Genomic DNA, 57,671 nt, shown 5'->3' with positions numbered 1-57,671 from the left:
CGGTAATGTTTTTCTTGTGTACAGTAGAGCGCTATAGTATAATAAAACCAGTTTTTTCCATAAGTTTAAAAGCTATAATAAGGAAATCGGCAAACCAGATGAAAATCTGGGACGCAAAGCTACAGGGCCTGTAAAATGGCAGCCAGTTGCATAAAATGAGGTGCACTGTCTGTCTGACAGTGTTTTTTTACGGTGTTATTTCATAGACGTAACAACAATGATTTTATCAGGAAAGAATAAGGAAAATAAAAGTATGAAAAAGGCAAAAGGTTGTCTGATAGCAGTGGTGTCAGGTGTACTTGTAGCAACTGCTGTCTTGTCTGGATGTGGACAGTCAAAGAAAGAAGTATCTAAAAACGATGATCATCTTACCGTTTATCTGTGGGAAAATCGTTTGATGAAAAATATTGTACCCTATATCCATGAACAGTCTCCTGATCAGGATATTGAATTTATTATTGGTAACAATGATACCGATTTATACAGTTATTTTAAAGAACATGATGAATTACCGGATATCATAACAGTACGTCGATTCTCTGGAACAGATGCACAGGACTTACAGCCTTATCTTATGGATTTTGCTTCTTATGATGTTGTTTCCAAGTATTATTCTTATGCGCTGCAATATTATAAGAATGCGGAGGATGAAATCCAGTGGCTGCCAATCTGTGGTATTCCGCAGACGATCATTGCCAACAAAACACTGTTTGATCAGTATGGAATTAAGATTCCGGAAAATTATGAGGAATATGTACAGGCATGTCAGCAGTTTTATGATAATGGCATAAAACCGTACTCCATGGATCTTGGGGAAGACTGGTCTAATAATGAAATCATCCAGGCGGCGGCAATCGATGAGTTTACAAGCCTGGATGGTATTGAATGGCGAAACGGTGCAGAGACTGCAGCGGATGAAGTAAAGTTTGATGATACATTATGGAAACGCATTTTTTCAAAAACCAGCCAGTTTCTTAAGGACTCGCACTTTGGTAAAGAAGATATCAATATTGACATTGATACAGGAACCCAGATGTTTGTCGAGGAAAAATCAGCAATGTTTCATGGACATCCGACGGTTATGCAGCAGCTGCAGAAACAGATGGATGCGGAGCTGATCCGTATTCCTTACTTTTCACAGACATCGGATGAATCCTATGTATACATGACTCCGTCCTTAAACATTGCATTTAACAAAAACCTGGAAAAAGACCGGGAGAAACTGGACACTGCACTGGATGTGCTGGATTGTATGATTTCAGATGAGGGGCAAAAGCTGATTGCGGATGGAAGCGGCGTCATTTCATTGAATACAGATGTTCCAACCATGATGCAGGATGTGCCTGGACTGGAAGAGGAAATTAATAATAATGCTGTTTATATCCGGTATTCCGCTCAAAAATCATTTGATGCAAGTCTTGAGGCTGTTCACGGATTATTGACAGGGGAAATGGATGAAACACAGGCTTATGATACTTTTTGCAGTGTAATGAATCGTAAAGCTCCAGAAGAAAAAGCAACGGTGAATTTTGAAAATGAATATTCCATTTCACTGAACGATAGAAATGGCCGTGATGCAGCATCTTCCATTTTAACTACGATCAGAGAAGAAAATGATGCACAGCTGGCGCTGGCACCATATTATTATTTCACTTCTTCTATGTACAAAGGAGAATGCACCAGTAGCCGGGTTGGCATGATGACAGCGAAGAGTTCAGATACAGCATTATATGTTGCAAAAATCAATGGTAAACAGGTTTATGAACTCGTGGAAAATTATCTTGCTGATGCTGATGAGAATTTTTATGTAACCAACAAATACGAATTACCAATTGCATCCGGTATGAAAATGATCGTCAATCAAGCGGAAAGTGGATTTTCATTAAAGGACTTAACAGTTAATGATAAGAAAATAGACAAAGAAAAGGAATACTCGATTCTTCTTACAGACACCACAATGTCTGTTTTGAAAAAAATAAATCCGAAATGTGAGATTGAGCAGCTTAAAGATACAACATTATCAAGTGCATGGATCGCAGCAGTGTCAAAAGGACAGCAGCCGTCAGCACCGGAAGACTATATAGAGGTTGAACAGTAAAAGTGGAGATAGAACAAACGGTAAATAAAAGGAAAAAAATAACAAGGCTGCTGCTTATACTGCTTATGATTCTTTTAAGCTTAGTTTGTATCAAGTATCTTATAAGTAAGTCTAAGAAGTATATCAGCGAAAATGGAAAAAGCAGTATGGGAGCTGTTGTTGAACAGATACAACAGACCTATGATCTTCAGGTGAGTGGGTACTACAGCCAGCTGCAGTTGGTTGAGGAATTTTTACTTCGTGAGAGGGAGCTGTCTCTTGAAACGGATGTGAACAAAAGTTTCTTTGAAGCATGGGAAAAAGAATCGGAAAGTACCCTTATATTTCTTCAGGAAAATGGTCAGGCAATATCAGCAGGTGGAACAAAAATGCGGATTGATATGCCAAGTAAACTTCTGCTGGACTTAAAGAATGGATACAATATTGGAAAACTGGTGCGTCTTGATTATGATCAGGAGAAAAAAGACGGTTATCTGGTTGCGATCCCATGTCAGGAATACACGATCAATGGGGAAACTTATACGGCAATTGGAACTGTGTATGATCATTCGAAACTGGATTCCATGTTAAAACTGAAAGGTTATCATGGGAAAGCATATTTGTTTATGCTGGATCATGACGGAAATATTACGTATACGAACCTGAGTGGTGATAAATACCAGCGTAATTATTCCTTGTTAAAACATTTAAAAGGGGAACAGGCTATTACAGAAGAAGAGGCTGATTTGTTCAAAAAGAAGTTTGATAACGGAGAATCCGGAGTTGCACTTTTGGGAAAACAGAACCCCTATTATCTGGGGTATTGCCCGATAGAAAGCAACAACACCATTTTGGTATGCATTGTGGCAAAGGGAGTTATTGACAATGTGCTGAGGGATTACCAGAAAACGGTGTTGTTTACAACAATACTCATGGCAGGTTTTATACTTTTACTTTTTGCTGGATTATTCTACAGTATTTCCAGACTTAGTCTTGCAGATCAAAAAGCAGAATATGAAAAAAGGAATAATGAACTTCATTTACAAACAATGAAGGAAATGGAAATAGTCAATCAAAAACTGAAAAAGGCAAAGAACGCTGCAACAGAGGCTTTGCAGACAGCGGAAAATGCAAATAAGGCGAAAACGGATTTCCTGTCTAATATGTCACATGATATTCGTACACCTATGAATGCAATCATTGGTATTACGTCTTTGATCAGACATGATGCAGGTAATAAAGCAAAAGTTATAGAGTATGCAGATAAAATAGATATTTCATCACAGCATCTGTTAGGAATCATTAATGATGTTTTGGATATGAGTAAGATTGAAGCAGGAAAAACAGTCTTCAAGTATTCTGACTTTTCTATTCTGGATCTTATGCAGGAACTTGACACTATATTTCATACTCAAATATATGAAAAGCATCAGACCTTTACAATCATAAAAGAAAACATCCGTCATGAATGGGTAAATGGGGATCAGGTTCATTTGATGCAGATTTTCAGCAATCTGCTTTCTAATGCAGTGAAGTATACGCAGGAATGTGGGGAAATTCAGTTCCTTGTAGAAGAATATGAAACAAAATCCAGGGCGTATGCAAAGTACCGCTTTTTAGTCAGTGACAATGGTATGGGAATGTCGGCAGATTTTAAGGATACAATTTTTGATGCGTTTACCCGTGCGGAAAGTTCCCTTACAAATAAAATACAGGGAACCGGACTTGGAATGGCAATTACCAGAAATTTGGTTGAGGCAATGGGAGGTACCATCGATGTGGACAGTGAACTGGGACAGGGAAGCTGTTTTGAGGTTCTCATGGATCTGAAAATTGCAGAGGATAGAACGGTTGCTCTGGCGGCACAAGAAGAAACAGATGAGCAGGATGGTAATATTCTGCAGGGAATGAAATTCCTATGTGCAGAGGATAATGAGTTGAACGCAGAGATCCTGACGGAACTGTTAAAGATTGAAGGTGCGGAATGTACCATCTGTGAAAATGGCGAAGAGATTTTGAAAGCATTTGAACAGTCTGCTCCAGGTGATTATGACATGATTCTGATGGACATACAGATGCCTGTTATGAATGGTTATGAGGCAACGAAGGCAATCCGCAGAAGCTCCCATGAACTGGCACAGACGATTCCGATCATTGCCATGACTGCGAATGCATTTTCAGAAGATATTCAGCATTCCTTTGCGGCTGGCATGAATGCACATGTTTCAAAACCGGTTGAGATGAAGGTGCTGGAAAAGACGATCAGAAATATAAAATCCGGGGGGGTACCGAACCGCAGGTCACTGTACAGTGACGAATGGAAAGTAACAAAATAAAGAAATATCTGCCACGATAAAAGCGACGGTGGATAATAACAGTCAGATGTATAGAATGAAATTGCATACATTGTGGTCGCCTTTAAAGAAGGATGGATACATTGGAATCATTGGATATTTTGACACTGTAAAATAGAAAAATGCAAAATTAGAGTAATTACAATGCCACGTAAAGGGATAAAAATGAATAAATCAGTATTGCAAAAGGGTATCATTATAATATTGTGCAGCTGCATCCTTTTTTCAATCTGTCCGGTCTATGCTTTTGCAGCAGAAAATCAGAAAGAGAGAGTTGTCAGGATTGGTGTACCGGATGATACATATGATAAGATAAATGGAAATGGAAAAAGAAGCGGATACAGCTATGAATATCTGCAGAAAATCGCAGGTTATACCGGGTGGAACTATGAATATGTAGATTGTACATGGGAAAATTGTTTCGACAAATTAAAAAATGATGAGCTGGATATGATAGAAGGAATCTCTTATACGGAGGAACGGGCAGAGACTATGCTTTTTTCCGCTATTCCAATGGGAGACGAAAGATATTATGTCTATGTAAAACCCGATCATACAGACATCTTATCCTCTGACACTGCATCTTTCAATGGGAAAACGATTGGGGTGCTTATGGGTTACCTGTCGGAAATGGTATTGAACGAGTGGGAAAAGAAATATGATCTGCATACACAGCATGTCAATGTTTCAAATAATGAAGATGCTTTGAAGAAAATTGCAGACGGAGAAATTGACGTTTTTGTATCGTTAGAGGATTCCCGTCTGGATGGGTACGGAATGGTGGCCTTAACGAATCTCGGAAGTTCAAAAATATATTTTGCAATCGGCCAGAGTCATTCTGATTTAAAGACAGAGCTGGATAATGCTATGAGAAGGATCACAGATGATGATCCTTATTATGCAGATGAACTGCATAAGCAGTTTCTGTCAGTGGACAGGGTATATTTTCTGACGGGAGAAGAACAGAAATGGCTGTCAGAGCATGGAACAATCAAAATCGGTTATTTGATAAACGATGGCGGGGTCAGTACTCTTGATACAGAAACCGGAAAAGTGAGCGGCCTGATCATGGATTACAGCCAGCTTGCACAAAACTGCCTGGAAGGACAGACTTTGAAATTTGACCTGAAGGGCTATGATTCACAAGAGGATATGCAAAAAGCGTTGCATGATGGAGAAATTGATATGATTTTTCATGTGATGCAAAATACGAATGCTGCCGAAGACCTGGGCTATGATTTAACAGATACTGTCTGGAAGTACAATATGGCGGCTGCAACGGTTAAAAAGAGTTTTGATGAAAATGCTGAAAATACGGTTGCGATACCAAGAGAAGACAGTGATTTGAAGTCTTATGTTTCCTACAATTATCCACAGTGGCATGTGAAGGAATATGCTACATGGAAGGATGCAAAGAAGGCTGTTTATAATGGAAAAGCAGACTGCATGATTATGGACTTAGGCAAGTTGGAACAATATTCTGATGATAATAAACTGCATAGTGTTTTTCTGGAAAAGTACGATATGGTGTCATTTGCAGTCAGACGTGGAAACAGCATGCTGCTGTCTGTCCTGAATAAGACTATAAAAACAATGTCTGTTTCAAAATTCTCCAATGCTGTGTATATGTATGACAGTAATCTGAAGAAAGTTACGGCAAAGGAGTATGGTATCAGCTTTGAAGGCGGAGCTTCCATGAGTACTTTTCATCACAGATATGTTATTGGCAGTGAGGAATATCTAAACCGCCTTCTTATGAATCTTGCTGGAAATGCCGTTAAATATAACCGAAGCGGCGGTAAAGTAATCCTGTATTTCAATGAGATTTCAAGTGATGACAAGACGGCGGTTTTTGAATTTGTATGTTCTGATACGGGACTTGGTATGAGCGAAGAATTTCAGAAACATGCATTTGAATCCTATGCCAGGGAAGGAAAAGAAACAACGAATGGATATAGTGGTGCCGGACTTGGACTTTCTATTGTAAAAGATATTGTGGACATGATGAACGGAACAATCAAACTGGAAAGTAAAGAAAATGTAGGTACAACGTTTACCGTCACGATACCACTTGAGATTGATCATAATGCTGAGAAGGAACAGCAAAAAAAAGTGGAAAAGCCTGATCTGTCCGGTAAGAGTGTATTATTAGTTGAGGATAATGAGCTAAATCTGGAAATTGCAAAAATGCTGCTGGAAGATGAAAAGATGGTTGTGACTACGGCAGAAAATGGCGAGAAGGCTGTGGATATTGTTTCCCAGTCAGTTCCGGGCAGATTTGATTTTATTTTTATGGATATCATGATGCCGGTAATGGATGGATTAGAAGCAGCCAGACAGATAAGGACATTGAACCGTAAAGATACAAAAGAGATACCCATCATTGCGATGACAGCGAATGCATTTCAGGATGATATCAGGGACTGCATAGATGCTGGAATGAATGCACATATTGCAAAACCCATTGATAGTAAAAAAATAGAGGACACTTTGCTATTGGTTTTGAAACAGAAAATGCAGTAAGACAATTCTTTGTGTTGTATTTATGGCAGCCCCGGTCAGGGCGGCAGATTCAGATGAAGATATTGATGCGGCAGTGCAATTTTATGAAACCAGGAGGTTGACAAGGAGATTTAATATGATTTCGAGAGCAAAGAAATATGTGGCAGTGTTACTGGCTTTTGTATGCGTGTGTATGATATTTTCTCCCCTGACTGCATATGCGGCCGAGGATAGTTCGCAGCATGAAACTGTCAAAGTCGGTTTCTTTGCCATGGATGGTTATCATGTGATGGATGAAGAAGGCAACCGCAGCGGGTATGGCTATGATTTCCTTCGGCTGATGGCCCGTTATTGGGATGTAGATTACGAATATGTCGGATACGATCAGAGCTGGGATGATATGCAGCAGATGCTTGAAGATGGCGAGATTGATATGGTAACATCTGCCCGCAAAACACCGGACAGAGAAGAAAAGTTTGATTTTTCACGTCCGATCGGAACCAATTATGGGATGCTGACCGTCCGCAGTGACAACAGCACGATTGTGGACGGCAATTACAGCACTTACAACGGTATGCGTGTGGCGCTTTTGAACGGAAACACCCGGAATGAAGAGTTTGCGGATTTTGCAGACAACAAAGGATTTACATATGTTCCATCTTATTTTGATACGACCACAGAAATGGATGAAGCCCTTCAGAGCGAAAAAGTTGATGCGATTGTTACCAGTTCTCTGAGAAAAACAAACAATGAGCGAATCGTGGAGAAATTTGGCAGCAGCGATTTCTATGTCATTGTTAAAAAGGGCAATACAGAATTGCTGAATGAGATCAATTATGCAATCGACCAGATGAATGCAGTTGAGGGTGACTGGAAAACGACACTTTATAATAAAAATTATGAAAGCATAGAAACTAAGAATCTGGAATATACGGAGAAAGAAAAAAGTATTATTTCACAGTATTCCAGGGAAAACCCGCTTCATGTTCTGTGTGATCCGACCCGTTATCCATATTCTTATAATGAAAATGGTGAGATGAAGGGTATTATCCCGGATTACTTCCGGAAAATTGCAGACTATGCCGGGATTTCCTATGAGTTTCTTACACCTGCCACCAGAGATGAGTATATTGCTTATCAGAAAAATAAGGAAGCCACAGATATGAGTATCGATGCGCGCCTGGAAACAGATAACTATGCTGAGACGAAAAAATGGGGGATTACTGCACCTTTCATTACGATGCAGCTGGCAAGGGTGACACGGCGTGACTTTGATGGAAAAATTAATGTTGTTACTACTGTTGACCAGACAGCATCAAATTCAATTGAAGATGCAATGGCACCCGGTGCAGAAAAACTGATGTGCAGTACCCGACAGGAAATGATGGAAGCTGTCCGTGAGGGTAAAGCAGATGCTGCCTTCGTCTACTATTACATGGCACAGGCGTTTGTGAACAGTGACACTACGGGGACCATGACATATACTCTGCTGGAACAGCCTACATTCACCTACCGCATGGTAATTTCATCAACTGAGAACCATGCGCTGGCTGGTATTCTGACGAAAGCAATGTATGCCATGCCTCAAAATCTCGTTGAAGATCTTGCAGCACAGTATACCACATACAAAGCAACAGAGCTGACATTAGTTGACTGGATCCGTCTGCATCCTGTTGTTACTGTTTGGGTTCTTCTTATTTTTGGAGGGCTGCTGACTACTATGGCTGTGACACTGATGCATCTCAGTACAAGAAAAAAAGCTCAGAAGGCGGCCCAGGAGAAAGCTGAGAAAATGGCGGAACTGGCAGAGCATGCACAGGCTGCAGACAAGGCAAAAACAGCATTTCTGTCACATATGTCCCATGATATGAGGACACCGATGAATGCAATCATAGGATTTACCGGTATTGCAATGAAAAACAATCCGTCAGACAAAGTGAAAAATTGTCTGGAAAAAATTGACGAAAGCTCAGAGCATTTACTGTCGCTGATCAATGATATATTAGATCTGACCCGCATCGAAAGTGGAAAAGTGAATTACAATCCGGTACCGGCGGATGTGAAAAACATTACAGATTCTGCATTGGATATTACAAAAGGCTTTCTTACGAACAGGGATATCAACTTTAAGATTCAGCGTGAAGAAGCAAAGATTCCAAATGTACTTGCGGATCCTGCACGCCTGCGTGATGTGCTGGTCAATATTTTGAGCAATGCCGTGAAATTCACTCCGGATGGAGGGACGATTACATTTGAAGCCCGGTGTCAGGAAAAGGGCGGGGATGGATATATAAATATGCGTTACCGCATTTCGGATACTGGTATTGGCATGAGTGAGGAATTTACAAAAGAAGTTTTTGAGGACTTTGCACAGGAAGATTCCGGTGTGAGAACGCAGTACCATGGAGTTGGACTGGGGATGGCTATCGTAAAGAAGTATGTAGATATGATGGGTGGAACCATTTCCGTGCAGAGTAAAAAGCATGAGGGAACCACATTTACTGTGGATATTCCTTTGGAAATTACAGATAAGGAATGTAATAAATCAGACACAGGTTTTTCGGAAAAGGTAAATCTTACAGGTGTGAATGTCCTTCTTGTAGAGGATAATGAACTGAATGCAGAGATTGCTGCCGTGCAGTTGGAAGAGTTTGGGATGAATGTAGAAAGAGCTGTGGATGGAAAGAATGCTGTTGAGATTTTCAGAAATCATCCGGAAGGCACATTTGATGTAATCCTGATGGATATCATGATGCCTGAAATGAATGGTTATGAAGCTGCAAAAGCAATCAGGGCAATGAATGACAGACCGGATGGAAAAAACATTCCTATTATAGCAATGACAGCTAATTCATTTGCAGAAGATGTTCAGGCATCACTGGATGCAGGAATGAACGCACATTTGTCAAAGCCGATTGTGATTGATGAAGTTATAAAAACGATTTTAAGGTATGTATAAATGAGCGAGTTCGTGATTTTGCATAAAAAGAAAGACACCTTAAATCGTTTGTGTTGTATAATGAAAGTGACGAAACAAACAGAAAAGCTATCTGTTGGCAGGAATACTGATCAATGATATTTCCAATTATGCTATGCTTTATCATGTGCAGGCTTTAAAAAAAGATGGAACATTACACGGAGGAATCGAATGATTTTTTCGGGAAAAGGATATACTCCAGCTTTCGCTAACTGTAATAGCCAGACTAAGTCAGATCCGGTGCAGGGACAATGAGATCTATATTGTAGAAAATCCGTCTGTGTTTGCAATGATATGTGAAGAAAAGTCATGTATGTGCATGAATGGCCAGCCGAGGCTGTCCTGTCTTGAAATAAAGAAATAAGGTAAAATGGGAGACCAGTTATGAACGACAATTACAATCCATTAGACAAAGAATTAAACCGGCTGGTACAGGTTATTGCCCGTCTTCGCGCGGAGGACGGATGCCCCTGGGACCGGGAGCAGACCCATGGTTCCCTGAAAGCAGCCTGTGTGGAGGAGGCCGCGGAGGTGGTTGGCGGCATCAACATTCTGGAGCAGACGGGAAATGCAGAGAACTTAAAAGAAGAGTTGGGTGACCTGCTTTTGCAGGTGGTCATGCATGCGCAGATTGCAAAGGAAGAAGGCTTATTTACGCTGGAGGATGTCATGCGTGGAATCACGGATAAAATGATTCGCCGGCACCCGCATGTGTTTGGAACCACCGCGGTTTCCGGCTCGGATGAAGTTCTGGTGAACTGGGCTGAAATCAAGAAACAGGAAAAAGAGGGAAAAGAGTGGATGGAAAGCTATCTGCCCGGCGCGTTTGATGAGGCAGAAGAACTGATCGGAGCGGCCCGAAAACGAAAAGGGTTTCAGTAATTACAATGCTTTTTTGTTTTTCCAGGGCCATCCTGTGTTGTAGCCATGCTCCTGCCAGTAAGTATCATCGACCGTGCTCATTTTCTTGTGCTTATGCAGAAAACGATAGAGGGTGAACTCGCACCATACTTTCGGCGACGGAGTCAGATGTCTGGCACAGTGCCGGACATTTCGGGCGGTACGTGTTACCTTATGCTGAATGGATTTCCGGAAAGATTCCGGCAGATCATTCCAGGCGTAATCCCATACGCTTTGGGAAATGCAGTGGGTTCTCGCGAATCCCAGGTTTTCTGTACTGTCTTTGATATCGCGGACGGTGGAGCGCATACCGCCGCCTGCAGCTGTGTTAATGATGACTGCCTGCTTTTTCATGAAAGTAAGATCAGGGCGGTGAACCATCCAACGGTATGCGAGGTGGTCAAGCAGGGATTTCATCTGTCCAGGAACATGATATACATAAGTAGGTGCACAGAACAGAATCAGCTCGGACTGTTCCATAGCCTCAAGGATGGGCGCCATGGCGGCAGCACCTTTGCAGGCGTGCTCTTTTCCAAGGATGCAGGCACGGCATCCGGTACAGATGTGAGGCATGTCATCCGGGAGAAAGAAGGAAAAACAGGTTCCATCTTCCAGGAGTTCTTTGATGAGCATCTGTGCGATCTGGTAAGTGCTTGATCTGGTTTTTCGGCCGGAAGCGTAAATTACTGTGATATTCATAGGCAGCTCCTCTAAAAGCAGATATAGATTCCGGGTCAGGGAATGCAGTGCCCCGGTACCTGTATTATAATAATGGAATGGCCGTCTGTCGAGAAAATTTATACTTGACATTTCTCAGTTCCATTGCTATCATTGCTTTAAACCATTGAAGAGGAAGTTGTACCATATAAGCAGTCTCACAGAGAGTTCGGGGTGGTGGAATCCGGACAGAGTGTCATGGTAAGTGGGCCTCAGAGGGCAAGGTGAAAGGGAATGGTCGGGAAAACAGGTCAGACTTTAGTAGCTGCGACGCAACGGTCAGCGTTAACGGACCAGGAATGTAATGGCATTCTGTAAAGAGTGGGTGCTTCGCACCAAACAAGGTGGTACCGCAGGTATATAACAGCCTGTCCTTGAACGTAGTTCAGGGGCGGGCTTTTTTTGTTTCATAGGAAATAGTGTCTTATGAAATAAAAACGCTCCGCCGGACTCTTGAATGTCAGCCGGAGGTGCCAGGAACAATTTCCAGACAGCTCCTGAAGATTTTTACAGCACAGGAAACAAGAGAAAGGAAGGAAAACAGTATGAGTGAAGAGAGAAAACTTCAGTTTCGGGGCGGGATCGGGATGTCGCTGATTCCGGTAGCAATTTATGTGTTCTTCTGCATGGTGCTTTTCATTGGATTTAAGGCCTTCAATATGGAGGCACTTGCGGTAGGTGGTTTTCTGGCGCTTCTGATCGGCGGCGTTTTCTGTACCAGCTACAGTGATTTTTGGGAGAGTGCCATCAAGGGCATTTCCTCAATCACGTCGGTGTCGGTTGTTGTGATTTTATTGCTGGTCGGTATGTTCAGTGCTCTGATTAAACTGTGCGGCCTTTCCGGCGGTTTTGTGTGGATCGCGAATGCGGTTGGCATGAAGGGCGGCATCTTTGTGGCATTTACATTTATTGCTTCCTGCATCGTTTCCACGGCAACCGGTTCTTCCATCGGAACCATGTTTATCGCGTTTCCGATTTTTTATCCGGCTGGCATTATGCTGGGCGCGAATGAAATGATGATGGCGGGATGTATTGTGTCTGGCGCAATTTTCGGTGACAATCTGGCTCCGATTTCAGATACGACCATTGCATCCGCATCGACACAGCAGTTTAAAAATGGAAAGCCGGCAGATATCGGCGGCGTTGTTTCCAGCCGTATTAAATATTCCGCAGTGGCAGGTTTGATCACGATTGTGATCTTTGCGGTCTTTGGTGGTATGGGCGGTGTATATGAGGGCGGTTCCATTGACGCGGCAGCCAATCCGGTTTCTCTGGTGATGCTGATCCCGGTTGTTCTGATGTTAACTGTTTCAACAAAAACGAGAAATATTTACGAAGGTATTTTAGTGGGTCTGGTAACGGGTACTGTGGTTGGCCTGGCAGCAGGACTTTTCACTCCGGCACAGGTATTTTCCAACGACGCGGCAAACAATGCAGCAGTAGGCTTTTTGATCGATGGCATCAACAACATTTTGCCGACCTGCGCACTGGTCATTTCGGTATTTGGCATCATGGGAGTTTTGAGTGATGCAGGTATGCTGAATCTGATTGCTGAGAAGATTCTGAACAGCAGGATGGCGAGCACCACCCATGGGGCAGAGTTAATCTGTATGATGGGTATCGCGTTTACGACCATTCTGTTAGGCGGCGTGACCAGTGCTTCCATTTTGACATTTGGACCTATTTTAAATAAGATTGGAGCGGCAAGAAATATTCATCCATACCGCAGGGCAAACCTATTGGATGGTACGGCCAACAGTCTCCCGGCCATCATTCCGTTTATGAGTGTGTTTGTATTTATCGGATCTGCCCTGACCGGACTTTCTCCTGTTGTTGTAGCAGGCGGAACCATTTATGGCTTTGTATTATTTGCTGTATTTTTGGGGGCAGTGCTGACTGGCTGGGGATGTCAGAAAGAAGAATAAAAAGGAGCAGACAGAATGGACGATACATTTACTTTATATGATTTAAAAGTGGAAGTGGTAGCCACAGACCGGCCGATGGTGTGCAGCCACAGGGCGGGAGATTATTTTCTGGTACAGGGGGAGAATCTGGTGTTCCCGAAAGATACATCCTTTTCCATGTATTCTTTAAGTGCCCTTATTCCGCTACTTCCGGCAAAGCAGCGGCCATTGGACCCGAATGACTGGATGCTTTCGGATACCGAGATCGCCTGTCCGGATCCAAACTGTGGAGCCAGATTTAAAATTACAAGAGTAGGAAAACGGATTCAGAGTCATGGACAGTGCACGGTGGTGCCGATCCAAAGGCCGGAGTGAGAAAACAAAATTTAAGAAAAGAGGAAATCTGTCATGCAGAAAAAATGTCAATTTAAAAATGGATATACCTTTAACCGTGTTATCAATGGATGCTGGCAGCTGTCTGCGGAACATTGTCTGCAGGGCCATCTGGACTACGATGATGCCATTCGCGCGTTTCATGAGCTGGTGGAGCAGGGCTTTACAACGTTTGACTGTGCGGATATTTATACGGGTGCAGAGGAAGTGCTGGGCCGGTTTGTTATGGAATTAAAAGAAAGCGGCCATTATCAGGAGGAGGATATTCAGATCCACACCAAATTCGTGCCGGATAAAGATGTGCTTCCGGTCATCAATATGAAGTACACAGAAGGAATTGTGGACCGGTCTTTGAAGAGAATGCACCGGGAGGCGCTGGATCTGGTTCAGTTCCATTGGTGGGATTTTGATGTTCCGGGTATGATGGAGACTGCGTTTGATCTGGTAAGGCTGCAGGAAAAAGGAAAAATCCGCAACATCGGCATGTGCAACATGGATACCAATGCGTTGAAGCAGATGGTGGATGCGGGAATTCCTGTGGTGTCCAATCAGGCACAGTATTCTGTATTTGATCGCCGCCCGGAACGCACCCTTCTGGATTATAGCGCAGAGCATGGCATTTATACGTTTGCGTATGGGACCCTGGCAGGCGGATTTCTGGCAGAGCGTTACATGGGAAAGGCGTATGAGGCGCCGGAAACCCGTTCTCAGGTTAAGTATATGCAGATCATAGAGGACTCGTTAGGCTGGGATGGCATGCAGAAACTGCTTCCGGTACTGAAGTCCATTGCAGATCACCACGGAGTGTCGATTGCCAACGTGGCAACCCAGTATATCTTAAATCAGAAGAGTGTGGGCGCAGTTATGGTTGGAACCAGAAATTCCAAACATGTTCAGTTCAATCTTCAGACCCTGGCATTTGATCTGACAGAAGACGAAATGAAACAGATCCGTGATTTCGTGAATCAGTATCCGACGCCGGAGGGAGAGTGCTATGAATTAGAGCGGACCTCTCCGAGATATAAGGGGATTATTCTGACGGATCGAAATCATTTGATGAAGTAGAAGAATTGATCGGGCAGCAAGAAAAAGAAAAGGATTTCACAAACCAGAGAGCAGCAGTACCAAGTAAGAGCAGGCAGTCGGAAATGGCTGCCTGTTTGTGATTATGATAAAAACATCATATATACCTATTTACAAATGGGTAAAAGGGAGTATAGTTATATTATCGAATCTGTACGTATTTGTGAAAAGATTTGAGAATATTATCAGAACGCATAGGAGCAAGGAGGAAGTACCATGTCATATAAGAGAGATCTTGTACTGAAGACATTTAATAATGAAGAAACAGATCGTGCACCAATCGGTTTCTGGTATCATTTTGCCAAGGATGAAACTGTTCCGCTGACCGATGAATTAGTGAAGATTAACTACAATGGTCATCTGAAATTTTGTAAAGATGTGGAGCCGGATTTCTTAAAGATCATGAGCGATGGTTTCTTTCACTATCCAGGCGTAGCATCTGAGCCGGTTACCTGCGCAGCAGATCTGAAGAAGATCAAATCAGGCAAGCCGGAGACACTCGCATGGATTGACAGACAGATTGATATGGTGAAGAAAGTTGCTTCCCAGTACGGAAAAGATATGGTTACACTTTACAATGTATTTTCACCGGCTTCTTATCTGACTTTTGCAACAGAGAATCTTTCCTTTAAGAACATTACCAGCTTCTATGAGGAGGACCCGGAAGCCTTGAAAAATGCATTGCTTACCATTGCTGAGGATGTAAAGATCCTTGCAGACAGAGCTATACGTGAAGCTGGTGTGGACGGTATCTATTTCAGCGTTGGATGTTATGATGGCATTTCAAGAGAAGAGTATCAGAGAATTATCGAGCCGTCTGAGCTTGCGGTTCTGGAGGTTGCTAATGCGGCAAATGACTGCAATATGATTCACATCTGCGGTTATGCCGGCAGAAAGAATGACCTTACCACCTTCAAGGATTATCCGGTTAAGGCTGTCAACTGGGCAACCGTGGTAGAAGGCATTCCGCTTGAGGAAGGAAGAAAGATTTTTGGCAACCGTGCGGTTGTAGGTGGTTTCGCCAATACAACAGACGGTGTGCTTTATTCCGGAACCGAAGAGCAGATTAAGGCTGAGACCAAGAGAATTCTCAGTGCAGCGGGCTCCAGAGGCGTTATTCTGGGTGCTGACTGCACCATTCCGCGTGGAACGCCGGCTTCCCATATTCAGTGGGTCCGTGAGGCAGCTGAAGAATTTGGAAAAGGCTGATAACATAGCAATACGAACAGGAAACGGAAATAGGGTCACTGCATTCGTCAATGTCACGAATGCAGTGACCCTATTTTGAATTAATATACCTATTTACCTAATGATTAAATGGGAATATTGATGCATAGTTGCAGAAACGAAAGATAAAGCTGCCAGGAAAGGAGAACATTCGATTATGAGATAAAAGGAGGGAACGGAATGCGCAGTCTAACACCGTATGAGAGAATCAAGGCAATGGTAGCAGGCCGCGAGGTTGACCGTCCGGGCGCAAGCGTCTGGAAACATTTTCATCAGGATGACAGGGTGGTGAGTGATTCTGTAAAAGCGCATGTCGCGTTCCAGAAAAACACATGGAGAGAAACTTTGGTTGTATCACAGACCGTTTGCAGGTATAATGAAACGTAGAACAGAAAAACGAGAAGAAGTTGAGGAGGAGCGAAACGCGTGAAACTGGAAAATTACGAGGTTCATTTACCTAATTATTCGATCGGCGACAAGATTTATGATAAAATCGGTCCGGTCTGTGAATCTTACGGAAAAAAGGTTCTGATCATTGGCGGAAGACGGGCACTGAACGCAGCGGAAGACAAGATTCGCGCCTATGTGGCAAAAACAAATCTTGAGATCATCGGAACTAAGCTTTATGGGACAGACTGTACTTACGCGACCGTGGAAAAACTGCGTGAAATGCCGGAATACGAAGAGGCAGATATGGTATTTGGCGTGGGAGGCGGAAAGGCATTAGACACCGTAAAGTGTTTGTGCATCACGGATGATAAACCGGTATTCGCTTTCCCTACCATTGCCTCCAACTGTGCGGCATGTACGTCGGTGTCTATTATGTACAATGAAGATGGCACTTTCTTAAAACCGAATTTCTTTGTGCGGCCGGTGATGCATTCTTTCATTGATACGGAGATCATCGCAAAAGCACCAAGCCAGTATATGTGGGCCGGTATTGGCGATACTTACGCGAAATATTATGAAGCAGCTATTTCTTCCCGGGATGAGCGTCTGGAGCATTTTACCTCTCTTGGAGTGGCAACCAGCCATATGTGCCGCGATCCGCTGCTCATGTACGGTGTAAAGGCACTGGAAGACCATAAAAAGGGACTCTGTTCTTATGAGGTGGAGCAGGCGGTTCTAGCGATCGTGGTCACGACCGGAATTGCTTCCATCTTCCTGACGAAGGATTTCACACCGGATTACAACAGCGGACTGGCGCATGCGGTGTTCTACGCGCTGACTTCCTATCCGGTTATTGAAGAAAAGCATTTGCATGGAGAAGTGGTAGGCTTCGGCGTACTTTTGCTGCTGCTTGTGGATGGTCAGATGGAAGAATTCGAAAAGATCTATCAGTTAAACAAAGATTTAAAGCTTCCGGTTTCCCTGGAAGAGATTGAGATCACAAAAGAACAGTGGCAGGAGAGTATGACCCGGATCCCGAATATGTCGGATATCCGGCATTATCCGTATAAAGTGACGCCGGAAATGCTGGCAAAGGCAATGGAAATGCTGGAAAAAAGAAATGCCTCCTGAATACAAGAAAACCCTGTGGCCTTACGCAAAGGCCTGCAGGGTTTTCTGATGTTTCTGACATAAAAGTCCGATGACCAGCCCCAGAACAGCGGGAAGGATCCAGCCAAGGTTCAGGCTGAACAATGGAAGGAAGCGCTCCGCAAGTTCTACTGCCGTATCCAGGTGAAGCAGGATCTGCAGCTCCTCCGGAAGGGCTTTGAAAAAGTCGAACAGAGAGGCTGCCCAGGTACATACTGTAACCCAGAGATAGACTTTATGGTTATGGTCAAAATGTTTTCCGAACAGAGCCAGCAGGATCAGGGCAATGGCCGGAGGATAAATGAGCATCAGCACCGGCACAGAGTACCGGATGATGGTGGAAAGTCCAACGTTTGAGATCAGGAAGGAAAATACGGTAAACAGTACGGCCCAGGCATGGTAGGAAAGCCGGCGCGGAAACATTTTTTCGAAGGTTTCCGCACAGCTGGTCACCAGGCCAATGGAGGTTTTTAAGCAGGCAAAGGTGATGGTAACAGCCAGGATCAGGATTCCGGCCTGTCCGAGATAGTGGCTGGCAATCTGGGACAGGGCAATACCGCCATTGTCGGAGGGCGTAAACAGTCCGAGTGACTGGGCTCCCATAAGAATGGTCAGCATGTAAATAAATGTCATCAGGATACCGGCAAGAATCCCGGAGTGCAGTACCTCACCTGCGATGACTGCGTCATCCTGCACACCCATCTGGCGGATGACGTTGACAACGACAATGCCAAAGGCAAGACCCGCAATTGCATCCATGGTGCCGTAGCCTTCAGAAAGGGCGTGGAACAGGGCACCGCTCTGATACGACGCATCCGGGAGTGTGGAGGAAACCGGTGCGCCCGGATGCAGCAGGGCAGATACGATCAGGATTCCCAGGAAAAACAAGAACAGCGGATTGATGATTTTTCCAATCCAGAGTGTAATGTTGCCCGGACGCAGGGAGAAGAAGAGCACAAGACTGAAGAACACTGCGGAAAAGAGAAACAGTGTCATGCGTCCGCCGCAAGCGTCTCCAAGCATCGGGGCAATCCCGGTGGTAAAGGAGGTTGTGGCACATCGCGGAATGGCAAAGCAGGGGCCAATGGTCAAGTAGAGCAGGCAGGTGAAAAAACAGCCGTATCGTTTCCCTACACGGGAAGCAAGATCCTGCAGACCGTCGGAATGCGTATTCCCGATGGCGGCAACGCCAAGGATCGGAATGCCAACTGCAGTAAGAATAAAGCCTGCTGTGGCAGGAATCAGGTTCCGACCGGCCAGCTGGCCTAAATGGACCGGAAAGATCAGGTTTCCGGCACCGAAAAACATGCCAAATAAGGTGGCAGCCACCAGCATGCGCTGTTTCAGGGAAAGATGTTTCTGGTTTGTCATAGTTGATCACTCCATAATTTCTGATAGTTACTATTGTAATGTTCACCTTGTTGTTTGGGAAATCCATGTTTATAATAGAAATATGACAAAACGTAATATCTTGTTTATAAAGCGGTCTGTATAGAAAAATCAGATATGCGGAAACAGCATATAACTGAAAAGAGAGGAAGAACAGGATGGATGCGAAAAAACTGGAAATTTTAATGACGGCGGTGGATCTGGGCAGTTTTTCCCGGGCATCGGAGGTGGTCGGTTATACGCAGTCAGGTCTGACCCATCTGGTAAACAGCCTGGAGCGGGAGATTGGGTTTCCGCTTATTGTCCGGAGCCACAACGGAATTTCCCTGACAGAGCAGGGGCGGGACCTGATGCCGGATATCCGTCAGTTTCTGCAGGCCAATGCCAGCCTGGAAAACCGGATCCAGGGAATCCGGGAGAAGCAGACGGAGACTATCCGCATTGCGGCGTATGCCAGCATTGCCATGTTCTGGATGCCGGAGATTTTGTACCGGTTTAGACGCATCTGCCCGAATGTTGATGTAGATCTGCGCATGGTGGATCACGCGCTGGAACCATTTGAACTTTTACAGGATGGAAAGACCGATGTGATCTTTGCCAGCCGCCAGAATTACGGAACGTGTGAGTGGACACCGCTTTATCATGAGCTTTTGTACGCGATCCTTCCGAGAGATTATCCGCTGAAGAGCCCCACAGAATTTCCGCTAAAGGAGTTTGAGGGAAAAGAGTTCCTGATGCCTTATGGGCGGTTTGATATTGATGTGCATGCGGCTTTTAAACGGGAAGGGGTAAAGGCGAACGAACAGACAGTATACGTGGATGATGAGACCGTGATCCGCATGGTTGGGAAAGGTCTTGGCATTTCCATGATGTCAGAACTGATGATCCGCGGAAATACGGATGATGTTCTCTGTATCCCGGTTACACCGAAAAGCATAAGAGAGCTTGGCATGGGAACGGAGAAGGGCGTGGAGCTGTCGGAGAGCGTGCGGAGGCTGAAGGAGTGTGTGGTGGAGTATACATCATGCCTGCAGGGGAGGACTTTTTAAGGGGCTGTCCTGGAAAAAAACCTTGACTTTTCTTGCTAAACTGACTAGAATGGTCAGTAGATTATGACTGTTTCTTTTGGACAGACATACCTGCAATCACAAATTACAAAAGTAAAAGCTGAGATCGTGTTTTAAGATACTGTTTCCGGTCAGAGAGAAGAGGTCGGCGGCTGTGAGCCTCTTTCCGTTCAGACAGATATCCGAATTTCCCACGGGAGCTGCATTGCTGAATGAAAGAACTGCGGTGTATGATGAAAAGTGTACCGGAGTTTTGGCGGAGTAGGCATTGCCGTCTGGTGTACGTTACATACCGGAAAGTGTCTGTGGATATTTTATTCACAGGAAACTGGGTGGTACCGCGGTAGATTATCGTCCCTTTGCACATTGTGCAGAGGGACTTTTTGTTTCCCTCTTATCATCACATGTGCGGATTGCAAATCAAAGGTTTTATATTTATAAAGGAGAAAAATCATGCAGGATTTAAAAGAGCTGAATGAAGTGATCGCTGCGATCAAAGAAGAGATCCGTCAGGGCGCAGATGCTCTGACCACTTCCAGAAGTGTCTATGAGTTTAAGAAGACCTTTCTGGATAACAAGCAGGGCCGGATTGGTCTGCTGATGAAGGAAATGCGCAATGTGCCGAACGACCAGAAGGCAGAGTTCGGTAAGACTATCAACGGCGCAAAAGAGTGGGCAAACCAGTTCTTCGACGAGCTGGACCAGAAATTAAAAGAGAAAGAGCAGCAGCAGCGCTACGAATCCGAAAAGATCGATATTTCCATGCCGCCGGTTAAAATCCGCTATGGCAATCTGCATCCGGTAACCACCGTGCGCAATCAACTGACGGACATCTTCGCGTCTATGGGATTTGAAGTGTATGAGGGTACCGAGATCGAGACTGATTACTATAACTTCACTGCACTGAACACTCCTCAGGACCATCCGGCACGCGATATGCAGGATACCTTCTACCTGTCTCCGGAGTTCTTACTGCGTACCCAGACTTCCGCAGGTCAGGTTCATGTCATGGAAGCCAAGAAGCCGCCGATCAAGGTTGTTTCTCCTGGTAAGGTATTCCGTTCCGATGACGATGCGACCCATTCTCCGATGTTCAGCCAGATGGAGGGCCTGGTTGTAGACGAGGGTATCACTCTCTGCGACTTAAAGGGCATGCTGGACATGTTCGTTCAGAGAATCTTTGGCGAGAGCACCCGCACAAGACTGCGTCCGTCCTACTTCCCGTTCACGGAGCCATCCGTTGAGGTGGATGTCAGCTGCTTCCAGTGTGGAGGCAAAGGCTGCAGACTGTGCAAGGGAACCGGATGGATCGAGGTTCTGGGCGCAGGTGTGGTAAACAAGAAGGTGCTGGAGAACTGCGGCATCGATTCCGAGAAGTACAGCGGATTTGCTTTCGGCCTTGGTCTGGAGCGTATCGCAATGCTGAAATATGGCATCAACAATATCAAGATGCTTTTTGAGTCTGATCTGCGCGTGTTAGATCAGATTGATGACTGATCAGGACAGGAGGATTAGAAATGCTTGTACCATTAAGCTGGTTAAATGACTATGTAGATATTAATGTTTCCGCAGATGAACTGGAGACCAAACTCTTTGACTGTGGATTTGAAGTAGAAGAAAAATGGCAGGTGGGTAAGGACATCAGCGGAATCGTAGTTGGTTACGTGGAGTCCTGCGAGCCGATCCCGGAGACCCATCTTCATGTATGCCAGGTCAACGTAGGCGGACCGGAGCTGTTACAGATCTGCTGCGGCGCTGACAATGTCAAGGCAGGCGGCAAATATCCGGTAGCCATGGTTGGCGCCCAGGTATACGCAACCGCAAAGGACCACGTTACCATTGAGGGTGTGGCAACCATCAAAAAAGGCAAATTGAGAGGCTATGAGTCCTATGGTATGCTCTGCTCCGGAACGGAGCTTGGCTTAAACGAAGACCTGTATCCGGGCGCCGGCTACAATGGCCTTCTGGTACTGCCGGAGGATGCCAAGATTGGAGCCGATGTGAAAGAGCTTACAGGACTGAACGACTGGATCTTTGATGTTTCCATCACTGCAAACCGCCCGGACTGCCAGAGCATCTTCGGTCTGGCAAGAGAGGTGGCAGCAGCACTGGGCCAGCCACTGAAAACACCGGCTCTGGATTACACCGAGACCGAGGTGGAAAAAGAGGGCTTTGAGGTAACCGTGGATGCGCAGGATCTGTGCCCGCGCTATATTGCCCACTATGTATACGATGTGAAGCTGGGCCAGTCACCGGCATGGATGAGAAGACGCCTGGCTTTAGTCGGCAATAACTCCATCTCCAATATCGTGGACATCACCAACTACATCATGCGTGAGCTGGGCCAGCCGCTCCACGCATTTGACTGCAATTTCCTGGAGGGCAATGCGATCCAGGTAAGACGCGCAAACGAGGGCGAAAAGATCGTTACCCTGGATGAGAAGGAGTTCACCTTAAACCCGAACAACCTGGTGATCTGTGACGGAAAGAAGCCGGTTGCGTTGGCTGGTATTATGGGCGGTTTAAACTCTGAGATCCGCGATACCACCACTGAGGTGATGTTTGAGTCCGCAAAATTTGCCCGTGACAACATCCGCAGAAGCTCCCGTGCCCTGGGCCAGTCCTCTGACGCAAGCCAGAGATACTCCAAGGGTGTCGATGAGTACGCAACCGAGATGGCCATGAAGCGTGCCCTGCATCTGGTAGAAGAATTGGGCGTTGGTAAAGTTTCCAAAACCCATAAAAATGTCAACACCGGAAATTCCTTAGAGCCGGTTACCTTCAAGACCAGCATTAAGAAGGTCAACGGTGTTTTGGGTATTACCGTTCCGGATGAGGATATCTTACGTATCCTGACCGGCTTAAACTTCCAGCCGGAAATTAACGGCGACGAGCTGACCATGCACTTCCCGGCATACCGTGAGGATATGGAGGATTACCCGGATGTAGCAGAGGAAGTCATCCGTATGTATGGCTATGAGCACATCAATTCCACCTTCCTCCCGACCGCAAAGGTAACCATCGGCGGAAGCAATCTGCGTCAGAAGACCATCCTGAAGGTCAAGAGAGCCCTGTGCAGCGTCGGCGCATTTGAGGGAATCCATTATTCCTTCTTCTCCCCGTCTGATTTAGACCAGATGGGCTTTGCAGGGGATGCCTTGGAACGTAAGGCAATCCGCATCATGAACCCGATCAATGAGGATCTGTCCCTGATGAGAACCACACTGGCTCCGCAGATGATCCACGCTATGGGACGCAACCAGAAGAGAGGTATCTTCGAGGGACGCATCTTCGAAATCGGAAATGCGTTCATTCCGAAGTCCCTGCCGCTTACCGAGTATCCGGACGAGCGCGAGACTCTTTGTATCGGTGTATTCGGCAAGAATGAGTCTTTCTTCACTTTAAAGGGCATGGCTGAGACCGTTGCGGATGTTCTGCACGTTTCCTTCACCTATGAGAAGGCAGAAAAGCCGTTCCTGCATCCGTACCAGACTGCGGCAATCTTCTGCGAGGGCGAGGAGATCGGTTATCTTGGTAAAGTAAAATATGAGATCATGAAGGACGAGGCAATGCGTGAGGATGCCTATGTTCTGGAAATCAGCATGAAGACTCTGGAAAAATGGTATGGCAAGGCTCCGGTATTTGAGCCGCTTCCAAAGTTCGCAGAGGAGAAGCGTGACTTGGCACTGGTTATGGACAAAGACATTACCTGCGGTCAGGTAGAGGACTGCATCCGCGAGGCATGCGCTTTCGTCAAAGAGGTTACTCTGTTCGATGTCTACGAAGGAAAGCAGATCGCCGAGGACAAGAAGTCCATGGCCTTCACTGTTTTATTCACTCCGAAGGAAGAGGCATTTGGCGCAGATACCGTGGACGGATATGTCAAGAAGATCCTCAAACAGCTTGGAAAAACCTACGGAATCGAACTGAGAAGCTAAAACCACTTGTGTTTTCAGTTATCCTATGATAAAATGTCAGTGTTTGACTATTAGGAGGTGCATGCAATGCTGAAAACGATTTTATCCGTGATCTTCGTTCTTATATGTCTGGCTTTGACCGTGATCGTATTACTTCAGGAGGGCAAGTCTCAGGGCCTTGGCGCTATCGGCGGTATGGCAGAGACCTACTGGGGAAAGAATAAAGGACGTTCCATGGAAGGTACCCTGGAAAAGTTCACGACATTTGCGGCAGTAGCATTTATGGTACTTGCAATCGTATTAAATTTAGTTTAAGCGTAGGATAAAGCACTCTTGGAAACAAGGGTGCTTTTCTCGCATCACAGAGTTTTTTCATATCACTGAGAATTGTACCCGGCACAAAAATGTGCCAGGATATATTTGATTTACAGAGAGGGATTATGACAGAAGAATTATTAAAGGAAAGAAAAGAAGCAATGCTGGCGCTGATCAACGATCCGACCTATGTTCCCATGAAGATTAAGGAACTGGCTATGCTGTTAGATGTTCCGCGGGAGAAGCGGGATGAATTAAAGGAGGTTCTGGATGCCCTGGTGGCAGAAGGAAAGGTCGGAATTTCCAAACGCGGCAAGTATGGAAAGCCGGAGGCCTTCACCCTGACCGGAACATTCTGCGGTCATGCAAAGGGCTTTGGCTTCGTGACTGTAGAAGGCATGGACCAGGATGTGTTTATTCCGGCGGAGAAGACAAAAGATGCCATGCACGGGGATACCGTGCAGATTACGGCGAGTCCGGCTTCCAAGGGAAAACGCCCGGAGGGTGCCGTTATCAGGGTGATTGAGCGGGCGAACCAGACCATCGTTGGCTTTTACCAGAAAAACAAGAATTTCGGCTTTGTGGTGCCGGATAACCAGAAAATCAATGCCGATGTGTTCATTCCCCAGGGCAAAGATATGGGCGCAGTGACCGGCCACAAGGTTGTGGTACACCTGACAGATTTCGGCGGAGAACGCAAAAAACCGGAAGGTATTATCACGGAAATCATTGGTCATGTCAATGATCCGGGAACCGATATTTTATCGATCGTGAAGGCTTATGGCATTCCGGACGAGTATCCGCCGGAGGTCATGAAGCAGGTAAGCCGCATCCCGGATGAGGTAGCAAAGGAAGATCTGGCAGGACGCAAGGATATCCGCGACTGGCAGACCGTCACCATCGATGGCGAGGATGCCAAGGACCTGGATGACGCCATCACCATCAGCCGGGAAAGCTATGGTTACAGGCTGGGGGTCCACATTGCAGATGTCAGCCATTATGTGACCGAGGGAAGCCCGCTTGACGAGGAAGCCTTAAACCGCGGCACCAGTGTGTATCTGGTAGACCGGGTCATCCCGATGCTGCCGCACAAGCTTTCCAACGGCATTTGTTCCCTGAATGAGGGTACAGACCGTCTGGCACTCAGCTGTATCATGGAGATTGATCCGCAGGGACGCGTGCTTGGGCATGAGATCGCGGAGACCGTGATCCGGGTAGACCGCCGCATGACTTACACCGCGGTGAATGCCATTGTGACAGATCGCGATGAAAAAAACATGGAAGAGTACGCGGGATTTGTAGAGATGTTCGACCTTATGAAAGAGCTGGCGGACATTCTGCGGGAAAAGCGGCATCAGCGCGGCTCCATCGATTTTGACTTTCCGGAGTCTAAGATCATCCTGGATGAGAAGGGGCGACCGGTGGATATTAAACCATATGAACGCAACGCGGCAACCAAGATCATTGAGGATTTTATGCTGATGGCGAATGAGACCATTGCGGAGGATTACTTCTGGCAGGAGCTTCCGTTTGTGTACCGTACCCACGACAACCCGGACCCGGAGAAGATGAAGCGCCTGGGTGTGTTTATCAATAACTTTGGATATACCATCCGCACTCATGATGGTGAGGTGCATCCGAAGGAGCTGCAGAAGCTTCTGAAAAAGATTGAAGGAACCGAAGAGGAAGCACTCATCAGCCGTCTGACCCTGCGTTCCATGAAGCAGGCAAAATACATGCCTGTCTGCAGCGGACATTTCGGCCTGGCTGCGAAGTATTATACCCATTTCACCTCTCCGATCCGACGTTATCCCGATCTGCAGATCCACCGCATTATTAAGGAAAATCTGCGTGGCGGCCTGAGTGAGAAACGCATCGCTCATTACGATAAGATCCTGACCGGCGTGACCATCCAGTGTTCTGCCACGGAGCGGCGTGCGGAGGAAGCGGAGCGCGAGACCATCAAACTCAAGAAGTGTGAGTACATGTCCAAGCGCATTGGCGAGATCTTTGATGGTGTCATTTCCGGTGTGACCAACTGGGGCTTCTATGTGGAGCTGCCGAATACGGTGGAGGGGCTGGTTCATGTCAATGAGCTGCACGGAGATTACTACGTATTCAATGAGGAGCGCATGGAGCTTCGGGGCGAGATGAGCGGAAAAACCTACAAGCTTGGACAGAAGATCCAGGTGGTGGTAACCGGCACCGACCGGCTTACCAAAACAATCGATTTTATCCCGGCAAAGAATATGGAGCTTCCAGAAGAGGAATAAGCTTCAAAACCGGGGAAAAGACAGGAGGTTTTGTTTTGAAAGAAGCAATCAAGCTGGTGGCAAATAACAAGAAGGCCTACCATGACTATTTTATCGATGAGAAATTTGAGTGCGGCATTGAACTGTTCGGAACGGAAGTCAAATCCATCCGGATGGGCAAGTGCAGCGTAAAAGAAGCTTTTGTGCGGATCGACAAGAATGAGGTCTACATTTACGGCATGCATATCAATCCGTACGAGAAGGGCAACATCTTTAACAAAGATCCGCTCCGGGCCAGAAAGCTGCTCATGCACCGCAGCGAAATCAACAAACTGGAGGGCAAGATCCGCGAAAAAGGCCTGACTCTGGTGCCGCTGCAGGTGTACTTTAAGGGCAGCCTGGTAAAGGTGGAGATTGGCCTGGCGCGAGGCAAGAAGCTTTACGATAAGCGTGATGATATTGCAAAGAAGGATCAGCGCCGCGAGGTGGAGCGGGATTATAAGCAGAAGTTGAGATAAGTGACGAAAAAAACAGTTTTCCTTTTATATCTGAAACAAGGGGATGTAAGAGTGAAAGCTGGTTTTTCTTCACTTGAAAATGCGCTGACATATGCGTATGCTTGGGAATATATCAATGGCAGTTGGTGGGCATTTGACGAGAATGGTTATGCGAAAACTGGCTGGCTTAGGGATGAAGCATTTGGCGGTTGGTTCTATATGGATCCGGAACGAGGCATGCAGACTGGCTGGGTTCTGATCGATGGTGTCTGGTATTATTTCCATCCGGTATCTGATGGTAGAAGGGGCATTATGTATGCCGGACAGAAAACACCAGATGGATATTATGTAGACGAAAAGGGTGCATGGGATGGCAAAGAAAAATAAATCAGTCGGAATATCGATCTGTTTCTGGGAAAACTGAGTCCGGAATGTCAGGAAAACAGGTGTGTAAAGTTATGAAATAGAATGACATTATGAATTCGAATTATATCTATCATGAAGCACATGTATAGGGGAATTGAAAATCAACCATTGATTTTCAGAACAGTCGGGTCTATAATGTTCATTAATCAATCGATTACAAATCTTCCCGCGGATGACAAAACGGCAAATGCATCAGGATACCGCATCGGGGTCCATGGGAAACCAGAGATGGAGGATAAGACAATGGAAAAGAAAAATCTTGACTGGGGCAATATCGGATTCAGCTATGTAACAACCGATTACCGCTACGTATCAAATTATAAAGATGGAAAATGGGATGAGGGTACCCTCACCGAGGATCCGAACGTGGTCATCAACGAGTGCGCAGGTATCCTGCAGTACTGTCAGGAGTGCTTTGAGGGTTTAAAGGCATATACCACCGAGGACGGCAGCATTGTAACCTTCCGCCCGGACTTAAACGCAGAGCGTATGATGGACTCCTGCGCAAGACTGGAGATGCCGCAGTTCCCGAAAGAACGTTTCATGGAGGCTCTGGACAAGGTTGTTAAAGCGAACGAGGCATGGGTACCGCCGTATGGTAGCGGGGCAACTCTTTATATCCGCCCATATATGTTTGCTTCAGGACCGGTTATTGGCGTAAAACCGTCCAACGAGTATCAGTTCCGTATTCTCGTCACTCCGGTAGGTCCGTACTTTAAGGGTGGCGCGAAGCCGATCACCATCTGTGTCAGTGACTTCGACCGTGCTGCACCTCACGGAACTGGTCATGTAAAGGCTGGCTTAAACTATGCAATGAGCCTGCATGCACATGAGGTTGCCCATGCAAACGGATTCGATGAGAATATGTTCCTGGATCCGGCAACCAGAACCTATGTAGAGGAGACCGGAGGAGCAAACTTCCTGTTCGTAACAAAAGATGGCGAGCTGGTAACTCCGAAGTCTGATTCTATTTTGCCGTCCATCACCAGACGATCCCTGGTATATGTAGCAGAGAATTACCTTGGCCTGAAAGTAACCCAGCGCCCGGTAAAACTGTCTGAACTTGGCGATTTCGCAGAGTGCGGACTGTGCGGAACTGCAGCAGTGATCTCACCGGTGGGTAAGGTTGTAGACCACGGCAAAGAAATCTGCTTCCCGAGCGGCATGGAGAAGATGGGACCGACCATCCAGAAACTGTACGATACCTTAACCGGCATCCAGATGGGCAAGATTGAAGCTCCGGTAGGCTGGATCCACAAGATCAAATAGTAATTGAGAGAATATATGAAAAAAGCTCTGGCATTTTGGCGCCGGAGCTTTTTTGGAGCTTAAGCTAGAAAGAAAACAAAAAGAAAAAGTCGCGTATTTGCGCGACTTTTTAAGTGGAGCTGAGGGGAATCGAACCCCTGTCCGAAAACCAATTCCCTGTTCTTCTACTATCATAGTCTGTTATTTGACATTCCCTCTGCCGCACGGGAACAGACACTCTTGCGGTTTCAGTAGCTTCATGATACGCCCATGCACGCAAAGCTTAGTACATGTCGTTTCTCACATAGTCGATGCCAGATTCTTAATGTGTGAGTGCACTAAGGCTGACAGCAGCCATTAGGCTGCGTATGCTAAATTATCTTCAGCGTTTAATTTTAATTTTGCCGTTTAACGCACCGCATGCGGATAGCTTCACCAGCTGCATGATCCCCGTCGAAACCAGTACAACCCCTTACTGGCTCATCGTGACCTGCCGATGATAGAAACATGTGTATTGTAGCATGCAGTTTCTTATTTGTCAATGAACGGAAGGAGTATTTGAAAAATAATCGAACATACATTCTTGACAAATCTATGATTTATGCGAAAATAAACAGGAATACAAAAATCAACGACAGCAGGAGAAATACACCATGAGCAGAAAAAAGAATGTATACAATCAGGCGAAGCACGGCGTGAAGCGCTATAAAAAGGCGAAAGCGAGAAAGAAAGGCAGAGCGGCCATTTTCGCCGTTGTGGCCATGATTCTGGCGGCGGTGGGTGTCAGCCAGAAAAACATTGGGCAGCTGGAGCAGGCTGTGGACAATATTCTGGATGCCTATGAAACTACAGTGGATGCCGAAACTTCTCAGGCCGTCGGAGATGGCGGAAATGCAGAGGTACCTGCAGGCAGCGCCGCGCCAGATGATGCGATATCAGAAACACCAGATAGTGAAACACCGGCAGCAGATGGCAGCGGCCAGGCTGCGTCTGGAGACAGCAGTGATTTTGCCACAGTTCCATCCGGCACGGAAATCGGCGCGGGCGCAGAGGTCTACGTGGATCTTGCGGCTATCCCGGCCTATTCCGGGGAGCCATATGCCATTGTAAATGGCAATATCCCATACTTTACAGCTTCTGATCTGACCAGTGAATCCTTTGAATACTACAGTGATCTGGATAACCTGGGGCGCTGCAGCACGGCTTATGCCAGTGTCGGCACAGATCTGATGCCTACGGAAAAGCGTGGTTCCATCAGCAAAGTGAAGCCAAGCGGCTGGCAGATCTCCAAATATGATTTTGTGGATGGCAAATACCTGTACAATCGCTGCCATCTCATCGGTTACCAGCTAACCGCCGAGAATGCCAATGAAAAAAATCTGATCACCGGTACCCGTTATTTGAATGTCGATGGTATGCTGCCTTTCGAGAATCTGGTGGCAGATTACGTCAAAGAAACAGACAACCATGTGCTCTACCGGGTGACGCCGGTCTTTGAGGGAGACAACCTGGTGGCATCCGGTGTGCTGATGGAGGCAGAATCTGTAGAAGATGAGGGTGATGGTGTGGAATACTGCGTTTACGTGTATAATGTGCAGCCGGGGGTTATGATCAATTATGCAACAGGAGAAAATGCTGCTGTCAACAGGTAGGAATTTTCTGAACTGAAAATTACGCTGTTAACGAGCAACATTGACGGACCGTATGTAACTATGCTAAAATCTGGTATAACAGAAGAAAAACGTTACATGCATATGTTGGTGAGTAACGGGAAAATGGCGGAGTTACATATGAAAAAGAACAAGCTGGTCCGTACCCTCGGAATGGGGTTCACGGCGATCGCGGTGGCAGTGTCCGTGTCTCTATCCGGTATTCGCAGTGAGGCGGCGCCTTCTTACCTGAAAGCGGCAACTTATGTTTCGGATGCCTGGGTGAGCAACTTCTGGAACTCGGAGAGCGATCACATGGATGAAGAACTGGCACAGATCGCGGCAGATGGTTTTAACAGTATTGTGCTGGTGGTTCCGTGGCGGGAATTTCAGCCCGGGGTACTCCCACTTTCCTACAACCGTTACGCGTTTCAGAAACTCGACAAGGTTATGAATGTCGCAAATGCCCACGGGCTTATGGTGGAACTGCGGGTTGGCTATGTATGGGACTATTATAACGATGATGTGACAACAGGACGTTTTCGTGATCTGTTAAAAGACTCATCTACCCGTGCGGCGTGGCTGGCATATGCAAAACAGATCTACCGGACGGCATCGGCTCATTCCAACTTCCACGGAGGATTTATGACCTGGGAGGATTTCTGGAACTATATCGAAGATGCAGGGAACCTTGGAAGAGGAGCTAACAGCCGCATTGCGGCGAAGAACTGCGGCTATCAGGCGTGGCTGAAAAAACATTATTCCTTAAAACAGGTGAACGAATATTATCAGCCAAAAGAAGTATTTACCAGCTATGACAATATCTATATTCCTGCCAGGAAAGATTATGCCTTTAAGCTGTTTTATGATTTTTACGATGACTTCCTGAATGATCTTCTGGAAGATACCCAGAAGGTATTTCCGGGACTGTCTATGGAGGTCCGGCTGGATGTCGATCCTGTGAGTGCACAGGATGGAAACGGAGAAACAGGAGCATCGCATTATGGTACTTTTCAATGTGGTAACGCAGAGTACACCTCCCTGATGTACAGTGTATCCATGGGGCACGGTTTTGGAAATGTGCTTTCTGCAGAGGAAGCCATAAAGACCATGAATGAACAGCTTTCTCTTGTCCGGGCCAATAATGGAGGCAAGCCGGTTTTTATTGACCAGCTTCTTTACATGGATGCGACGGAAGGCTTTGAACAGAATGCAAGACTGGCAGAAAGCCATCGCGGGGCGTACCTTACCGGAATTCCGGATACGCTGCGGACCCATACAAACGGTTATGCGGTCTGGACATACCGGAATTATACGAATAATCCGGTTTATAATCATCAGTTCGCCCTGGGGACCAGGGGATGGAATGTGACTGGCGGCCGCGTGGTAGAACGGGCTGGCAGCAATCAGCTTTATCTTGAGAGCGGAGGAAGCCTTTCCCAGAAAGTAGGACACCGGATCGGGGGCCGCAGTACTCACGATGGCCATGTCCGTTTTACCGCAGACAGTGACGGACCGGCAACGCTGACCGTAAAGCTTGGGGCCATGAGCCGGACTGTGGAGGTAAACGGGGCAAGGCAGTATGATCTGAATCTTGGCAGAAGGGGGTTCTATGAGGTAAGCTTTGAAGCGGATGGTGATTTGTACCTGGATAACATCCATGTATACAATTTTGTCCAGGATGGACAGCTCCGTGATATAGATGGAAATGAACTCAGCTGCATGAGTGCTATGCGCTCTTTAAACGCGAGTATGGATTAAGACGCTGTTTCGGAAGAAATTCAGTTTTTAGTGCTTGACATCTGGGTCTTGCGTGCTATAATCAGTGAAGATATGAGAGATATCTTCATATGCTAACACGTTGATGAGAAGAGTACTCTGGCAGAGTCATTCAGAGAGAGATGCAAGTGGTGTGAGCATCTTATGAGGAAGCCGGCAGGAAAACCAGCTCGGAGTGGTCCTTAATCGGATCCGGTGATTCCGTTACCATCAGAATGAAGCGGCTGTCTGAAATATCAGGCGGCAAACAGGGTGGAACCGCGATAAAAGAATTGTCGTCCCTTGTCCGGTGCGCAGAGCGCATCAGGCAGGGGACTTTTTTATTTCATTTTTGAAAATCCTTATCGTCCCTTGTATCATCATTTTAATAAAGAATACCAGGAGGAAAAAAGGCATGATCATCACATTAAAAGATGGAAGCAAAAAAGAATATGCACAGGCTATGTCCATTATCGATATTGCCCGTGACATCAGCGAAGGACTGGCACGCGTGGCATGCGTCGGAGAAGTGGACGGACAGACAGAGGATCTGCGTACGGTCATTGATAAGGACTGTGAGCTGAATATTCTGACTGCGAAGGATGCAGAGGGTCTTGCGGCACTGCGTCATACCGCAAGCCATGTTATGGCACAGGCTATCAAGAGACTGTATCCGAGCGCAAAGCTTGCGATCGGTCCGTCTATTGCCGACGGATTCTATTATGATATCGATTTCGAGACCCCGATCACAGCAGACGATCTGGAAAAAATCGAGGCTGAGATGAAGAAGATCATCAAAGAAGCACTGCCGTTAGAGCGCTTTACCCTTCCGAGAGAAGAGGCACTGGCCCTGATGAAAGAAAAAGAGGAGCCGTACAAGGTAGAGCTTATCGAGGACCTTCCGGAGGGTGAGGAGATCAGCTTCTACAAGCAAGGCGAGTTTACTGACCTTTGCGCAGGCCCGCACTTAATGAATACCAAGGAAGTTGGAAAGGCTTACAAGCTGACCAGCATTGCAGGTGCTTACTGGAGAGGCAACGAGCATAACAAGATGCTGACCCGTATCTACGCAACTGCGTTCGCAAAGAAAGAAGAACTGGAAGCTTATATTACCATGATGGAAGAGGCAAAGAAGCGTGACCACAGAAAACTGGGCAAAGAGCTTGGCCTGTTCATGATGCACGAGGCTGGCCCGGGATTCCCGTTCTTCCTGCCGAAGGGCATGGTTCTGAAAAACACCCTGTTAGAGTACTGGAGAGAGATCCACAAAAAGGCAGGTTATGTAGAGATTTCCACCCCGATCATCTTAAACAGAAGCCTGTGGGAGACCTCCGGCCACTGGGATCACTACAAAGATAACATGTACACCACCGTGATCGATGATCAGGACTACGCGATCAAACCGATGAACTGCCCGGGCGGTGTTCTGGTTTATGCTTCCGAGCCGCGTTCCTACCGTGACCTGCCGCTGCGCATGGGCGAGCTTGGTATCGTTCACCGTCATGAGAAGTCCGGTCAGCTGCATGGTCTGATGCGCGTGCGCTGCTTCACCCAGGATGATGCGCACATCTTCATGACTCCGGAGCAGATCAAAGATGAAATCAAAGGGGTTGCACAGCTGATCGACAGCGTTTACAAGCTGTTCGGCTTCAAATATCATGTTGAGCTTTCTACCCGTCCGGAAGACAGCATGGGAAGTGATGAAGATTGGGAGATGGCTACCGACGGTTTGAGAAGCGCTCTGGATGAAATGGGTCTGGACTATGTCGTAAACGAGGGCGACGGCGCGTTCTACGGACCGAAGATTGACTTCCATCTGGTTGATGCCATCGGAAGAACCTGGCAGTGCGGTACCATTCAGCTTGACTTCCAGCTTCCGCAGCGTTTCGAGCTGGAGTACATCGGCGCAGATGGCGAGAAGCATCGTCCGATCATGATCCATCGTGTTGCTTTCGGCTCCATCGAACGTTTCATCGGTATTCTGATCGAGCATTTTGCAGGCGCATTCCCGACCTGGCTGGCTCCGGTACAGGTAAAGGTACTCCCGATCTCTGACAAGTACATGGACTATGCAGAAAAAGTAAAAGCTGCCCTGGATGCAGAAAATATCCGCGCAGAAGTGGATACCCGTTCTGAGAAGATCGGCTACAAGATTCGCGAGGCTCAGAAGAATAAGATCCCGTACATGCTTGTAGTTGGCCAGAAGGAAGAGGAAGACGGAGTGGTATCTGTCCGCAGCCGTTTCAAAGGCGATGAGGGCCAGACATCCTTAGAGAGCTTCATCGAGAACATCAAAAAGGAAATTGTTTCCAGAGAAGCACGTGCTGTTGAGGTGAAGGCAGAGCAGAAATAAGCTTTTTGCATAAATTTCTGAAAAGGAACCCATACTAGTCCTGTGAAATAAATATTAACCAACAGGAGGTATGGGTTCCATGACGAAATTAGAGTGCAATGTGACCAATTGTCTTCACAATGCGGATCACTGCTGTTGCAAGCAGTCCATCTTGGTAGACGGACATGACGCGAAAGAAAAAGAACAGACCTGCTGCGGAAGCTTCGATGAAAACAAGGGCGGTCTCTTTAAGAACGTTTTTAAAACACCGGAGAGCAGCTTGTCTGTAGACTGTGAGGCAGTACAGTGTATCTACAACGATAACCGCCATTGTGCGGCTGCGAAGATCGGCATTGCCGGGGACGGGGCAAGCAGGGCGGAACAGACGCTCTGCACCACCTTTCAGATGTCCTGAAAAATAGCAAAATAAAAAATATGAAAAATCCCCGGAAAAGTGCTTGACTTTCCCGGGGATTCATAGTATAGTAACATAAGTTGTGAGAACAACGCAGGAAAGTAGGTATCCACCTCACCTCGGCACGAGCAAGTGACCCTGGTTTATAGCAAAGAATGCGTATATGCGGCGGCATCAACGTCCTATGCGATGCTTTTGAGGGTGGGTAGAATATTCTATCTACTTTTTTTATGCAGAAAAACAGACATGCAGAATTCTATGATGGGGGTGCACGACTATTAGCGAGTTAATGATTAACGAACAGATCAGAGACAAAGAAGTTCGATTGATTGGTGAAGACGGCGAGCAGCTGGGTATCATGTCCGCGAAGGAAGCCTATAAACTGGCTCAGGACGCGGAACTGGATCTCGTAAAGATTGCTCCGACGGCAAAACCACCGGTTTGTAAGATTATCGATTACGGTAAATATCGTTACGAGCTGGCAAGAAAAGAAAAAGAAGCTAGAAAAAAACAGAAGGTAATCGAGGTTAAAGAAGTGCGGTTGTCTCCGAATATTGACACCAACGACTTGAACACAAAAACGGGCGCAGCACGAAAGTTCCTGGAAAAGGGCGATAAAGTCAAAGTTACCTTACGTTTCCGTGGTCGTGAGATGGCGCACATGTCCAAGTCCAAGTATATCCTGGATGACTTTGCAGAGAGCTTAAAGGATATCGCAACCATTGACAAGCCTTCCAAAGTGGAAGGAAGAAGCATGGTTATGTTTTTGACTGCCAAGAAGTAAAAGCAAAGAGAAAGATTAAGGAGGAAGTTATAATGCCTAAATTAAAAACAAGCAGAGCAGCTGCAAAACGTTTCAAAAAGACCGGTACCGGTAAGCTGGTAAGAAATAAAGCATACAAATCTCACATCTTAACTAAGAAGTCTACCAAGAGAAAAAGAAATCTTAGAAAAGATATCGTTACCGATGCTACCAACGCAAAGGTAATGAAGAAGATTTTACCATATCTGTAATAGACTGATTAGTTTAAGAAGGAGGAAAAACCGATGGCAAGAATTAAAGGCGGTATGAACGCAAAGAAGAAACACAATAGAGTGCTGAAGATGGCTAAAGGCTACAGAGGAGCACGTTCCAAACAGTATAGAGTAGCAAAGCAGTCTGTAATGAGAGCTCTGACCAGCTCCTACGCAGGCCGCAAGCAGAGAAAGAGACAGTTCCGTCAGCTGTGGATCGCTCGTATCAACGCAGCAGCACGTATCAATGGTCTGTCCTACAGCAAGTTCATGTATGGCTTAAAGCTGGCTGGTGTTGAGATGAACCGTAAGGTCCTGTCTGACATGGCTATCAACGATGCTGAGGGCTTCGCTAAACTGGCTGAGCTGGCAAAAGCTAAATTAGCTTAATTCAGAATCTGAACGAAAATTTAACATAGTGGCAGAGCTGATTCTGCCGTGGACCCGTCTGGTTTTTGAGAGAAAACCGGACGGGTTTTGTTGTTCTAAGGAGTAACAGGAGTACGAAATCGGAACCGGGCGTGCCGGATTTGTGAAACGAAAGGAGTGGATCTTTGAATCAGATTATCCTGCTTGTTGGCGTTGTGATCATGATCTGTGTCCTGATGGGACGCCTAACCTCCAGGCTGGCTGTGCCATCCCTTTTGATCTTTATCGGGCTTGGCATGCTGTTTGGGGAAGATGGGATCTTTCGGATTGTGTTTGATGATTATGGAGTAACGGAGACGATCTGTTCTGTCAGCCTGATCTTTATCATCTTTTATGGCGGTTTTGGAACAAATGTGAAAGAAGCAAAGAGTGTAGCGGCAAAGGCGCTGCTGTTATCCACACTGGGCGTGGCGCTGACCACCGGCTTTGTAGGCGTGTTCGTACATCTGGTGCTGCGTCTGCCGTGGCTGGAGAGCTTTCTGGTTGGCTCGGTGATCGCATCTACGGACGCAGCGTCTGTGTTTAATATCCTGCGTACGAAAAAGCTGGATCTGAAATATCATACTGCATCGCTTCTGGAATTGGAATCCGGTTCGAATGATCCGGTATCTTATATGCTGACGGTGGTATTCATCGCCATGATGAGCGGAAAAGCAGTTTCCCTGCCGCTGATGCTGGCGCAGCAGATCGGATTTGGTCTTGCGTGCGGTGCAGCAGCCGGGCGTCTGGCTGTCTTGGCAATGGAGCGGTTCTCGTTTCAGATCGAGGAAGGTAATACGATCTTTGCAGTGGCAGCTATGCTGGTGAGCTACGCGCTGCCTCAGGTAATTGGCGGAAACGGTTATCTGGCAGTGTATCTGTGCGGTATTATTATGGGAAATTCCCGGATTCCGGAAAAACGGAATCTGATGCATGTGTTTGATACGGTCACGGGCATTGCGCAGATGATGATCTTCTTCCTGCTGGGGCTTCTGGCGACACCCAGTGAGCTTCCGGCGGTCCTGCTTCCGGCAGCCCTGATCATGCTGTTTATGACGGTGATCGCCCGTCCGGCGGCGGCCGCAGCCATTCTTCTGCCGTTCCGGTCTCATATCCGCCAGATTGGCGTAGTATCCTGGGCGGGATTGCGCGGTGCTGCCTCAATCGTATTTGCGATCATGGCTGTTTTGAGCAAAGTGCCGATGCACTATAATCTTTACAATCTGGTGTTCTGTGTGGTGCTTCTTTCCATTGCAGTGCAGGGGACTTTTCTGCCGCTGGTATCCGAAAAGCTTCGGATGATCGACCGGAATATGGATGTGCGCCGTACCTTCAATGATTATGAGGAGGAAAGCAGCATCCATTTTGTAAAGACACATATTCAGGAAGGGCATCTGTTTTGCGGCAAAAGGGTAAGAGACATCAGTCTCCCACCGGAAATGCTGATCGTAATGATCCTCCGGGGAGAAGAAAAGCGTATCCCCAATGGAGATACGCTGCTTCTGGCCGGCGATCTTCTGATCCTTGCTGCCCCGGAGTTCACCGAAGGAGAAAATCTGATCCTGCGGGAGAGAACTACGGTCAGGGGAGACAAGTGGACCGGAAAAACCCTGAAGGAAGTCCCTCTCTCGAAAGGGACTCTGGTAGTATCTGTCAGGAGAGGGGAAGAAACCCTCATCCCGACCGGAAATACCAGGATTCAGGAAGGCGATATTCTGATCATAGCCAAATATTAAGCCTTTTCATAGACGGAGAAGTTATTGCGTCCTCCGCGCTTTGTCTGATACAGTGCCTTATCTGCATTGCGGTACAGGTCATCAAAACGGTTCCCCTGCTCTGGGCTGAAGGCGACGCCAACACTGAAGGTGATGGCCTGTCCGTTCATTTCCGCATGCTTTACGGAGCGGATGTGCTCCAGCATGCTCCGGACACGGGAAAGGGCAGCATCCCGGGAGGAAACCTGCTTCATGAGTATCACGAATTCATCTCCGCCCACGCGCCCGATGATATCATCGTCCCGAAACTGATTTTTTAAGAATTCGCCCACGCGCTGCAGGACTTTGTCCCCGACAGCGTGTCCGTAGGTATCATTGACGCTCTTGAACTTGTCGATGTCCAGGATGAGAAATGCATGAAGCGCATCCGGACGGCTCGTTCGCAGAAATTCATCAATGGCGGGCTGCGTATGTTCCTTGTTATATACAGCAGTCAGACCATCGATCTGCGCGGTATGTACCAGCTCGTTGTAGTCTCTGGTGTGGACGAATACAATGCGTCCGATCAGAAGAATGATCAGGAGTATGAAATAAACATTCAGGATCAGCTCGTAATTGTGAATGAAATTATAATTTGCGTTTGCAACGGACACCGGAATCACATAGCATATCATCCAGTTATTTAAAAGAATCGGAGCATAGGCAACATAGCGGCTGGATTTTTGAATTCCCGGCTGAGACAGTTTGAGCAGGCCATGCGTCTTTGCCTGAAATGCATCGCGGATTGTCTGCAGAGAATCTTTTCCGCAGACAGTCCACTGACTGTAAAAGTCGAAAAAGTTGTCACCATAGCTGATGATCTGGTGTGTAGAATTGCCGTCCAGTGTGATGATGTCTCCGTCTTCATTAATAATGATACAAAAGCCTTCACCCCCAAACAGATCATCGAAGATCAGATGGTTTAGCTCAGTTACATTGTAGGACGCACTGAGAAGACCGATGACTGCATTGTCATGGAGGACGGGCACGCTGAGAATGACACGGGTTTCATGGTCAATGCTGCTTTGAACGGGATCGCTCAGTGTCCGCTTTCCGGTTATGCCCTCCTGGAAATAGCTGCGGTGGGAGACATTCTTTATATCACCGTTTTCATAGTGGGAGGTGCCGTCCGGCTCAATGAGGGCTACATGGTCGATAGACGTGGTGGATTGGATGGCGGAAAGCATATTTTTGTTTTTTTCAGAGATGAGTTCGCCATCTGCTCCGATCTGTGCGGCAACACCGTCCAGAAACTGGTAGTTGACATTCAGAATCTCTTCAAAATGGATGCTCTGCCTGGAAATATTCGAGGTAAGCTTTTTCTGGGCCAGCTGATCTGCGGCATGATAGGATGCGATGGAAAATACCATCATGCCCACTGTCGTAGCAATGATAAAAGCTACAATGCTGGATAGGTAACCCTGCAAGGGTGTCTCTGTTTTTTTCTTCATAGGCATACCCCCCCTCGGATTTTGCTTATTATGGTTCATATTATATCAAAAAATGGCAGAAATTCTATAGAATGCGGATTGAAAATTTGACAAAACGGGCAAAAAATGTGTCAAGACGGGAAAATTGGAAGAAGAAAATACAAGAAGAAAAAAACTTGAAAAATAAAGAAAAAGTACTTGCCAGAACCAGGAAACTATGATATATTATTAAACGTTCGCGGGAGTGCTGGAATTGGCAGACAGGCTAGACTAAGGATCTAGTGGCAGTTATGTCGTGTGGGTTCAAGTCCCATCTCCCGCAGTATCTTCCAAAAAGATACGGGAACATTCCTCGATAGCTCAGTCGGTAGAGCACGCGGCTGTTAACCGCGCTGTCGTAGGTTCAAGTCCTACTCGGGGAGCTTTGCAGAAGTGGCGGAATTGGCAGACGCGCACGGTTCAGGTCCGTGTGGTAGCAATACCTTGTGGGTTCGACTCCCATCTTCTGCATCAGTGAAAACGGAGAGCAAAGGTTCTTCGTTTTTTTGTTTTATAGGAAGTTACACGGCAAAAGTTTCTGAATTGACATTTTTTCACATGTTTTCACGGAAACATATATTTTTAAAAAAATCAAAAAAGCAGTTGACAAATTATATGATGTTGGATATAATAAACGTGTTGGTTCGGTGAGCGATCGCTGAGCGGACGGTTCGCAGAAGTGGCGGAATTGGCAGACGCGCACGGTTCAGGTCCGTGTGGTAGCAATACCTTGTGGGTTCGACTCCCATCTTCTGCATCAGCGAAAGCGGAGAACGAAAAGTTCTTCGCTTTTTTTGTATACCCAAAACCGGAAAATAGTATGAAAATTTCAAAAATTATGCTATACTTATTATAATTTATGCGAAGCAATGAGCAAAGTCCGGAAAGGGGCGGTGTCTGATGAACATAAGAGAGATGAGGGAAGCCTGGGAGGCAGATTATCTGAGCTGCTATGCATCCTTGAGCAAAAACACGAGGGGGCGTGACCGTGAGGAACAGCCCTGCGACATCCGCACTGCATATCAGCGCGACCGTGACCGGATTCTCCACTGCAAATCCTTCCGAAGACTCAAACATAAGACCCAGGTATTTCTGGCTCCGGAGGGTGATCATTACCGTACCCGTTTGACCCATACGCTGGAAGTGGCACAGATTTCCCGTACCATTTCCCGCGCCCTGCGCCTGAACGAGGATCTTACTGAGGCCATTGCCCTGGGACATGATTTGGGCCATACGCCCTTTGGACACTCCGGCGAACGGATCCTGGATGAATTGTGTCCCTATGGCTTTGCGCATTATCTGCAGAGTGTGCGGGTGGTGGAAGTACTCGAAAAAGATGGGAAGGGCTTAAATCTTACCTGGGAAGTCCGCGATGGCATCATGAACCACAGAACCAGCGGTCATCCTTCTACACTGGAGGGATGTGTCGTGCGCCTTTCGGACAAGATTGCCTATATTAACCATGATATCGATGATGCTATCCGGGCAAAGATTTTTACCGAAGATCAGCTTCCGGAAAAGTACACGGATGTGCTGGGGCACAGCGTGAGGGAACGATTGAATCTGCTGATCCATGATATCATCCTGCAGAGCATGGACCGTCCTGAGATCCTCATGTCTTCTCATATTGAGGAAGCAATGCAGGGCCTCCGGCGCTGGATGTTTGAAAATGTTTACGAGAATAAAGTGCCGAAAGCCGAAGAGGGCAGAGCCCAGCAGCTTCTGGTGTTTTTATATCAGTATTATCTGAAACACACGCAAGAGCTTCCGGAGGAATATCTGCTGATGATCCGGGAACGGAAAGAGCCAAAGGAACGGGTGGTCTGCGACTACATTGCAGGCATGAGCGACAGCTATTCCATTGACAAATTCGAGGAACTGTTTATTCCGAAGTCATGGAAGGTGCATTAAAGCGTATCCGATCAGATACAAAACAGCTTCATCTGATGAAAGAGACAGGGAAAGGAGAGCTTCATGTATTATCCGGAAGATGTCGTAGAAGAAGTGCGCACAAGGAATGACATTGTAGATGTGATCTCTGGATATGTAAAACTTCAGAAGAAAGGGGCAAATTATTTTGGACTCTGTCCCTTTCATAATGAGAAATCACCATCGTTTTCCGTTTCACCTCAGAAGCAGATGTATTACTGCTTCGGGTGCGGGGCCGGTGGCAATGTCATTACGTTTGTGATGGAATATGAGAATTACACCTTTCCGGAGGCTTTGAAGGTGCTGGCAGACCGGGCCGGCGTTCATCTGCCGGAGGTGGAGTATTCCAAAGAAGAGAGGGCGAAAGCAGACCGGCGTTCGACTCTTCTGGAGATCAACAAGCTGGCTGCTAATTATTTTTATTACCAGCTGCACCAGCCGCATGGTAAGCTTGGCTATGACTATTTTCGCGGACGGGAGCTGTCTGATGATACCATTCGCCGGTTTGGACTGGGGTTTGCCAATAAGACCAGCAATGACCTATATCAGTATCTGCGCTCTAGGGGCTATACAGACGAAATACTGCGTGACAGCGGCCTGGTGACCATGGAAGAGCGAGGCAGCCATGACAAGTTCTGGAACCGCGTTATGTTCCCTATCATGGACGTGAATAATCGCGTCATCGGCTTTGGCGGACGCGTTATGGGAGATGGAACACCGAAATACCTGAATTCTCCGGAAACACTGATCTTTGACAAGAGCCGCAATCTGTACGGACTGAATTATGCCCGGACCAGCCGGGAAAAATATATGCTGGCCTGCGAGGGCTATATGGATGTGATAGCCATGCATCAGGCGGGCTTCACCAATGCAGTGGCATCCCTGGGTACAGCGTTTACCACACAGCAGGCGGTGCTGTTAAAACGCTATACAGATACGGTCATCCTGACCTATGACAGTGACGGGGCCGGCGTGAAGGCGGCGCTTCGGGCTATCCCGATCTTAAAAGAGGTTGGCATCTCCACCAAGGTGCTGAATTTAAAGCCTTACAAGGATCCGGATGAATTCATCAAGAATATGGGAGCCGATGCGTTCCGGGAACGTATTGCGAATGCACAGAACAGCTTTCTGTTTGAGATTGATGTTTTAAAGCGGGAATATGACCTGGAAGATCCGGAGCAGAAGACAAAGTTTTATAATGCTGCGGCCAGAAAGCTTCTGGAATTCCAGGAAGCGCTGGAGCGCGATAATTATATCCAGGCGGTGGCCCAGGCACAGTTTATCCCATATGAGGATCTGCGGCGTCTGGTGAACCGCCTTGGAAACCAGTTTGGTCCTGCTGCGGTCAGACACCGGGACGAGGAAGCATCCGAGCCGAAAGAACGCAGAAAAAAGAAGGAGAAGGATGACGGTATCCGCCGCTCCCAGCGTCTGCTTCTTACCTGGCTGATCGAGCGTCCGCAATTATTTGAAAAGATTGAGGGTATCGTTGGACCGGATGATTTTAAGGAACCGCTGTACCATGAGGTGGCACAGCAGGTATTTGACGGGCACCGGGAGGGACATATCAATCCTGCCGGGATCCTGAATCGGTATATCAACGATGAAGAACAATATAAACAGGTTGCGGCGCTGTTCAACGCAAGCCTGGATGATTCTTTAAATAATGAAGAACAGCGAAAAGCATTTTCCGAGACCGTGCTGAAGGTAAAGAAAAACAGCCTGGATGAGGCCAGCCGGAGTGCGGCAGACATTGCGGCGCTCCAGGAGATCATAAAGCAGCAGGCAGCACTGAAAACGCTGCAGATATCCATTGACTAAAGGAATTACCGGGGGGTATTCTTACCGGCAGTCTGCAATTGAGAAAGGGCGGATCGATATGGAGGAACGTACACAGTCATTTGATGAGAAACTGACATTGCTTCTGGAGGAGGCGAAAAAGAAAAAGAATGTGCTTGAAAACCGGGAGATCCTGGATTTTTTTAAGGGCGAGATCCTGGATCCGGACAAGCTGGACCGGATATACGATTTTCTGGACAACCATCATGTAGACGTGCTCCGAACAGAAGAGGAGGACATGGAGCCGGACCTGTTTCTGGATGAAGAATCGGAAGAAGAGGAAGAATCACAGCTCGATCAGCTGGATCTTTCTGTGCCGGAAGGCATTGGCGTGGAGGATCCTGTCCGTATGTATTTAAAGGAGATCGGCAAGATCCCGCTTCTGACCACAGATCAGGAAATTGAATTGGCAAAGCGCATGGAGCTGGGAGACCAGCTGGCAAAAAAACGTCTTGCCGAGGCAAATCTCCGTCTTGTAGTAAGCATTGCCAAAAAGTATGTGGGACGCGGCATGCAGTTCCTGGATCTGATTCAGGAAGGAAATCTGGGACTCATCAAAGCTGTGGAAAAATTTGATTACCGCAAAGGCTATAAATTCTCTACTTATGCAACATGGTGGATCCGCCAGGCAATTACCAGGGCAATTGCAGACCAGGCCCGCACCATCCGCATTCCGGTGCATATGGTGGAGACGATCAACCGTCTCATTCGCACTTCCAGACAGCTGGTACAGGAACTTGGGCGGGAGCCAACTGCGGAGGAAATCGCCGCAAAAATGGAGATTCCGGTAGAGCGTGTACGTGAGATCCGCAAGATCTCCCAGGATCCGGTGTCGCTGGAGACACCAATTGGTGAGGAGGAAGACAGCCATCTCGGAGATTTTATTCAGGATGAGCACGTGGCAGTTCCTGCGGAGGAGGCAACCTTTACCCTGCTCCATGAACAGCTGATGGAAGCCCTTGATACCCTGACTGAGCGGGAACAGCAGGTACTGCGCCTGCGTTTTGGACTGGATGACGGAAAGCCGAGAACTCTGGAAGAGGTAGGAAAGCAGTTCCATGTGACAAGAGAACGCATCCGTCAGATAGAAGCGAAAGCCCTGCGGAAGCTTCGTCATCCGAGTCGAAGCAAAAAACTGAAGGATTATCTGGATTGACCAAATACATTAAAGGAACAGGATAAGATGAGATTATCAGACAGACTGGAACGGATTGCCGCAAAGGCAGCAGAAGTAACAGAAGGATATGTGGCAGACGTGGGGACGGATCATGGATTCGTCCCGATCCGTCTTATGGAGACTGGAACCGTCAGGCACGTAGTTGCTATGGATGTACGAAAGGGTCCCCTGTCCAGGGCAGCAGAGCATGTACGGGAATATCATATGGAGGACCGGATCGAGACACGCTTAAGCGATGGGTTGCAGGAGCTGAAGGCCGGTGAGGCAGATACCGTGATCATTGCGGGAATGGGCGGTGAACTGATGCTGCGCATTCTCCGGGACGGTGCGCATATGTATGATAGTGTGAAGCATTATGTGCTCTCACCCCAGTCGGAGCTTTCTGCGTTCCGGCACGGACTGGAAAAACTGGGGATTTCCATTTTGGAAGAGCAGATGCTGATGGATGAGGGGAAATATTATGTGATCCTGCATGCTGCTCCGGGATCCATGCACTATGAGCAGGAATACGAATATCGTTACGGCTCAGATCTGATCCGGAAACAGGACCCGGTCTTAAGAGAATTTCTGGAGCGGGAGCTGGCTCAGGGAGAGGAGCTGCTGGCACATCTGTCCCTGACGCAGACGGAAGGTGCACAGAAACGCGCAGAGAGCCTGAGACAGGAGTTAAACGAGACGAAGGAGGCATACCATGCTTTGCAGGGAACTGATTGAAAAACTGGAAGAGCTGGCTCCGCGGAGCCTGGCCTGTGACTGGGATAATCCGGGCTTTCTGGCAGGACGGGGAGATAAGAAAATAAAAAAGGTGCTGGTCGCGCTGGATGCGACCGACCGGGTGGTGGAGCAGGCAGTGCTGGAGCATGCGGATCTTCTTCTGACCCATCATCCGCTGATCTTCCGGGCATTGAAGCAGGTCAATGACACGGATTTTATCAGCCGCCGGATCGTAATGCTATTGCAGGCGGATATTTCTTATTTTGCCATGCATACCAATTTTGACGCGGCCCCCGGCTGCATGGCAGATCTTGCTGCAAAACGCCTTGAAATCCAGGATAGCCAGCCGTTAGAGATAACCGGGGAAGTAAACGGGATCCCGGTGGGCATCGGAAAGGCCGGCAGGCTGGCAGAACCGGTTTCACTGGATACTTTGGCAGAACAGGTGAAGCAGGTATTTGAGCTGCCATTTGTGCTTGTATACGGAGAGAAAGCTGTGGGCGAGAAGGTCAGCCGTGTGGCGGTGTCTCCGGGGGCAGGAGGCAGTATGATCCGTTATGCACTGCAGCAGAAGGCTGAGGTTCTGGTCACCGGAGATATCGGACATCATGATGCCATCGATGCGGCTGCGCAGGGCATGGCAGTCATTGATGCAGGACACTATGGCCTGGAACACATCTTTGTGCCGTTTATGGCGGAGTATGTAGCACGTGTTTCTGACGGCACCATCGAAGTGATCCAGGCTGAGCCGGATTTTCCGGCCAGAGTGCTTTAAGCGTTTTCGGAATCATCACGAAACCGAACGGAAGGAGAATGTCTATGGTTCATGTATGCGTATTGGGAGAAAACAGACAGTACAGCGAAGACACCCTGCTGAAGGATGTGGCAAAGGAAGTGCAGGAGTCTTTTTCACATGAGATCCTGCTTGCTACGGTAGATGGAAAACTTCAGGAGCTTCATAAAAAAGTCAAAGAAGGTACAAATGTGGAATTTCTCACAGCAGCTGATAAGCCTGGTATCCAGACCTATCGCAGAAGTGTACTGCTGATTCTTTTAAAGGCATTTTACGAAGTGATCGGCGCAGAGCATATCCAAAAGGTATCGGTAGAATATGCGATTGCCAATGGCCTGTTTATCGAATCCGCCGGAAGCTTTGAGAAAACGCAGGAGCTGGTAGACCGGATCAAAGCAAAGATGCGGGAATATGTAGCGGCAGAGATTCCGATCATGAAGCGCAATGTGACCACGGATGAGGCCATTGAGATATTTCGTCATCACCGCATGTATGAGAAGGAACGGCTATTCCGTTACCGCCGGGTCTCCAGGGTGAATTTATACAGCATTGGCGGATTTGAGGATTACTATTACGGCTATATGGTCCAGAACACAGGTTATCTGAAATATTTTGACCTGATCCTGTACCGGGATGGTATGATGCTGCTTCTGCCGGAGCAAAAAAATCCGGAACAGGTGGCTGAGTTTCATGACCGTGAAAAATTGTTTGAGGTGCTGGACGAGACAGAAAGCTGGGGCAGACAGCTGGAGGTTCCTACAGTAGGTGCCCTGGATGATGTGATCTGTAAGGGAAAGGCCAGTGAGCTGATCCTGATGCAGGAAGCGCTGATGGAAAAGAAGATCGGTGATATCGCGGAGCAGATTGCAAGCCGGCCGGATAAGAAGATCGTTATGATCGCAGGGCCGTCCTCCTCCGGAAAAACGACCTTTTCCCATCGCCTTTCTATTCAGCTAAAGGCAAAAGGCTTAAAGCCGCATCCCATTGCGGTGGACAATTACTTTGTCAACCGGGTAGACAGCCCGCGGGATGAAAATGGCAACTACAACTATGAGGTGCTGGAATGCCTGGATGTGGCATTGTTCAACCAGAATATGACAGATCTTCTGGCAGGAAAAACAGTGGAGATGCCGGAGTATAATTTTGTGAAGGGACAGCGGGAATATCACGGAGATTTTCTGACCCTGGGACCGGATGATGTACTGGTCATCGAAGGAATCCACTGTCTCAATGAGAAGCTTTCCTATGCGCTGCCGAGAAAGAACAAGTTCAAGATTTACATCAGTGCGCTGACACAGCTGAATATCGACGAGCATAACCGCATTCCGACCACAGATGGGCGTCTGCTGCGCCGTATTGTGCGGGATGCGAGAACCCGCGGCGCTTCTGCGCAGGACACCATTCGCATGTGGCCGTCGGTACGCCGGGGGGAAGAAGAAAATATTTTCCCGTACCAGGAGGATGCAGATGTGATGTTTAATTCCGCTCTGGTCTATGAACTGTCGGTGCTGAAGCAGTATGCTGAGCCGGTGCTTTTTTCGGTGCCACGGGACAGCGCGGAATATGTAGAGGCCAAGCGCCTGCTGAAATTCCTGGATTATTTTCTGGGTGTCAGCAGTGAGGAAATTCCGCACAATTCCCTGATCCGGGAATTTATCGGCGGAAGCTGCTTTAAGGTTTGAACCGGTTTGTGAAATACTGCTTTCATGTGTCATTTTCGGAACTTGACAGCGCCTGGGAATAATGCTAGAATAGGGAACATTGAGTAAGACAAATGGTCGCTGCCGCAGAAACGAAAGGCTGCGGGAGAGGAAAGTCCGGGCTTCACAGGGCAGGGTGCCAGATAACGTCTGGCGGAGGTGACTCCAGGGACAGTGCAACAGAAATATACCGCCGGCTTTGCCGGTAAGGGTGGAAGGGCAGTGTAAGAGACTACCGCCCGTCTGGTAACAGACGGGGCACATGTAAACCCCACTTGAAGCAAGACCGAACAGAAAGCATAAGGCGGCCCGTCTGCTTTCGGGTAGGTTGCTTGAACCAGGTGGTGACATCTGGTCTAGATAGATGACCATTCAACGACATAACCCGGCTTATCGTCTTGCTCATAACCTGATTTTAAGAGAGTGTGCTTTGCGGCGCACTCTTTTTGTTTTCATTCACAGACAGGTATTGACATATATCCAGGAATTGGAGATAATAAACCCACTAAATACATAGAAGATAAAAACGCTTATGGAAAGAGAGATTGAAACAAAATGCATCCATCTGGAAAAGGATGAATCTTCCGTTCAGCATTTCGGGGCTGTCAGCTATCCGATCTATCAGACAGCAACGTATGCACATCCGGCAGTAGGGCAGAGCACCGGATTTGATTACAGCAGATTACAGAACCCGACCCGAGATCAGGAAAAGAACGGACTGACGGACGCAACTCTGCGTATGTCTGTGGGCATTGAGAATGTGAAAGATTTGATCGCGGAGCTGGACCAGGTGTTTTGTGAGATTGAGAATGAGTAGTAGCAGCACAGAAAAAAGAGCCGGCAGATTATTCTGCCAGCTCTTCCCAGGTTTCATAGAGTTCTTCCAGCTTTTGCTGGAGGGACTCTTTTTCGTTATTCAGTTCCACGAGGCGGGCAACGTCGGTGTATATTTCCTCCTGAGAGAGAAGCGTATCAATTTCGCCGTCCCGGGTCTCCAGCCTGTGAATCTCGTCTTCGACCTTCTTTAGGTCATTCTGACGTTTGCGGATGCGGGCCTGCTCCTCTTTCTGGGCTTTCCAGTCCAGCTTGACCTCAGTTTCTGCTGCGGGCTTTGCCATGCCGGGAACTCCCGTAGCTTTTAAGTTGCCGTTTGCGGCTGCGGTTCCGATGGCGCGGTCGCGCCCGATATGCGCGGGGTCCACATAGAGCTCCTTCATGAGCTCCTTCTTTTCCAGATAGTAGTCGTAGTTGCCGATATAGTTTAAGAAGGTCTGACCGGTCAGTTCGAGAATACGGGTGGCAGTCTGGTTGATGAAGTAACGGTCATGGGAGACGTAGAGCACAGTTCCGGTATAATGCTTCAGCGCGTTCTCCAGAATCTCCTTGGAGGTGATGTCCAGGTGGTTGGTCGGCTCATCGAGGATCAGAAAGTTAGCCTCAGAGAGCATAAGCTTGGCCAGGGAAACACGGCCACGTTCGCCGCCGCTTAAGTCAGAGATGCGTTTGAATACATCGTCCCCGGTGAACAGGAAGGCAGCCAGGATGTTGCGCACCTGGGTGTTGGTCAGATTCGGGTAGGCATCCTGTACCTCCTCGAATACTGTCTTTTCCATATGAAGGACGTGATGTTCCTGGTCGTAGTAGCCGATGTGCACCTTGGAACCCAGGGTGATGGTGCCGGTGTCGGCAGGAAGCATACCATTGATGATTTTTAAGATGGTGGTCTTGCCGGTTCCGTTGTTGCCGATGATGGCAACCCGTTCTCCCCGCTTTACTTCCATATCAACATGGGAGAAAAGATGGGTGCTGCCGAAGGATTTGCTTAAATCCCGGATGGTGAGAACATCGTTGCCGCTGACGATATTTGGTTCCAGGCTGATGCGCATCTCATCCTGGATCTCAGCCGGCTTGTCCAGCACCTGGATCTTGGAAAGCATCTTCTCACGGCTTTCAGCTCGCTTGATGGATTTCTCACGGTTGAAGGATTTTAATTTGGTGATGACCTCTTCCTGATGCCTGATCTCTTGCTGCTGGTTTAACCAGGCCTTCATCTGGGCGGCTCGGATCATGGCCTTTTTTTCACTGTAGGCGGTGTAGTTGCCAAGGTAAACGCAGGCATGCCCCTGCTCCAGCTCCACCACTTTGGTGACTACTCGGTTTAAGAAATAGCGGTCGTGGGCTACGATGATGACAGCTCCGTTATAATTTAACAAGTAAGTCTCCAGCCAGGCAATGGATTCCATGTCCAGGTGGTTGGTCGGCTCATCTAAAAGGATGATATCCGGGCGGGAGAGAAGCAGTTTGCCTAAAGATACGCGGGTTTTCTGGCCGCCGGAGAGGGTAGACACGGTTTTGTCAAACTCGTCTTCGGTAAAGCCAAGGCCCTTTAAGACACCGGTCAGTTCACTTTTCCATGCGTAGCCATTTTCCAGTTCAAAGGTATGGCTTAAGCGGCTGTATGCAGCCAGCATCTGTTCCAGTGCTTCTCCGGAGGCATTCTGCATATTGAGCTCCAGCTCGCGAATCTGCTGTTCCATATCGATGATGGGCTGCTTGACTTCTTTTAATTCCTCATAGATGGTACGGCTGCTGTCCAGATCCTGGTGCTGCGCCAGGTAGCCGAGGGTTTTGCCCTTTGCGAGAACGACCTCGCCGGAATCCGCTGACAGCTCGCCGACAATGATCTTTAAGAGAGTAGACTTTCCGGCACCGTTGATGCCTACGATGGCAGCCTTTTCCTGATCTTCTATATGAAAAGATACTTCGGACAGAATCTCATCCGTGCCGAAGGCTTTGCTGATGTGATTGCATGATAAAATCATAGATAACTCCATTTCGTTACGTTTTCTACTATAAGACTTATCAAGTATAATATAGGCTTTCAACACTTGTAAAGGACTTTCTTCTGATTTTTTGTTTCGAAATTGTTTGAACATTGACATAGATTTCGCAAACGGTTATAATAGATTTTAATAGTTTACGTATAGGAGATGTGCAACATGGAAAACAGAGAGATATCCAAAGCAGTTATTACAAGACTCCCGAGGTATTACCGTTATCTCGGAGAGCTTTTGGAATCAGGTGTAGAGCGTATCTCATCCAATGAGCTGAGTACCAGGATGAAGGTGACTGCTTCCCAGATTCGTCAGGATTTAAATAACTTTGGAGGATTCGGTCAGCAGGGTTATGGTTATAACGTAAAATACCTGTATACCGAGATTGGAAAGATCCTTGGAATCGACCGCCAGCATAACCTGATCATCATTGGTGCCGGAAATCTTGGTCAGGCCATTGCAAATTATGCAAATTTTGAAAAGCGCGGTTTTATGATCAAAGGCATGTTTGACATTAACCCGAGACTGATCGGGCTTGTGGTACGCGGAATTGAGATCCGCGGAGTGGATGATCTGGAGCAGTTTATCAAAGATAATGATGTTCAGATGGCAGCACTGACCATTCCGAAAACAAAAGCTCCGGAGCTGGCTGACCGTCTGGTCAATGCGGGAATTAAAGGAATCTGGAACTTTGCCCATCTGGATCTGAATGTTCCGGACGATGTTGTGGTGGAGAATGTTCATCTTTCCGAGAGCCTTATGCGCCTGTCTTATCGGGTATGCAGCATGCAGGACCGGAAAGAGGAAGAGGAAAAGAAAGCTCAGAGAGAGTCCTAGAGGCAGAGCGAAACAGAGGTAAAAGCCGACAGGCGGGGATACGATCAGTTCTCCTGCCTGCCGGTTTTTTGAGTTTCCATCCATCCTTTACAGGGGAGCGGAATCAGAGAGGAGACGGAACATGGATTACGCAGTAACGGCACAGCAGATGAAAGCGATTGACCAGAATACCATAAAAAACATCGGCATTCCGTCCATGGTGCTTATGGAGCGGGCTGCCCTGGCTGTGGCGGAGGCCGCAGAGCATATGGCGAAAGAGCGGAATCTGGGGAAAAAAGCCCGGATCCTGGCTGTGTGTGGTACCGGAAACAATGGCGCGGACGGAGTGGCAGCAGGACGCATCCTGCAGGGACGCGGATATAACGTAAGTCTCCTGCTTGTTGGCAATCCGGAGCACGATTCAGAAGAGATGAAGACTCAGAAGCAGATCGCCCGAAATCTGGATCTTGCGCAGTGCACGGCAGCAGAGTATCAGGAGGCACCATGTGATATCATTCTGGATGCAGTGTTTGGGATCGGTCTTGGCCGGGAAATTGGCGGGGAATACCGGAAGGTCCTGGAAATGCTGGCTTCTCTGCGGGAGCAGTATGGAACCGGAGTGATCGCGGTAGACACGCCGTCCGGGATCCATGGAACGACCGGTGAAATCATGGGAATTGCCCTGGAGGCCGATATTACCGTGACCTTTGGCTTTGCAAAAACCGGTCTTCTGCTTTATCCCGGAAAATATTATGCAGGAAACCTTGTGGTAGCCGACATCGGATTCCCTCAGGCCAGTCTGCTGAAGGCCGGATGGGATGCAAAGCTGATTACACCGGATGATCTGTCCTGGCTTCCAAAGCGTCAGCCGGATGGGAATAAAGGGACATTTGGCAAAGTTCTGGTGATCGCGGGAAGCAGAGGCATGAGCGGAGCGGCTTATTTTTCAGCGCTTGGTGCTTACCGTACCGGCGCCGGTCTGGTGAAGATCCTGACTGTGCCGGAAAACCGGCAGGTTCTTCAGACACAGCTTCCGGAAGCAATCATAAGCTGTTATGATCCGGATCAGGAGGAGACTATGCAGAAAATCCTGGAGGCGGAGTGTGCCTGGGCCGACGTGATCGTGGCAGGACCCGGCCTGGGACAGGAGGCATATACGGAATATCTTCTGGAGACGGTTTTGTCAGATTCCTATGTTCCCATTGTGCTGGACGCAGACGGACTTAACTGTGTGGCATCCCATCCTTACCTGACACGCTATTTTACGGAGAACATCATTATCACGCCCCATATGGGGGAGATGAGCCGCCTGACTTCGGTTCCCATAGCAGATCTAAAAAAGGATCCGCTGGAGGAGGCAAGAGCCTACAGTGCCCGCTATGGGGCGGTCTGTGTGCTCAAGGATGCGGTCACAGTCATTACCGATAAGGATGGTGCCGCCTGGATCAACCGGAGCGGCTGCAGTGCCATGGCCAAGGGAGGATCCGGCGATGTGCTGACCGGCGTGATCGCAGGATTATTGGCCCGGGGCATGGATGGCGCGGAGGCAGCAGCATTTGGCGTGTATGTGCACGGACGTGCCGGGGAGTATGCGGCAGCGGCATTGGGAGAGAACAGCGTACTTGCCACAGATCTGGCAGACAGTATTTTAAAAGAAGCTTAAACAGATAAAACAAAAAAGCCGGAAACGGCAAAACAGACAGAAACGAGGAACAGAACAAGAGTATGAAGCACATGCAGTATATGCGGGTTTATGCACCTGTAGATTTGGATGCCATTGTTTTTAATCTGGAATCCATGCGCAAAAATATTGACCGGGAGACGGGCATGCTCGGAGTGATCAAGGCAGATGCTTACGGGCATGGCTCTGTGCCGGTAGCTGCTGCCATCGAAGATTATGTGGATGGCTTTGCGGTGGCCACCGCAGACGAAGCCATGCTGCTGCGCCGCAACGGCATTCAGAAGATGATCCTGATCCTGGGAGTGACCCACCCTTCCCGCTATCAGGAACTGATCGAGAACGAGATCCGTCCGGCTATCTTTACCATGGCGCAGGCAAAGCCGCTGTCTGAGGCAGCGGTAAATATGAAAAAAACAGCAAAGATCCATCTGGCTCTGGATACCGGCATGCGCCGCATTGGTCTTGAGGCAGATGAATCCGGAGCGGATCTTGCAGCTGCTATCGGTGCGCTTCCCGGCATTGAGGTCGAGGGCCTGTTCACACATTTTTCCAGGGCCGATGAGATGGAGAAGACGTCGGCTATGACTCAGTTAGGTCGTTATCTTCATTTTACGGAGCTGCTGAAAGCACGCGGTATAGAAATCCCGATCAAACACTGTTCCAACAGCGCCGGCATCATCGATCTGCCGCAGGCGAATTTAAACTGCGTACGCGCCGGCATTACCATGTATGGCATGTATCCATCCGAAGAAGTACAGAAAGACAAGGTGCCGTTAAAGCCGGCGCTGGGTTTAAAATCTTTCGTGACCTATGTAAAGGAACTCGGACCGGGCGAGGAGATCAGCTATGGCGGTACCTATGTGACGGAGCGCACCATGCGTATAGCTACCGTGGCAGTGGGATATGGGGATGGATATCCGCGAAGCTTGTCCAACTGTGGCTATGTGCTGATCTGCGGTAAACGTGCCCGCATTCTGGGACGGGTCTGCATGGACCAGCTCATGGTGGATGTGACGGATATCATGGAGGCTGACGTGGATACACCGGTTACCCTGATCGGAAAAGACGGAGACGAGGAAATCACCATGGAGCATCTGGCAGAGCTCTGCGGCGGATTCCATTATGAGATGGTATGTGATATCGGAAAGCGCGTGCCGCGTGTTTATTACCGCGGCGGCAAGGTCGTGGGAACCATGGACTGTTTCGCTGAATAAGATAATCTATAGAAAAACGGGCAGCCGTGTATACGCCGCCTGGCAAAGGGCAATAATACCTTTGAAGACCAGTGACGGAGTGTGAAACTGTGATTATCAGACGAGGCGATATCTATTATGCGGACCTGCGGCCGGTGGTAGGCTCGGAGCAGGGCGGTGTACGGCCGGTGCTCATCATCCAGAATGATGTTGGAAACCGACACAGTCCTACCGTGATCTGTGCGGCAATTACCTCCCGCATGAATAAGGCAAAGCTGCCAACGCATGTGGAATTGTCTGCGCGGAAAAGCGATATGATCAAGGATTCCGTGATCTTGCTGGAGCAGCTGCGGACCATTGACAAGCAGCGGCTCAAAGAGCGGATCTGCCATATTGATGATGAACTGTTAGAACAGGTAAACCAGGCCCTTCGCGTGAGTCTGGAGCTGACTACATAGTTCGCTGTGATGACACAAAGTCCCTTACAGAAGGGAAAATGGCGTAAATGCGTGATTTTATCTTGACGAAGCGGAAGAAGTTTCATACAATCAAAATGTATGGTGTATACAAAAAGAAGAGGAAGGAGATAACAAGATCAGTATGGACGATGGTTATTCGCGCCTGATCCTTTTGGCAGGTGTGGTGTTGCTTTTCCTGGCGGCAGGCTTTGCAATCTGGAGGTTTATCAGATCAAGGCAGGAAAATGTAACAGAAGAAGATATTAAAGACATGGTCAATGAAGGCCACGAGCAGGGGGTCCTGGAGTCAAGCGAGGCCGAGATGATCACCAATATCTTTGAATTTAATGATAAAGAAGCCGGTGATATCATGACTCACCGCAAGAACATAGTGGCTCTGGACGGTTCCATGTCCCTAAGAGAAGCGGCCCACTTTGTTCTGAAGGAGGCAAAGAATTCCAGATATCCGGTCTACGGAAAAGATCTGGACGATATCATCGGTACTGTACATATGCGGGACGTACTGTTCCATGCGGAAAATCTGCAGGAATCGCGGATGGAGATCGCCAACGTACCGGGAGTTTTGCGGCCGGCTCATTTTATTCCGGAAACCCGCAACATCAACTCCCTGTTCAAGGAGATGCAGTCCCAGAAGATCCATATGGAGATTGTCATTGATGAGTATGGCCAGACAGCCGGAATCGTTACCATGGAGGACATTCTGGAGGAAATCGTGGGCAATATCCTCGATGAATATGATGTGGATGAGCAGTACATTGTCCGTGGAGAGGGAGATGCCCTGATCATGAGCGGCATGACACCGCTTGACGAAGCGCAGGAAGAGCTTGGCATTGTCTTCCCGGAGGAAGACCTGGAAAACTACGATACCATCAATGGACTTCTGATTTCCCGTCTAGACCGCATTCCGGGAGATGACGAGCAGCCGGAGATCGAGTATCTGGGTTACCGGTTCTGTGTACTGAAGGTGGAGAACAAGATGATCCACTCAGTTCGGGTAACGAAATTGCCGCAGACTCTTGCAAGCGAAGAAAATTAGTGTTAAAATAGAAAAGATGTTGTTCGCCTGAACAGAATCGACACTGGGCAGGCGGATTAGGACGAAAAGAGAAAGTATAAAGTAAGGAGCGTTATTTTATGTCAGGACATTCTAAATTTGCCAATATCAAGCACAAAAAAGAAAAGAACGATGCAGCAAAGGGGAAAATCTTTACCGTTATCGGCCGTGAGCTTGCCGTAGCAGTAAAAGAGGGCGGCCCGGATCCGGCAAACAACAGCAAGCTTCGTGATGTTATCGCAAAGGCAAAGGCAAACAATATGCCGAACGACACCATTGACCGTGGTATCAAAAAGGCAGCAGGTGATGCTAACTCCGTAAACTACGAGGTGCTCACGTACGAGGGTTACGGCCCGAGCGGTGTTGCAGTTATCGTTGATACCCTGACCGACAACAAGAACCGTACTGCCGCAAATGTAAGAAGTGCATTTACAAAGGGCAACGGAAATATCGGTACCCAGGGCAGCGTATCCTTCATGTTCGACAAGAAGGGCCAGATCATTATCGACAAGGAAGAGTGTGATCTTGATGCAGATGAGCTGATGATGATGGCATTGGATGCAGGTGCGGAGGACTTCTCTGAGGAGGAGGACAGCTTTGAGATCATCACAGATCCGGACGATTTCAGTGCCGTTCGCGAGACCCTGGAGAAAGAGGGAATCCCGATGATGGAGGCTGATGTTACCATGATCCCGCAGACATGGGTTGAGCTGACTGATGAGAACGACATCAAATATATGAACCGTCTGTTAGATCTTCTGGATGATGATGACGATGTACAGGCTGTATATCACAACTGGGACACCGACGAAAGATAAATTGATAAAACAAACGAAAGGCCCGGAGCAAAACGCTCCGGGCCTTTTCGGGTTTTACTGATAGATTAAATTGACATTTCTGAAGGTAACATCTGCACTGCGTGCGACAAACAGGCCGACATATACATGGTCAGAGTCTACAGCAGTTAATGGAAAGTCAAAGCCTGCAGATACCGGTGCGTTGTCACCGAATACACAGGTGTATCCATCCGGTCCCTTTCGGATCTCTACATGAACGGTTTCGCCGGCCTTGTAGACGCGGGAAGCGGTGCCGCCGGAGATAAGCTGTCCGTTCTTTCTTGCGAAGCAGTTCCACGGGGAAGCAGAGGAAAGCTGAAGCTCTCCGGCTGCCACATAATCGCCCAGGGTATCGTTGATGACGGTGTCGAGGTAGATATCGTCACGCACCATCAGGCCGAAGGAATTTAAGACGGATGCATTGTAGGCGTTGATGGTAATATCTGCAGATAAGGTGAAGTTTGCGGAGGCCGGAACCTCACGGTAGAACATGGCAAGACCATCGCTTCCCTGCTCAATACCGCCCACCTGCTGGGCTCTTGTTGCGCCGGATCCGGTACCGACTGCCAGGTGGAAGGAATTATCATTACCGCCCTGCAGGCAGAAGTACATGTTGTTTAAGTACTCATAACCGTCAATATTTCCGAATACAGTTGGTTTCCAGTCACCTGCTGTAGAGAAGATGCTGCTTACTCCGGCCGGTGCGGTAAAGCTCTGGGCATGGTAGCCGGCATTCAAAGAGCTGCTGTCATACTGCGGAACCTGTGGGTTGGAAATGACGTAGTTTTTCAGTCCGGAGTTGGATTTTAAAAGCTCATCAGCAATAAACCAGGCATTGCACTGGGCGCCGTAGAGGTTGGTATGAGTATTGTCAATGCTGACATCTCGGTTAGAGGTCTGTGCATGACGGTTTTTTACACCGTCGGCGCCCAGGCGTTCGTAAACATCTTTGGTGCGGGCGGTTAAGTCCAGAACCGGAACACTCTTGCCAACACCCAGCTGACGGATGGCCTTGGCGTAATCGCCGCCCTGGAAGGTGCCTT

Annotated in this window: 43 protein-coding genes, 4 tRNA genes, 2 other RNA genes, 2 pseudogenes, 1 riboswitch and 1 other annotated feature (1 of these 53 only partly in view); of the genes and pseudogenes, 45 read left to right on the top strand and 6 right to left on the bottom strand. The window is 47.7% G+C overall.

From position 1 onward, the window contains the following. Nucleotides 1-78: 78 nt before the first annotated feature. Nucleotides 79-154: riboswitch (cyclic di-GMP riboswitch) on the top strand. A 99-nt stretch (nucleotides 155-253) separates the two neighbouring features. From DW819_RS07390 to DW819_RS07365, 5 genes are all read left to right on the top strand, one after another. Further along, nucleotides 254-2,098 carry an ABC transporter substrate-binding protein gene (locus DW819_RS07390; protein ID WP_118732745.1) on the top strand — a complete coding sequence of 615 codons (1,845 nt, stop codon included), beginning with the start codon at nucleotides 254-256 and terminating at the stop codon, nucleotides 2,096-2,098. Between the two features lie 146 nt (nucleotides 2,099-2,244). Further along, nucleotides 2,245-4,413 (top strand): ATP-binding protein, encoded by a 2,169-nt coding sequence (locus tag DW819_RS07385; protein WP_118732765.1) that lies wholly within the window; start codon nucleotides 2,245-2,247, stop codon nucleotides 4,411-4,413. 162 nt (nucleotides 4,414-4,575) lie between these two features. Then, nucleotides 4,576-6,954 carry a transporter substrate-binding domain-containing protein gene (locus DW819_RS07380; protein WP_118732744.1) on the top strand — a complete coding sequence of 793 codons (2,379 nt, stop codon included), beginning with the start codon at nucleotides 4,576-4,578 and terminating at the stop codon, nucleotides 6,952-6,954. 115 nt (nucleotides 6,955-7,069) lie between these two features. Beyond that, nucleotides 7,070-9,892, top strand: coding sequence for a transporter substrate-binding domain-containing protein (locus DW819_RS07375; protein ID WP_118732743.1), 2,823 nt, complete (start codon nucleotides 7,070-7,072; stop codon nucleotides 9,890-9,892). Nucleotides 9,893-10,294: 402 nt separating this feature from the next. Then, nucleotides 10,295-10,792 carry a MazG family protein gene (locus DW819_RS07365; protein ID WP_118732741.1) on the top strand — a complete coding sequence of 166 codons (498 nt, stop codon included), beginning with the start codon at nucleotides 10,295-10,297 and terminating at the stop codon, nucleotides 10,790-10,792. Here the strand turns inward: DW819_RS07365 and DW819_RS07360 are convergent, their stop codons facing one another. Continuing rightward, on the bottom strand, nucleotides 10,793-11,509 hold the full coding sequence (locus tag DW819_RS07360; protein ID WP_182432588.1) for an NAD(P)H-dependent oxidoreductase: 717 nt from the start codon (nucleotides 11,507-11,509) through the stop codon (nucleotides 10,793-10,795). 563 nt (nucleotides 11,510-12,072) lie between these two features. Here DW819_RS07360 and DW819_RS07355 point away from each other — a divergent pair. From DW819_RS07355 to DW819_RS07330, 6 genes are all read left to right on the top strand, one after another. After that, nucleotides 12,073-13,452: a Na+/H+ antiporter NhaC family protein gene (locus tag DW819_RS07355; protein WP_118725893.1), complete on the top strand. Its 1,380-nt coding sequence runs from the start codon at nucleotides 12,073-12,075 to the stop codon at nucleotides 13,450-13,452. Between the two features lie 15 nt (nucleotides 13,453-13,467). Next, entirely contained in the window at nucleotides 13,468-13,806 is a 339-nt protein-coding gene (locus tag DW819_RS07350; protein WP_118543688.1) for a TIGR04076 family protein, read from the top strand. Nucleotides 13,807-13,839: 33 nt separating this feature from the next. Then, complete coding sequence (locus tag DW819_RS07345; RefSeq protein ID WP_118732739.1) at nucleotides 13,840-14,889, top strand: aldo/keto reductase; 1,050 nt, start codon at nucleotides 13,840-13,842, stop codon at nucleotides 14,887-14,889. 234 nt (nucleotides 14,890-15,123) lie between these two features. Beyond that, nucleotides 15,124-16,116, top strand: a complete 993-nt coding sequence (locus tag DW819_RS07340) for a uroporphyrinogen decarboxylase family protein (RefSeq protein ID WP_118732738.1) — start codon at nucleotides 15,124-15,126, stop codon at nucleotides 16,114-16,116. A gap of 198 nt (nucleotides 16,117-16,314) precedes the next feature. Further along, nucleotides 16,315-16,521, top strand: coding sequence for a hypothetical protein (locus DW819_RS07335; RefSeq protein WP_118732737.1), 207 nt, complete (start codon nucleotides 16,315-16,317; stop codon nucleotides 16,519-16,521). Between the two features lie 39 nt (nucleotides 16,522-16,560). Next, nucleotides 16,561-17,655 (top strand): iron-containing alcohol dehydrogenase family protein, encoded by a 1,095-nt coding sequence (locus DW819_RS07330; protein ID WP_182432587.1) that lies wholly within the window; start codon nucleotides 16,561-16,563, stop codon nucleotides 17,653-17,655. Nucleotides 17,656-17,676: 21 nt separating this feature from the next. On the opposite strand, the gene brnQ is transcribed toward DW819_RS07330, so the two are convergent. Continuing rightward, entirely contained in the window at nucleotides 17,677-19,044 is a 1,368-nt protein-coding gene (gene brnQ / locus DW819_RS07325; protein ID WP_118732736.1) for a branched-chain amino acid transport system II carrier protein, read from the bottom strand. Between the two features lie 176 nt (nucleotides 19,045-19,220). Here brnQ and DW819_RS07320 point away from each other — a divergent pair, with 176 nt between their 5' ends. The 8 genes from DW819_RS07320 to DW819_RS07285 all read left to right on the top strand — a co-directional run bounded on the left by DW819_RS07320 (nucleotide 19,221) and on the right by DW819_RS07285 (nucleotide 28,805). Beyond that, entirely contained in the window at nucleotides 19,221-20,111 is an 891-nt protein-coding gene (locus DW819_RS07320) for a LysR family transcriptional regulator (protein ID WP_118732735.1), read from the top strand. 471 nt (nucleotides 20,112-20,582) lie between these two features. Beyond that, nucleotides 20,583-21,626 (top strand): phenylalanine--tRNA ligase subunit alpha, encoded by a 1,044-nt coding sequence (gene pheS, locus DW819_RS07315; RefSeq protein ID WP_118732734.1) that lies wholly within the window; start codon nucleotides 20,583-20,585, stop codon nucleotides 21,624-21,626. A gap of 20 nt (nucleotides 21,627-21,646) precedes the next feature. Further along, nucleotides 21,647-24,067 carry a phenylalanine--tRNA ligase subunit beta gene (gene pheT / locus DW819_RS07310; protein WP_118732733.1) on the top strand — a complete coding sequence of 807 codons (2,421 nt, stop codon included), beginning with the start codon at nucleotides 21,647-21,649 and terminating at the stop codon, nucleotides 24,065-24,067. 66 nt (nucleotides 24,068-24,133) lie between these two features. Beyond that, nucleotides 24,134-24,361, top strand: coding sequence for a preprotein translocase subunit SecG (gene secG / locus DW819_RS07305; RefSeq protein ID WP_118529954.1), 228 nt, complete (start codon nucleotides 24,134-24,136; stop codon nucleotides 24,359-24,361). Nucleotides 24,362-24,486: 125 nt separating this feature from the next. Then, the gene (gene rnr, locus DW819_RS07300) at nucleotides 24,487-26,634 is read left to right on the top strand and encodes a ribonuclease R (RefSeq protein WP_118732732.1); all 2,148 of its coding nucleotides are present in this window, start codon (nucleotides 24,487-24,489) and stop codon (nucleotides 26,632-26,634) included. A 35-nt stretch (nucleotides 26,635-26,669) separates the two neighbouring features. Continuing rightward, nucleotides 26,670-27,131: an SsrA-binding protein SmpB gene (gene smpB / locus DW819_RS07295; protein ID WP_279220943.1), complete on the top strand. Its 462-nt coding sequence runs from the start codon at nucleotides 26,670-26,672 to the stop codon at nucleotides 27,129-27,131. Beyond that, nucleotides 27,132-27,497, top strand: coding sequence for a hypothetical protein (locus DW819_RS07290; RefSeq protein ID WP_243025671.1), 366 nt, complete (start codon nucleotides 27,132-27,134; stop codon nucleotides 27,495-27,497). It begins immediately after the preceding gene. Between the two features lie 267 nt (nucleotides 27,498-27,764). Then, nucleotides 27,765-28,805: a branched-chain amino acid aminotransferase gene (locus DW819_RS07285; protein WP_118732730.1), complete on the top strand. Its 1,041-nt coding sequence runs from the start codon at nucleotides 27,765-27,767 to the stop codon at nucleotides 28,803-28,805. Nucleotides 28,806-28,916: 111 nt separating this feature from the next. Here the strand turns inward: DW819_RS07285 and ssrA are convergent. Next, nucleotides 28,917-29,256, bottom strand: a transfer-messenger RNA (tmRNA) gene (ssrA, locus tag DW819_RS07280). Between the two features lie 592 nt (nucleotides 29,257-29,848). Between ssrA and DW819_RS07275 the strand changes: the two are divergent. From DW819_RS07275 to DW819_RS07240, 8 genes and pseudogenes are all read left to right on the top strand, one after another. After that, nucleotides 29,849-30,415: pseudogene (locus DW819_RS07275) on the top strand (DNA/RNA non-specific endonuclease); the annotation flags it as partial. Between the two features lie 159 nt (nucleotides 30,416-30,574). Beyond that, nucleotides 30,575-32,194: a glycoside hydrolase family 5 protein gene (locus DW819_RS07270; RefSeq protein ID WP_147353164.1), complete on the top strand. Its 1,620-nt coding sequence runs from the start codon at nucleotides 30,575-30,577 to the stop codon at nucleotides 32,192-32,194. A gap of 91 nt (nucleotides 32,195-32,285) precedes the next feature. Further along, nucleotides 32,286-32,498: a binding site (T-box leader), on the top strand. A 108-nt stretch (nucleotides 32,499-32,606) separates the two neighbouring features. Beyond that, nucleotides 32,607-34,544 carry a threonine--tRNA ligase gene (gene thrS / locus DW819_RS07265; RefSeq protein WP_118732728.1) on the top strand — a complete coding sequence of 646 codons (1,938 nt, stop codon included), beginning with the start codon at nucleotides 32,607-32,609 and terminating at the stop codon, nucleotides 34,542-34,544. Nucleotides 34,545-34,623: 79 nt separating this feature from the next. Then, nucleotides 34,624-34,938, top strand: a complete 315-nt coding sequence (locus DW819_RS07260; protein ID WP_118529964.1) for a DUF1540 domain-containing protein — start codon at nucleotides 34,624-34,626, stop codon at nucleotides 34,936-34,938. 289 nt (nucleotides 34,939-35,227) lie between these two features. After that, a complete protein-coding gene (gene infC / locus DW819_RS07255) occupies nucleotides 35,228-35,722 on the top strand; it encodes a translation initiation factor IF-3 (protein ID WP_118529966.1) in 495 nt (164 codons plus the stop codon). 32 nt (nucleotides 35,723-35,754) lie between these two features. Further along, nucleotides 35,755-35,952, top strand: coding sequence for a 50S ribosomal protein L35 (gene rpmI / locus DW819_RS07250; RefSeq protein WP_002603682.1), 198 nt, complete (start codon nucleotides 35,755-35,757; stop codon nucleotides 35,950-35,952). A gap of 33 nt (nucleotides 35,953-35,985) precedes the next feature. Further along, complete coding sequence (gene rplT / locus DW819_RS07245) at nucleotides 35,986-36,342, top strand: 50S ribosomal protein L20 (protein ID WP_118529968.1); 357 nt, start codon at nucleotides 35,986-35,988, stop codon at nucleotides 36,340-36,342. Between the two features lie 164 nt (nucleotides 36,343-36,506). Beyond that, nucleotides 36,507-38,096, top strand: a complete 1,590-nt coding sequence (locus tag DW819_RS07240; protein WP_118732727.1) for a potassium/proton antiporter — start codon at nucleotides 36,507-36,509, stop codon at nucleotides 38,094-38,096. On the opposite strand, the gene DW819_RS07235 is transcribed toward DW819_RS07240, so the two are convergent. Then, nucleotides 38,093-39,565, bottom strand: a complete 1,473-nt coding sequence (locus DW819_RS07235; protein ID WP_182432586.1) for a sensor domain-containing diguanylate cyclase — start codon at nucleotides 39,563-39,565, stop codon at nucleotides 38,093-38,095. The genes DW819_RS07240 and DW819_RS07235 overlap by 4 nt on opposite strands. Before the next feature lie 217 nt (nucleotides 39,566-39,782). Between DW819_RS07235 and DW819_RS07230 the strand changes: the two genes are divergently transcribed. The 12 genes and pseudogenes from DW819_RS07230 to DW819_RS15925 all read left to right on the top strand — a co-directional run. Continuing rightward, nucleotides 39,783-39,866: transfer RNA gene (locus DW819_RS07230), tRNA-Leu, on the top strand. Nucleotides 39,867-39,893: 27 nt separating this feature from the next. Continuing rightward, nucleotides 39,894-39,966 (top strand) — tRNA-Asn (locus DW819_RS07225). A 4-nt stretch (nucleotides 39,967-39,970) separates the two neighbouring features. Beyond that, nucleotides 39,971-40,054: transfer RNA gene (locus DW819_RS07220), tRNA-Leu, on the top strand. Nucleotides 40,055-40,256: 202 nt separating this feature from the next. Beyond that, nucleotides 40,257-40,340 (top strand) — tRNA-Leu (locus tag DW819_RS07215). Nucleotides 40,341-40,483: 143 nt separating this feature from the next. Next, complete coding sequence (locus DW819_RS07210) at nucleotides 40,484-41,494, top strand: deoxyguanosinetriphosphate triphosphohydrolase (RefSeq protein ID WP_118732725.1); 1,011 nt, start codon at nucleotides 40,484-40,486, stop codon at nucleotides 41,492-41,494. A gap of 63 nt (nucleotides 41,495-41,557) precedes the next feature. Beyond that, nucleotides 41,558-43,333 carry a DNA primase gene (dnaG, locus tag DW819_RS07205; RefSeq protein WP_118732724.1) on the top strand — a complete coding sequence of 592 codons (1,776 nt, stop codon included), beginning with the start codon at nucleotides 41,558-41,560 and terminating at the stop codon, nucleotides 43,331-43,333. A 58-nt stretch (nucleotides 43,334-43,391) separates the two neighbouring features. Further along, nucleotides 43,392-44,507 carry an RNA polymerase sigma factor RpoD gene (rpoD, locus tag DW819_RS07200; protein WP_118732723.1) on the top strand — a complete coding sequence of 372 codons (1,116 nt, stop codon included), beginning with the start codon at nucleotides 43,392-43,394 and terminating at the stop codon, nucleotides 44,505-44,507. 27 nt (nucleotides 44,508-44,534) lie between these two features. After that, nucleotides 44,535-45,242, top strand: a complete 708-nt coding sequence (locus tag DW819_RS07195) for a class I SAM-dependent methyltransferase (RefSeq protein ID WP_118732722.1) — start codon at nucleotides 44,535-44,537, stop codon at nucleotides 45,240-45,242. Then, nucleotides 45,220-46,017, top strand: a complete 798-nt coding sequence (locus DW819_RS07190; protein ID WP_118732721.1) for a Nif3-like dinuclear metal center hexameric protein — start codon at nucleotides 45,220-45,222, stop codon at nucleotides 46,015-46,017. The genes DW819_RS07195 and DW819_RS07190 overlap by 23 nt, the downstream gene beginning before the upstream one ends. A 44-nt stretch (nucleotides 46,018-46,061) precedes the next feature. Beyond that, complete coding sequence (locus DW819_RS07185) at nucleotides 46,062-47,717, top strand: nucleoside kinase (protein ID WP_118732720.1); 1,656 nt, start codon at nucleotides 46,062-46,064, stop codon at nucleotides 47,715-47,717. 80 nt (nucleotides 47,718-47,797) lie between these two features. Further along, nucleotides 47,798-48,144: RNase P RNA component class A (rnpB, locus tag DW819_RS07180), an RNA gene on the top strand. A gap of 123 nt (nucleotides 48,145-48,267) precedes the next feature. After that, nucleotides 48,268-48,441: pseudogene (locus DW819_RS15925) on the top strand (PLP-dependent transferase); the annotation flags it as partial. 139 nt (nucleotides 48,442-48,580) lie between these two features. Here DW819_RS15925 and DW819_RS07170 read toward each other — a convergent pair. Continuing rightward, nucleotides 48,581-50,557 carry an ABC-F family ATP-binding cassette domain-containing protein gene (locus DW819_RS07170; RefSeq protein WP_118732718.1) on the bottom strand — a complete coding sequence of 659 codons (1,977 nt, stop codon included), beginning with the start codon at nucleotides 50,555-50,557 and terminating at the stop codon, nucleotides 48,581-48,583. A gap of 177 nt (nucleotides 50,558-50,734) precedes the next feature. Here DW819_RS07170 and DW819_RS07165 point away from each other — a divergent pair, with 177 nt between their 5' ends. From DW819_RS07165 to DW819_RS07140, 6 genes are all read left to right on the top strand, one after another. After that, nucleotides 50,735-51,406, top strand: a complete 672-nt coding sequence (locus DW819_RS07165; protein ID WP_118732717.1) for a redox-sensing transcriptional repressor Rex — start codon at nucleotides 50,735-50,737, stop codon at nucleotides 51,404-51,406. Between the two features lie 121 nt (nucleotides 51,407-51,527). Next, on the top strand, nucleotides 51,528-53,048 hold the full coding sequence (locus DW819_RS07160) for an NAD(P)H-hydrate dehydratase (RefSeq protein ID WP_118732716.1): 1,521 nt from the start codon (nucleotides 51,528-51,530) through the stop codon (nucleotides 53,046-53,048). A 62-nt stretch (nucleotides 53,049-53,110) separates the two neighbouring features. Further along, the gene (gene alr, locus DW819_RS07155; RefSeq protein WP_118732715.1) at nucleotides 53,111-54,280 is read left to right on the top strand and encodes an alanine racemase; all 1,170 of its coding nucleotides are present in this window, start codon (nucleotides 53,111-53,113) and stop codon (nucleotides 54,278-54,280) included. A gap of 89 nt (nucleotides 54,281-54,369) precedes the next feature. Continuing rightward, complete coding sequence (locus tag DW819_RS07150; protein WP_118529994.1) at nucleotides 54,370-54,717, top strand: type II toxin-antitoxin system PemK/MazF family toxin; 348 nt, start codon at nucleotides 54,370-54,372, stop codon at nucleotides 54,715-54,717. Between the two features lie 142 nt (nucleotides 54,718-54,859). Beyond that, nucleotides 54,860-55,774: a hemolysin family protein gene (locus DW819_RS07145; RefSeq protein ID WP_118732714.1), complete on the top strand. Its 915-nt coding sequence runs from the start codon at nucleotides 54,860-54,862 to the stop codon at nucleotides 55,772-55,774. Between the two features lie 98 nt (nucleotides 55,775-55,872). Beyond that, entirely contained in the window at nucleotides 55,873-56,610 is a 738-nt protein-coding gene (locus DW819_RS07140; RefSeq protein ID WP_118529998.1) for a YebC/PmpR family DNA-binding transcriptional regulator, read from the top strand. 54 nt (nucleotides 56,611-56,664) lie between these two features. On the opposite strand, the gene DW819_RS07135 is transcribed toward DW819_RS07140, so the two are convergent. Next, nucleotides 56,665-57,671: the 3' portion of a GDSL-type esterase/lipase family protein gene (locus DW819_RS07135; RefSeq protein WP_118732713.1), read on the bottom strand. Its footprint extends 646 nt past the window's final position; the window shows 1,007 of its 1,653 coding nt (coding positions 647-1,653); its start codon lies off the right edge, out of view; it ends in the stop codon at nucleotides 56,665-56,667.

Origin of the sequence: Clostridium sp. AM33-3 (assembly GCF_003480315.1) — a bacterium.
Classification (GTDB): Bacteria; Bacillota; Clostridia; order Lachnospirales; family Lachnospiraceae; genus Brotaphodocola.
Note: the sequence above shows the minus strand (reverse complement) of the source record. Positions and strands in the feature narration are given on the sequence as shown.

Coding starts and splice junctions, on each gene's coding strand:
- DW819_RS07185 (WP_118732720.1), top strand. CDS start 46,062: ATGGTTCATGTATGCGTATTGGGAGAAAACAGACAGTACAGCGAAGAC.
- DW819_RS07380 (WP_118732744.1), top strand. CDS start 4,576: ATGCCACGTAAAGGGATAAAAATGAATAAATCAGTATTGCAAAAGGGT.
- DW819_RS07195 (WP_118732722.1), top strand. CDS start 44,535: ATGAGATTATCAGACAGACTGGAACGGATTGCCGCAAAGGCAGCAGAA.
- DW819_RS07355 (WP_118725893.1), top strand. CDS start 12,073: ATGAGTGAAGAGAGAAAACTTCAGTTTCGGGGCGGGATCGGGATGTCG.
- rpmI (WP_002603682.1), top strand. CDS start 35,755: ATGCCTAAATTAAAAACAAGCAGAGCAGCTGCAAAACGTTTCAAAAAG.
- pheT (WP_118732733.1), top strand. CDS start 21,647: ATGCTTGTACCATTAAGCTGGTTAAATGACTATGTAGATATTAATGTT.
- DW819_RS07210 (WP_118732725.1), top strand. CDS start 40,484: ATGAACATAAGAGAGATGAGGGAAGCCTGGGAGGCAGATTATCTGAGC.
- DW819_RS07190 (WP_118732721.1), top strand. CDS start 45,220: ATGCTTTGCAGGGAACTGATTGAAAAACTGGAAGAGCTGGCTCCGCGG.
- DW819_RS07260 (WP_118529964.1), top strand. CDS start 34,624: ATGACGAAATTAGAGTGCAATGTGACCAATTGTCTTCACAATGCGGAT.
- brnQ (WP_118732736.1), bottom strand. CDS start 19,044: ATGACAAACCAGAAACATCTTTCCCTGAAACAGCGCATGCTGGTGGCT.
- alr (WP_118732715.1), top strand. CDS start 53,111: ATGAAGCACATGCAGTATATGCGGGTTTATGCACCTGTAGATTTGGAT.
- DW819_RS07270 (WP_147353164.1), top strand. CDS start 30,575: ATGAAAAAGAACAAGCTGGTCCGTACCCTCGGAATGGGGTTCACGGCG.
- DW819_RS07145 (WP_118732714.1), top strand. CDS start 54,860: ATGGACGATGGTTATTCGCGCCTGATCCTTTTGGCAGGTGTGGTGTTG.
- DW819_RS07140 (WP_118529998.1), top strand. CDS start 55,873: ATGTCAGGACATTCTAAATTTGCCAATATCAAGCACAAAAAAGAAAAG.
- DW819_RS07285 (WP_118732730.1), top strand. CDS start 27,765: ATGGAGGATAAGACAATGGAAAAGAAAAATCTTGACTGGGGCAATATC.
- DW819_RS07340 (WP_118732738.1), top strand. CDS start 15,124: ATGTCATATAAGAGAGATCTTGTACTGAAGACATTTAATAATGAAGAA.
- DW819_RS07390 (WP_118732745.1), top strand. CDS start 254: ATGAAAAAGGCAAAAGGTTGTCTGATAGCAGTGGTGTCAGGTGTACTT.
- secG (WP_118529954.1), top strand. CDS start 24,134: ATGCTGAAAACGATTTTATCCGTGATCTTCGTTCTTATATGTCTGGCT.
- DW819_RS07335 (WP_118732737.1), top strand. CDS start 16,315: ATGCGCAGTCTAACACCGTATGAGAGAATCAAGGCAATGGTAGCAGGC.
- DW819_RS07170 (WP_118732718.1), bottom strand. CDS start 50,557: ATGATTTTATCATGCAATCACATCAGCAAAGCCTTCGGCACGGATGAG.
- infC (WP_118529966.1), top strand. CDS start 35,228: ATGATTAACGAACAGATCAGAGACAAAGAAGTTCGATTGATTGGTGAA.
- rnr (WP_118732732.1), top strand. CDS start 24,487: ATGACAGAAGAATTATTAAAGGAAAGAAAAGAAGCAATGCTGGCGCTG.
- thrS (WP_118732728.1), top strand. CDS start 32,607: ATGATCATCACATTAAAAGATGGAAGCAAAAAAGAATATGCACAGGCT.
- DW819_RS07365 (WP_118732741.1), top strand. CDS start 10,295: ATGAACGACAATTACAATCCATTAGACAAAGAATTAAACCGGCTGGTA.
- DW819_RS07350 (WP_118543688.1), top strand. CDS start 13,468: ATGGACGATACATTTACTTTATATGATTTAAAAGTGGAAGTGGTAGCC.
- DW819_RS07235 (WP_182432586.1), bottom strand. CDS start 39,565: ATGAAGAAAAAAACAGAGACACCCTTGCAGGGTTACCTATCCAGCATT.
- DW819_RS07360 (WP_182432588.1), bottom strand. CDS start 11,509: ATGAATATCACAGTAATTTACGCTTCCGGCCGAAAAACCAGATCAAGC.
- pheS (WP_118732734.1), top strand. CDS start 20,583: ATGCAGGATTTAAAAGAGCTGAATGAAGTGATCGCTGCGATCAAAGAA.
- DW819_RS07375 (WP_118732743.1), top strand. CDS start 7,070: ATGATTTCGAGAGCAAAGAAATATGTGGCAGTGTTACTGGCTTTTGTA.
- DW819_RS07165 (WP_118732717.1), top strand. CDS start 50,735: ATGGAAAACAGAGAGATATCCAAAGCAGTTATTACAAGACTCCCGAGG.
- rpoD (WP_118732723.1), top strand. CDS start 43,392: ATGGAGGAACGTACACAGTCATTTGATGAGAAACTGACATTGCTTCTG.
- DW819_RS07160 (WP_118732716.1), top strand. CDS start 51,528: ATGGATTACGCAGTAACGGCACAGCAGATGAAAGCGATTGACCAGAAT.
- dnaG (WP_118732724.1), top strand. CDS start 41,558: ATGTATTATCCGGAAGATGTCGTAGAAGAAGTGCGCACAAGGAATGAC.
- DW819_RS07385 (WP_118732765.1), top strand. CDS start 2,245: ATGGGAGCTGTTGTTGAACAGATACAACAGACCTATGATCTTCAGGTG.
- rplT (WP_118529968.1), top strand. CDS start 35,986: ATGGCAAGAATTAAAGGCGGTATGAACGCAAAGAAGAAACACAATAGA.
- DW819_RS07345 (WP_118732739.1), top strand. CDS start 13,840: ATGCAGAAAAAATGTCAATTTAAAAATGGATATACCTTTAACCGTGTT.
- DW819_RS07320 (WP_118732735.1), top strand. CDS start 19,221: ATGGATGCGAAAAAACTGGAAATTTTAATGACGGCGGTGGATCTGGGC.